Genomic DNA, 56,580 nt, shown 5'->3' on the forward strand with positions numbered 1-56,580 from the left:
GGGGCTTATGCTCCGCTCGCCCGGAGCATGTCCTTGCGTTCGACGATCTTCACGCGCTCGCGGCCCTACGGTTCGCCCAGCGCCTTTTCCGCGGCGTCGAGGCGGTACCAGCCCTCCCAGGTGGTGAAGCGGATGTTCCGCTCGGCGAGGAAGGCGTCGACGACCTCGGGGGCGGGCGAGGCGGGCGTGTGGAGGCGTCCGCCGGCGTAGTCGTCCAGGAGGTTGGCGACAGTTGGCGTCGCCCTTGGTGTGGCCGATGAGGCCCACGGGACCGCGCCGGATCCAGCCGGTGACGTACGTCGACTGCAGGTGCTCGCCGGTCTCCCCGATGACCCGGCCGCCCTCGTCCGGGACGGTGCCCGACTCCAGGTCCCAGGGCAGCTTGGGCAGCCGGTCGGACAGATAGCCCACGGCGCGGTAGACCGCGGTGACGTCCCAGTCCTTGAAGGTGCCGGTGCCCTTGACGTTGCCGGTGCCGTCGAGCGCGGTGCGCACCGTGCGCAGCCCGACGACCTTGCCGTCCTCGCCGAGGATCTCGGCGGGTGACTCGAAGAAGTGCAGGAACAGCTTGTGCGGCCGGTCGCCGACGTCGCGGATGGCCCAGTTCTCCAGGGTCTTGGCGACCATGTCGGCCTGCTTGTTCGCGCGCCGGGTCGCGATCGAGGCCTCGTCGTAGTCGATGTCCTCGGGGTCGACGACGACTTCGATGTTGGGGGAGTGGTCCAGCTCCCGCAGCTCCATCGGGCTGAACTTCGCCTGCGCCGGACCGCGGCGGCCGAAGACGTGGATCTCCAGCGCCTTGTTGGCCTTCAGCCCCTCGTACACGTTCGGCGGGATCTCGGTCGGCAGCAGCTCGTCCGCCGCCTTGGCCAGGATGCGCGCCACGTCGAGAGCGACGTTGCCGACACCGAGGACGGCGACCTTCTCGGCCGTCAGCGGTCAGGTGCGCGGGACGTCCGGGTGCCCGTCGTACCAGGAGACGAAGTCCGCGGCGCCGTAGGAGCCGTCGAGGTCGATGCCGGGCATGGGCAGCGCCCGGTCGGCCGTCGCGCCGTGGAGAAGATCACGGCGTCGTAGAACGCGCGCAGGTCGTCCAGGCCGATGTCGGTCGGGTAGTCGACGTTGCCGAAGAGGCGGATCTGTGGCTTGTCGAGCACCTGGTGGAGAGCCGTGATGATGCCCTTGATCCGGGGGTGGTCGGGGGCGACGCCGTAGCGGATCAGTCCGAACGGCGCCGGCATCCGCTCGAAGAGGTCGATGGACACGCCCGGTTCGGCGGCCACGTCGGACTTGAGCAGGGCGTCGGCGGCGTAGATCCCGGCGGGGCCGGCTCCGACGATGGCTACCCCAGGGGGCGGGACATGATCGGGTTCCCTTCGAGCGGTGACAGGCGACTCGTCGGCAACCCTAAACTAAGGCAAACCTAAGTTGGTACGCGGGGCCGGTCTATGAGCTCATAAGGCGGCGTTATGGCGTGGGGCGGGCGGGAGGGCGACACGGCCCCCTGTCCGGCATGGTGGTCATGTGATCGTGTTGGCCGCGTGCTTCGCCGTCATGGGGGCCGCCAGCAACGCCATGGGCACGGCCTTCCAGCGCAAGGCCGCCGCCACGGTCCCGAGCGGCGGCGGTCTGCGCCTGCTGCTCGCGCTGGCGCGGCGCCCCGCCTGGCTGGCGGGCATCGGCGGCGTGATGGGGGCCGCCCTGTTCCAGGCGCTCGCGCTGGTGAACGGGCCCATGGCGCTGGTGCAGCCGCTGTTCATCCTGGAACTGCCGTTCGCCCTGCTCATCTCCGCCCCGCTGATGCACCGCCGGATGCCGCGCGCGGGCTGGTGGGCCGTCGCGGGAGTGGTCGGCGGACTCGCGCTGGTCCTGGTGTCGGCCGCTCCCTCCGGCGGCAGGAACCAGGCATCCGTGGAGCGGTGGATCCCCGTGCTGGTCCTGTGCCTGGGAGCGATGGGAGCGGCGGTCGCCCTCGCCCGCCCGGGACGCCCGTCCCTGTTCCGGGCCGCCATGCTGGCCGCGGCCGCCGCCATCGGCAACGCCCTGACCGCCGCGCTGCTGAAGTCCGCGACCGACACGCTCGCGGACACCGGCCTCACGGCCTTCCTCACCACCTGGCAGACGTACGGCTTCGCACTCGTCGGGGTCGGCGCCCTGTTGCTGCTGGAGAACGCCCTCCAGGCCGGCCCGCTGGCGGCGTCCCAGCCGGCGCTGACCACCGGCGACGCGACCGTGAGCCTGCTGCTGGGCGTCACGCTGTTCGACGAACAGATCCGCACCGGGTGGTGGCTCGTGCTGGAGGCGCTGGGAGTGGGGCTCATCCTCTGGTGCGTCCTGCGGCTGACGCGCGTCGTACCGCAGATCGGGCAGGTCGTGGAATAGCCGGCCTGCCTGCCGGGTGTCGATCTGGTCGGGCTGCCCGTGGCACGTGCCGGCGACAGGAAGGCGGAGCAGCCCGCATGCCGCGGATGCCCCGAGAAGCGGGTGGCACTTCCTGCTCGTCGAGAACGAACTCCGTCTGAAGGTCGGCGAGGGCCTGGGCAGCGCTCCCGAGGACGTCACGGGTCTCCAGCCGCTCGCGGGCCAGGACCGAGGGACGAGGACCGCACAAGCGGCTGGCCGGCCTCGGCAAGAACCCGCCGCGTGACGTGGAGGGGCTCACCATGACGCATTGCGTGCCCCAACGAGCGGCACGTCGTGACGCGCTGAGCACACCTGCACGGGGGCCGGACGCCGTCCGCCCGCACCGGACGGCGACGTCCCGCCCACCGGTGTCATGCGACGTCAGGCCGGCGTGGCCGCGGGGCTGTCGTCGCCGACGCGCAGGCGGGCGCCCTGGCGCCTGAGCTCGCCCTGGACGAGGGCGTACGGCACGTCGCGCGGGCTGCGCCCCGAGCGGGTGGCCAGCGCGGCACAGACGCCCGCCGCCTGGCCGGTCGCCATGGCGATGGGCATGACGCGGTAGGACGAGTGCGCCACATGGGTACCGGAGATGCAGCGGCCCGCGACCAGAAGACGGTCCGTGTCCCGGGGCAGCAGGCAACGCAGCGGAATGTCGTAGAAACGGCCCCGGGGAACGCGCTTGAGGACGGTGCCGCTGCCCTCCGGGTTGTGGATGTCGATGGGATAGGCGCCGTGCGCGACCACGTCCGGGAAGGCGCGGGCGTCGAGGATGTCGTAGCCGGTCAGCTGGTAGTCGCCCGTGATGCGGCGGGTCTCCCGCACCCCGATCTGGACGCCACTCTGCACCACGTACGACTCCTCGAAGCCGGGCACGCGCGAGCGCAGGAAGCGGTCGATCTGCGCCAGTTGGCGGCGGGCGGCGCACTCGGCACGGCTGAGGTCCCACACGTCGATGCCCAGCGCTCCGGTGACCCGGGTGCTGTTGACGGCGAGTTCCCGCGGGTGCGGAGTGCCGAAGAACAGGATGTCCTCGCGCGGCAGTTGCAGTTCGCCTGCCGCCGTGGCCTCCTGGACGAGGTCCCACAGCCCGTGCACGCCGCGCCACTGGTCGGGGTGGGCCCGGACGTACTCGGCGAAGCGCGGCCGGGCGAAGTCGGCCACCCGGAACATCAGCGTCATCGGCTGCACCAGTGCGTCCTCGGGGCGCCCGACCTCGAAGGGAGCCCCGCACGCGGCGGCCACGTCACCGTCGCCGGTGCCGTCCACGACGACGCCGGCGTCGATCACCACCGGGCCGGACTTGGTCTCGAAGACCACGCGCCAGCCGTCGCCGAGGGGCAGCACGGTCGAGGCAAAGGAGTGGAACAGCAGGCGCACCCCTGCCTCGTCCAGCATGTCCAGCAGGACGAGCTTGAAGATCTCCGGGTCGAACGGCACGGTGTAGCCCGTCTCCAGGGACGGCCGGATGCAGCCGCCGCTCGCGTCGAGCCGGTCCAGCAGCCGCCACAGGAAGCCGGCGACCACCGGTTCGCCCTCGCCGTGGTCGGTGGGCAGCAGCCGGTCTCCCTGGCCGTCCTCGCTGAACACCGCCTGCTTGTGCTCGTTGTGGAACGACATCAGGGGCATCACGAGCGCGACGGTGGCGTTCCCGCCGAGAAAGGCGTACCGCTCCACCAGGACGACGTCGGCGCCGGCGTCGGCCGCCGCGTGGGCGGCGGCGGTGCCCGCCGGCCCGCCCCCCACCACCAGGACATCCGTGCGTCCCGCATGCTGCGCCGAGCGCGGGGGAAGGGTGACGGTCCGCGGCTGTCCGGGTCGCTGCAGGATCGGCATCACACCTCCTGTCCGGCGCCGTGGTCGTGCAGGGCGCCGCCCTGGGGCTCCGAGCCCAACCGGTGCAGGGTCTGGGGCGCCGCCGGCACCACGGCGTCGTCGGCGGCCACGTCCCCCGCGTCCATGTCGTCGAGCAGGGCCCCGCACCGCGCGCAGGTCTCCCGGGCGAGCTCCTGCAGGTGTTGGACGCGCGCATGGAGATCCGCGCGGCGCTGCGGGAACTCGTCCCAGAGCCGGTCCACCTCCGCCAGCAGCAGCCCGACCTGCTCGCGGGCCACGCCCACCAGTGCCGGAGCTCCGAGCCGGCGGGCGAAGTCGAAGACCTTGCCGGCGTACGGCAGCGGCAGGACCGGCAGGCCGGAGAGTGCCGCGAACATCAGAAAGTGCAGGCGCATACCGACCACCAGGTCCAGATGGCTCATCAGGCCCAGCACCTGTCCGGGGGTGTAGGCACTGTGCAGGATCCGGCCCCGGTCCGGCGCCGTCATCCGGGACAGCACCGCATGCGCATGGCGGACGTCGTGGCGTTCCATCGGCATGAAGACCACGTGTGCGTCCAGGCGCCGTACCAGGAAGTCCGCGACATCGGCGAGCAGCGCGTGGTAGTCGCCCTCGTCCAGCTTCTCCGTCGCCCGTCCGGCTTCCCGCACCGACATCCCCACCAGCCGGGCGTCGGCCGGGACACCCTCCTGGCGCATCATCTCCGCGGTGAACGGTTCCGGCGGCAGCAGCAGTGCCGGATCGGCGGTGACGACGAGGTCCCGTTCCACCCCGACCTCTTCGAGGACCAGCCGGGACTCCTCGTCCCGCACCACGACCTCGTCCATGGCCGGGAGCACCGTGCGCAGCGCCTCCCGGTCGTCGGTCTCGCGCAGTGGGCCGGCGCCGACCGCGTAGGCGAACGTGCGCACACCCCGGACCTGCGCCGCGCGCACCAGTTTCAGATACCGGCGTGCCTCGCCGTCGTAGAGGATGCCGCCCCCGCCGAGCACCAGCAGATCCAGGCTCGACAGGACGTCGGTGACCTGCTTCTGCGGGACGCCCTCCCAGCCCACCACCTCGTCCGCCATCGGCTGGTGCACACGGGTGTGCTCCGCGTCGCGGCTGAAGACCACCAGGTGGCCGTGCGGACGATGGGCCCTGAGGCAGCTCAGGACGCACTGCAGGATGGCCTCGTCGCCGATGTTGAAACCGCCGTACGAGCCGAGCAGACCGATGCGCAGATCCGACGAGTGGGGCAACCGATGCTGTGAGGTGGTCATCCGGGACTCCCGTCTCGTGGACCTGTGCGGCGCTGGGGCCGAGTTGCCTTCCCCTCACGAGGAAAACACCTCATCCGCCGTCCGGCAGCCTCTGCCTGCCCGGTCGGGGCCCGTGGAGGCCGGGAGGGCCGTGCCGGATGCCCTCGTGCTGCCGTGTCGTTACCGTAGGTGCTTGAGACCGCAGGCCCGACTACCCGTTGTCGCCGATGGAGGCGGCGGGGTGAAGCCCTCCCCGTGTGTTCGGGTGCCGCTGCCGGGTGAGCCAGGTGGGGGTGCGGCGCCCGGCCACGCAGGGCGTGCATGCGCGGACGTGATCCGGCGGCAACCGGGAAGAGCCCCCTCGTGAAACCCGGTGCGAGGGCAGACGGACGCGCCGGCGGTCCGGCGCCTACGACCGGCGTGTCCGACCGGAGGCGGGCCCCGGCCGCCGGGCCCTGTTCTTCCAGAACGGCCTCGGATACACGCTGCTGCGGTCAGGGCTCGCCGTGACGCCGTTCGCGATCGGTTCGGCCGTCGCTGCGGTCCTGGTTCGCAGGCCGCGCCCATCGCGTCCACCAGCTCCGCGAACACCGGCTGGTCATTGGTGATCCCGTCACAGACCAGACCGTGCTCGCGGGCGTCGACACTCAACGCCACAGCCATCGGGACGCTCCTTTCCGGTCCGCTCGGCGCCGGGTACCCGGCGCCGAGCGTGGCAACGGAGGCCGTGGGGCGATGTTTGCCTGCCGCGCGCAGGGTCACCCGTCGTGGTGAACACCGACGTCACATGCGGCTTGGAGTGAGCAGGAGTGGCTGGAGACCAGAAGGCCAAGGCGAAGATGGAGCAGGCCAAGGGCAAGGCCAAGGAGGCGGCCGGCCGCACGGTAGGCAACGAGCAGATGACGGCCGAGGGCCAGGCCGAGAAGTCGAAGGGCGACGCCCGTCAGGCGAAGGAGAAAACCAAGGACACCTTCAAGCGCTGACGACCAGGCGCTCTACAAGGCTCTCGAGCGGGATCCCCGTTTTCGTCGAAACGGGGATCCCGCGTTTTTCTGTTTCCGATTTTCTGACGCCGCGCCCGTCGTGCCCGTCGCCGCGCCCGTCGTGCCCGTCGTGCCCGTCGCCGCGCCCGTCGGTGCGCCCGTCGTACCCGGCGGTGCGCCCGTCGTTGGGGCGTCACGCGAGGTGAAAGGTCTCCTCGGCCTGCCGGTGCCGGATTTCGTCGATCGTGTGCAGTTGTCCCCGGGCCCGTTCAAGGAGGCCGTCGAGTAGCTGCGCGTCGAGGCGCTCGTCGCGTTCGGAGAGCCGGCGCAGCACCTGCCAGGCGCAGGTCTTGCCGTGCACGCCGATCTGCAGCAGCTCCAGCTCCAGCAGGGAACTGAGCGGAGAACGTCGTACCAGGCGGCCGTTGCTCTTCAGCCGTCCGGCCCTCTCACCCAAACGGCCGGCGTAGACCTTGTAGCGCCGGATCGGGATGTCGAGCCGCCGCATGATGCCCATCAGGGCCTTGCGGTCCTCGGCGATCTCGGCAGCGACCGGAGCCATCGCGGCCCCGATCTGCGAACCACGGCACGCCGTCGCCAGGTGGCGCGCCCTGTCCGTCCCGGCCGTCGCACCGGCCAGGTGGTCGTTGAGATAGATCCCGAGCAGGGCCTGACCGGTGTGCCCGGTCGGCCCCGTCAGGAGGGCTCCGCTGCGTGCTTGCTCGTTCATGACGTGTCCTTTCCGCGGTCTGCCGCAGTCGGGCGGGCCACAGGGTCGCCTTCTCCGGGCAGGAGCGAGAACGGCTGGTCAGCCGGGCAGCTTGGCCCTGATGCCGCCCACGGTGGCGGCCGGGCGTGCCGTGGCGCGGACCGAGCGGCGCACCAGATACGCGTCGCGCCGCAGATCCCGGGCCGCGTGACGGCCCCGCCACAGCAGCGACGGCGCGCCGGCGGTGTCGTCGGCCGCGATCAGCAGACCGCCCAGCATGGCGAGGTTTTTCAGGAAGTGGATGCGCTGCTGGGCGCGTTCGGCGGGGTCTTCCGCCTCCCAGAAGCGATGGCCGGCCACCGTGGTCGGAACCAGGCCGGCCGCGAGGGCCAGGGCGGACAGGCGGGGCAGGCGCCCCATGCCCAGCAGGACTCCCGCCAGGACCTGTACGCCGCCGTGCAGCCGTACGACCTGTTCGGTGCTGTCCGGCAGAACCCGCACGCGCTTCGTGATCGGCCCCACGACGGGCTCGGCGGCCGGGGCCACGTCTTTGGGGCTGCGGGCGGAGCTCAGTCCTCCGGCGATGAACATCGAGGCGAGCAGGGGGCGACCTACGACGCGCAGCAGACTCATGGGTCTCTCCAGGTGTGTGGGTGCTTCAGCGGTCGCCGGGTTCCCCGGATGGCGGGCATGCATTCGGCGTCCGGAATTCTGCCTTTCCCTTGACTGGCCAAAATTCGGCACAACCCTTTCCTGTTTCGAGACGGTGACGATTCTCCGGGATTTTTTCCGGAACCGTCGCCGGGCGATATCGGTCTTCAGTGCCGCCGATGGCCGGGACCAGCCCGGCCGCAATCAGTGGGGGAACACATCCATGTCCATACGTGTCCGCAGCCGCAGGAACCTGCTCACCGCCTCCGCCATCGCGGCGGCCCTCTCCCTGGCCGCAGTGACGCCGGCGCTGGCCGGGACCGGCACGGCCCACACGACCCGCGGCGCCGCCCGTGCGGCGTCCGCCGCCACGGCCCAGGGCGACCCGCGTGACGTCACCCAGCGGGTCGCCGACTTCTACGGCTCGTACATCGACTCGGTCTGGGACAACGAGGACCCGGCCGCCGCAGCGAACGCCGAGGCGCTGCGCGCGTTCTACCTGTCCGCCGCGGCGCAGAAGAAGGTGGCCGCCTTCGAGGCCAAGGAGCACGCGGACGGCATCCTGTTCGCGCAGAACGTGCCGGTGAAGTGGAAGGTCGTCTACACCGGCTCGGGCGCGGGCCATGCCACGAGCCAGGTCACGCTCACCTGGAGCGACGGCAAGGACGCGGAGGTGTCGAAGATCGATGTCCAGTCCGACCTGAAGACCCACAAGATCACCGATCTGAAGCAGGCCGGCTGACCTGCCCGAAGTGCGGAGCCCGTCCTGTGGACCAGGGGCGGGCTCCGCTGCGTGCCGAGGGGGCTGACGGCATGTCGGTGACCGGGAGCGGCACTCGAGGAGCGTGGCAGGAACACGGCGGTACCCGGTGGCGGCCTGCGCACACGCGCCCGCCGGAGCCGGCAGCGCGTCGATCCGCGGCCGTGGAAGCAACATCCCGGCGACGAAGGGGGTCGGCCGTGGTCTCGAGGTCCGCCGAGGAACGGGTCCTCCTGCCCCTGCTCAAGGCGCGGTGGCTGAACCAGACGTTCGTCCACTGGGCCTGCGCGCCTGCGTCGTGCAGCGGCTGCTGCCGGAAGGCGTGGCGGTGGACACGTACGAGGGCGCGGCCTCGCGTATCTGCCACAGGACCGGGCCCGGTCCGGGTGCAGGCCCGCCAGCGGGACGTCAGCCACACGTCCCGCGGCCCGGGCGTGACCGGTGCGCCCGGGCGGACGGTCAGCCGGTACGCCGGATCCCCGCCGCGGCGCGCGCCCGCATGGCGCGCGGTGTCACCCTCGGCCCGTACCCACAGGGCCGCCAGATGGTACGGCGCCCCGCATGCCCGCGCCGAGACGCGGACCGCGGCCGTCGGCCTGCCCGACCCCTCGGCCCCCGCGGTGGTGCACTTCTCGCCAGGGGTGCGTGCCGTGCGCATCGCGCTGCCGCGCCCTGTTCCGGGGTGCCGCGCCGGAACAGGGCACAGCTGAGGGCACAGCTGAGGCACATGCGCCGGCCGGGCGCCTCCCCACACGTCGTCGTCGGGCAGCCGGGCCGCGGTGTGCGCTCGACGGGCGGCCGGCCCGCGACCGGCGCCTGAGTGCGGCTCGACGCCGGTCGGCTGACGCGCCGATGGGCGGCCCAATCCGCGGCCGTGTCAGGTCCCGCTCGCTACACAGGAGGCAGGGGCGCACGGTGGCCGGAGCCGCCCCGGCCCCGTCCACCGGCGCGCGCTGGTGTGCACCGGTCCGCCGCGGGCACCCGGGCGGTCCACCCGTACGACCACCACGTTCGAACAGCAAGGAGCCCTGCCATGGGACACAGCGGAGACGTCATCCAGGAACTGACCACCGACCACCGCGAGGTCGAGGAGATCTTCACGCAGATCGAGGCCCTCCCGACGGGGGACGGCCGGCGCAAGGACCTGGCCGACCAGGCCACCATTGAACTGATCCGCCACTCCGTGGCCGAGGAGATGCACCTGTACCCGGCGGTGCGCCAGTATCTGTCGGACGGGGACGCCATCGCCGACCGGGAGATCCAGGACCACTCGGAGGCCGAGCGGACCATGAAGGAACTGGAGGGCTGCCAGGCCGACGATCCGCAGTTCGACCAGCTCATCAGCCGGCTGATGCGGGAGATCCGCGAACACGTGAGGGACGAGGAGCACAACCTCTTTCCCCAGCTGCGGCAGGCCGCCGCCCCGGAGGACCTCGAACAGCTCGGCGAGAAGGTGCGCAGGGCGAAGAAGACGGCACCGACCAGGCCCCACCCCGTCGCTCCGGACACACCGCCCGCGAACAAGATCCTGGCGCCCGGCGCAGGACTGGTCGACCGAATCCGGGACGCGCTGTCCGGACGCGGAAAGACCCACTGAGAGCCGTGCCCGGACCTGTGGCACGCTGACTCCCCGCGGGGCCGTCGTCGCCGTACGGCCCCGCGGATGCGCGGCGCGCACTTGTGTGCTCCGGCGCGCACCCAGGCCGAGGCCGCCGACGGCGGCTCGCCGCCCTGTCTCACGTCCCTTGGCGGGTGGGCACGTTCGGCGATCGACGGCCGTGCGGCCCGCCGCCGCAGCCGTTACCGTCGTCGAGGATGCGCCGGCAGTTCCGAAGGGATGGCGCGGCCACGCCCAGGGAGGCGATGTGAGTCCGCACGAGCCACAGGAGCACACGGCGGCGGGGGACGGACACGGGCTGGCGCGCAGGCGTTTCCTCGGACTGTGTGCCGGGGCGGGGTTGGGCACGGCGGCCGCCTGCGACCACGGGACCGCGAGCCGGCCGCCGCGAGCCGCGGACAGCAACCGGCCCGAGGCGGAGCGAGGCCGCCCGGGGACCCGTGACTGGCGGATCGGCTCCCTCGGGCCGTCTGACGCGGTGACCGGCTACGCCGACCGGGTGAGTGCGACGCCGGGCGAGGAGTGCGGACTGCATGTGTCGACCACGGCCTCGTCCTTCCGCGTGTTGGCCTTCCGCGTCGGCTGGTACGGCGGGACGCTCGCCCGGCTCGTGTGGCGGTCCGGGCCGGTGCCGGGGCGTGTCCAGCCGACCGCCCGGCTCCTGCCCGCCACCCGCACCGTCCACGCGGACTGGCCGCGCACGCTCACCGTCGTGACGGACGGCTGGCCCGAAGGTGCCTACCTGATACGCCTCGACGCCGACAACGGTCACCAGCGGTACGTCCCCCTGATCCTGCGCTCCACGCACGGCGCGGGCCGCACCGTCCTCGTGCACGCCCCGGCCACCTGGCAGGCGTACAACCGGTGGGGCGGCTACAGCCTTTACGTCGGCGCCTCCGGCGCGTACGCGGACCGCTCCCTCGCCGTCAGCTTCGACCGGCCCTACGACGCGAGCGGTGCGGAGAAGTTCCTGGTGTACGAGTGGGCGGCCGTGGTCCTGGCCGAACGGCTGGGCATACCCCTGGCGTACACCACCGGCACCGACGTCCACCACGATCCCGCGGTGCTGCACGGCGCCACCGCCGTCGTCTGCCTGGGCCACGACGAGTACTGGACGCCCGAGCAGCGGCGACACGTCACCGAGGCCCGCGACGCCGGCACCAACCTCGCGCTCCTCGGCGCCAACACCTGCTTCCGCCGGGTCCGCCTGGAGGCGGGCGAGGCGGGATCCGACCGTACGGTGGTCTGTTACAAGTCCTCCTACCGGACCGACCCCTGCTATCCGTCCCGCCCGGCGCTGGTCACGACCGACTTCCGCCGGGCCCCGGCCGCCGACCCCGAGTCGTCGCTCACCGGCGTGCTGTACGAGGGCTATCCGGTGGACGCGCCGTACGTCGTGCACATGGCGGACCACTGGCTCCACGAGGGCACGGGAGTACACCCCGGCGAGAGCTTCGACCATCTGGTCGGGGTCGAGTACGACCGGGTCACGCCCGGCGCGCCCGTCCCCGGACCGCTGGAGATAACCGCCCACTCGCCGCTGGTGTGCGTCGGCACGCGCAGCCACAGCGACTCGGCGTACTGCACCGTCCCCAGCGGGGCGGGTGTCTTCGCGACGGGCACCATGCGCTGGGTGGAGGCGCTGATGGCCGGGACCGGGGAGCGGGGCCGCGACCACGGCATGGACGCCCGCACCCGCGCCTTCGTCACCCGTACCACGGAGAACCTGCTCCGCGCCTTCTCGGAAGGCCCCGCGGCCCGGCACCGGCCGGCGCCCCGCCCCAACACGCGCGAGCTGTACCAGGCGGTCTGAGCCCGCCGCTCACCGCGACGGGGGCCACCACTCGAGCATCAGGATGGTCGCGTCGTCCCGCAGTCGGTTGCTCGGCGTGTCCACGATCGAATGGATGAGGCGCCGCAGGCACTCCGGGGCGAGTTCCCCCGCGGCCGTCGCGCGGATGACGGAGTCGACGACGGGCCCCTGCATTCCGTTGCCGTGGCCGGTCGACGCGATCTGCTCGAGAGCCTGGAGAAGATGCTGCGCGAAAGACGTGGCCGTCCGGACCCTGGACGCGGGGCACCCGATCGCGAGGTCCTTCGCGCCGAACAACGGCACGAGCCTGGTCGCCCTGTCGGTGCCGCTGCTGGCCTGGGGCCGGGCTGGGTGCCGAGCAGGCGGACGACGACGTCGCCGCCATCGCGGCCCGCCTGCGGCACCGGTCCTGAGGCAGCGCGGTCATGACCGCGGTCACGAGAGGCATGCGTCATTCAGCGGTCATAACAAGCCCGTGCCGCGGGAACCGGCCACCGGGCCTGCCGGGCACGTGGCACGCCGCGGGCGGACACTGGACGGCATGACCCGTCGGCCCGAGCCCGCAGCGCACCCGGTCGAGCGTCGTGCCGTGCTGCTGGGCATGGCGGGGGTTCTGCTCGGCGCGGCGGGCTGCACCGGCGGCAGCGCCGGGCACCCGAGCGCCGCCGCCACGACAACCGCCTCCGCAACCGGCTCGCCCCGGGCCTCCGCCGCGCCCTCCACGACCGCGACCGCGGCCCTTCCCCGCACCACGCCATGGCGTCCCACGTCCGCCGAGGTGGACCCGGAGGTGAAACGGCGTGCCGTCGAGCTCGTCGAGGCAATCGGCGCCTGGCCCGGCGGGAAGGGCGGCGCGACCGCGGCCAGGGCGAGAGTGGCCGCCCTTCACCTTCCCACCGCCCTCGTGGGACAGGCGGGGCCGTTGCTGCCGTCCGCGGACCAGGCGGTGCTGCAGGTGGTGGACGCGCAGTACGGCGGGATCCTCGCCGACTCGGCGAGCGTGCTCGTGGTGTGCCGGCAGTGGACCCGGCACGGCGGCGCGGTCCGGGCGAACGGCACGACGGTCGACGTGCGACTGGTGCGGTCCGGGACCGGATGGACGGTCACCGCCCTGCACCCGGCCCGCCCCGGCGCCCCGGCGGCCTCACCGCCGGCCGGCGTGCGCAGGGTGCTGGCCGACGACCGGATCGTGCTGCCGCCCGCGGCGCAGGCCGACCTGAAGAGCGGTCAAGTCCACGACAGCGTGCTCACCGCGATGCTGCACCTGGCGGGCACGTACCGGATGAACGTGAGCGTGGTCCGCTCGGGCCACCCGTTGAACGTCTTCGGCAGCGGCCGGCCCAGTGACCATCCGCGCGGCCGGGCCTTCGACGTGTGGCAGATCGACGGCCACGCCGTCGTCGACCCCGGCACACCGCGCACCCTCGTCGAGCGCTTCATGCGGGACGCGGCGGCCGCCGGCTCCTACAACGTCGGCGGCCCGCTCCTGCTCTCCGGCGGCAGCACACCCGGCCAGTTCTTCAGCGACGCCACGCACCACGACCACGTGCACATCGGCTTCCGCAGTTGAGGTCACCGCGTGCCCCGGCTCCGCCGCCTCGCTCCCCGGTGTGCCCGCCACGCTTCGTAGTGGTCGAGGACAGTCTCCTCGATCGGACGGTAGGCCAGGCCCAGTTCGTGGACGCTTCTGGTGTTGTCCACCCGGAACCGGATGCCGAGGTGTTTGCGGATGTAGTCCTGGGTGAGGCCGAAGGCCGGGCCGAGGACGCGGACGGGCCAGTGCGGGAGCCGGGTCCGGGGCAGGCGCGGATCACGCGGGTAACGGGCCCGGATGATGCGGGACATCTCGTGGAAGGACGTCATTGTCCGCGCTGCCACGATGTAACGGCCTTTCGCCGCGGGGTTTTCCGTCGCCGCGACGTGCGCGTCCGCCACGTCCCGCACGTCCGCCGTCGTGAAGCTGAAGTCCGGTGCGCCGTAGAAGAAGTACCCCTTGAACAACTCGTCCAGCAGGAACAGGCTGCCGGATTCCGACGCGGGGGTGAGGGAAGGGCCCAGTACCAGGCCCGGGTTGACGGACACCATGCGCCAGCGGTCCTGTGCAGTCTCCGCATCCCATGCGGCCCGCTCCGCGAGCGTCTTCGCGTAGTGGTACGGGTTGTTGTCCACCGTACTGCTGGTGTTGAAGTACTTCTCCGACAACGTCCCGTCGTCCATGCTCAGTACGTCGACGTAGTCGCCGAGATCGCGCCCACGGTGGAGGTGAACACCAGCTTTTTCACCGTCGGCGTCCGGTTCACGCTCGCCAGGACGTTGCGTGTGCCGCTCACGGCCGGCTCGACCATGTCCCGCCGGCCGTCCTTGATCTTCTCCGGCATGAGGAACGGCGACGCCACGTGGAAGACCACGGTGCAGCCGCTGGTCGCCTCGTCGAAGGAGCGCTCCTTGAGCAGGTCCGCCCCGAACAAGGTCAGCCGGCCGGGGAAGGCCTCCTGCATCTGCCGGAGCGGCCGCACCTTCGCCGCATTGGCGGTGCTGCGTACGGTCGTGTGGACGCGGTGGCCCCGCTCCAGCAGCCGCCGGACCAGATGGCTGCCGACGAACCCGCTCCCGCCGGTCACCGGGACAGTCGACCCCTCGCCTCTGCGCACGCCCTCACCCCTCTGATGTCACGACACGACCTTGGAGACCACCCAGTGATGTTTGCCCAGGCGCCGGGTCCGCCGGAAGCCGTGGCTTTCGAACATCCGCACCGTCCCGTTGTACAGAACCGTCCCGTTGTACAGAAAGGACGCGGAGACCGATCGGCCCTCGACGTCCTCGGGACAGCTCTCCACGGTCCCGCCCCCGAGCCGCGCAATCTCCCGCGGCGCCCCGTCGAGCGCCGTGGAGGCGATCCCGCTGCGCCGGTGTGTGCGGTCGACGAAGAAGCAGGTGATCCGCCAGTCCGGAAGAGCGTCGAGACCGTCGAGACCGTCGAGGTACGCACGCCGGTGTTTGATGCGCGGCAGTTCGGCGGTGGGCCCGAACTGGCACCAGCCCACGCACGTCGGGCCGTCGTACACGAGGGCGGCGTGCGCCCGGCCTTGCCGGACCCGTTGCTCCTTGTCGGACCGGTTCTGCTCGGGGGCCTGCCGCGCCCCACGCCCTCGGCGTGGAAGGACATGCACCAGCAGCCGCCCCAGACGCCGTGGTGACGCTCCAGCAGCTGCGCGAAGTCCGGCCAGGTGGCCTCGTCCAGCGGTCGCACACGCAAGCCGGTCATGGCCCAGAGGCTACCGACGCCGGCTCACGAACGTGCGTGGTTCGCGCGCAGGAGGAGGACGCGGCTCCGACTCCTCGATCAGGAAGAGGCCGCCGATGGAGGCGTCGGTGCCGCGTACCGAGTCGGCGAGCGCTGCTCCGACGGCGTCGGCCAGTGGCCAGGCGGCATGCTTCCTTCGATCAGGTCAGTGTCATCACCAGCGCGGCCACGACGGTGAGCGCCGCCACCGGCACTATGACCAGGCGCGCACGCTCCACCCATGCAGGCAGCCGTTTTCCGCCCCGCACCCCGGGATGATCGTTTCGCCGCTCGGTGTCCGTCTCGGCGAGGGCACGGCCGGGGCCGAGCAGCGAGCGGCACCAAGGACAGTCGCCGTCCTCCCACGCTTTCATGTCGCACTCAACGACCCGCCCCGCCCCGGGCAACGCCCGTGTCCGCCATCGTGATGCCGCCGTCACCGGGCCGTGAGCAAGCGGTGGCCACGTTCTGCCGGTACGGTCACCCCGCAACACGCGCTCACGCCGTAGGGCACCGTGCGTCCTACGATCGGTCACATGAGATCGGTGTCCTGTTACGGAGCGCGATGAAAGGGGGCGTGGCCCCCCGGTCACAGTGCTCGGGGTGGTCGGCGGCACGGCTCCGCAGGGCCATCCCTGGGCACCTGGGCCGGCCTGGGCAACGCGCCCGTCCTGGCGGCGCTGACTTACCGGTCGCCGCCCCGCCGCAGCCGGTGCACGTCGGCCGCGTCAGCCGCCGTGCTCACAGACCGGGAATGCCACGCGGCACAGGGACGGCAGGCACCACCCGCGCTTGTGCACCCCGCACGCCCTCGCCCACCCCGACGGCCTGCGGCCGCACGACCGGCGCACCGTGCTCCTGCCCTCCGCGAGAGGAAGGCAGCGGCGAGCCGACGTCGGCGAAGGAGACCCACTGCACGCGAGACGGCTCGGGCAGGACGGGCCCCGGGGCCTGCGGTTCCGCGACGCGGTGTGGCGGTTCGTGCCAGTGCCCGCTGGTCAGTTCCGCATAGGGCCGGTCCGCAGGCCGAGGGCCGGGCGGGCGCGGCACGCCCCGAGAAGTACTGTCCATGCCCGGGCAACGGCGGTCACGTGCCGTCCGTACTCACCACGCCCAAACGCTCACCGCATCAGGTGAGCCCACCCCACGAACGGGTGTCTTCCGCTCATGCGACAAGCTGCCCGGTGGGTGGGGTTCATTCCTGGGTGGGCAGCCAGGTCCCGTGCAGGCCGAGCGGTACGCGCACGGGAATGTGCGCCCGGGCGACCGGGCCCTGCGCCGGTTCCTCCGCAGGGAAGACCAGCAGGCAGCTGCTGTTGTCCGTGCGGTCGGTCGCGTAGGTCATCCAGTATCCCTGCCGGTCGTCGGCGGTCCCCGGGCGCGGCGCGAAGGACGGCTCGCCGACGGACAGGTCTCCGCCGTACCAGGTCTGGGACGGCGTTCCCGGTTTGCGGGTGTCGTACCAGCGCAGCGCGTCGTACTCGCCCGGCAGCAGCCCCGGCGTGCGTCCGCTGTCCGCGGCGACCGCGACCTGCCGGTGCCGGCGCCCGATGGTCCGGTCGTCGACGCGCGGGAACTCGATGCGGGCGTCGTCCAGGGCCATACGGCGCATGCGTCCGGTGACCGGGTCGATCACGGCCCGCATCAGGCGGCTGCGGTTGCGCTCCTCCGCGGCGTCTCCTCCCAGGGACAGGCGCGACCACTCCACGTACTCGAGCACGACCGTCCCGTCGTGATCGGCCCCGTGGTGATCGGCGTCGTGGTGATCGGCGTCGTGGTGATCGGCGTCGTGGGCGTTGACCGTGTGCCACAGCCAGAAGGCCTCGTCGTCGGCCCACCGCACCGGTGAACCGTTCCGCGGGATCAGCGCCACCCGGGTGCCGGCCTCCGGCCGCCAGGCGATCAGGGATCCGCCGCTGAAGGCCGCGGAAAGGTCGAAGAACACCGGTCCGAGGACGAGCACCACGTACCGGCTGGTGAGGGCCATGTCGTGGATCATCATCGGCTCCTCGACCCCGTCGACGGGGGTCGGGCCCCGGCGGACCGCGCCGGTCGGAGCGATGAGCGACCAGGTCAGGTAGGGCGGCTCGAGGACGTAGCAGAACACCGCCATCTCCCCGGTGACGGGGTCGATCTTGGGGTGCGCGGTGATGCCCGCGGGCAGGGCGCCGTCGAAGGTCTCCTTGCCAACCGTCTCCAGTTCGGGGGTCATGCGGAACGGGCAGTCCGACTCGGCCAGCGCTAGCAGCCGGCCGGCGTGGTGGACCACGTTGATGTCAGGAAGGTTCTTGAAGGTGTGGGCGAGCTCGGGGCCCACCTCGTCGGGGCCTGGCGTGATCATCGACTCGATGCCGCCCCACAGTGCCCGGCCCGACTTCTCCTCCGCCAGGAGGGCGGGGGTGCGGACGAACCGATTGCGGTAGCGGGCCGTGCCCTGCTCGAACCGGACGCCGTGCAGCATGCCGTCGCCGTCGATCGGGAACAGATATGAACCGATCGGCGTGAAGCGCGGGTTGGGGCCGTTGCGCAGGTAGACCCCGTCCAGCTCGTCCGGCAGCTGCCCCTCGACCTTCAGACGGACCTCGGCCACCTCTTCCGTCACCGGGGCGAAACGTCCGGACAGGTGCGCCACCCGCAGGGGATCGAAGGACGGTGCGGCGGGAACGGTCATGACAGCCTCCCAAGGGACACGATCCCAGCGTGGCGGTCCCTTCCCCGGGCCCGCAACGGGGCCGTGCGGCGAGCCGGCCCCGTTGCGCACCGTGCTCAGCGGGAGGTGAGCCGCCACAGATGGTCGTCGGTGGCGAGCGTGCCTGTCGCGGCGAGCGCGGCGAGCAGGGCGCGGCAGGGGCCACAGGGGCGCGGCGGGTGGGGGCAAGGGACGCGCGGCGGGTGGGTTTCATGGGGGACCTCGATGCCGTTGGGCGGGGCAGAGAGGATGGTCAGGAGCTGGCGGGGCAGAGGGGGTGGTCAGGAGGTGGGCAGCCAGACGCGCATGCTGCCGTCCTCGCGATTGGCCCAGGCGTAGTAGGGGATGGCGGTCAGTTCGACGGCGTCGCCCTCCGGCGCGGGGGCCGCGGTGTCGGCGGAGGTGTACGGCCACCTCCTGGCCACCGGCCGCACCCGCATCGCCCACGTCACCGGCCCGGAGCACCACCAGGCCGCCCGCGATCGCGCCCGGCACGTGATCGAGCAACTGCAGTGCGCCTCACGGGAACTGTCCACCGGCCGGGCCCACTTCGGTGAGTGGAGGGAGGCGTGGGGCCGGCGTGCCGCCGAGGCAGTGCTGCGCACGGCACCCGACACGGACGCGTTCTTCTGCGGCAACGACCAGATCGCCCGTGGCGTGGCGGACGCGCTGCGCGAGCGCGGGGTGAGCGTCCCCAGCGACCTCGCGGTCGTCGGCTACGACAACTGGGACACCATGGCACTGGCCTGCCGCCCTCCCCTCACCTCGATCGACATGAATCTGGCGGAGATCGGCCGGATCGCCGCCCTGCGGCTGCTGCGGGCCATCGACTCCGAGCGGGAACCGGGCGTGCACACCGTGCCGTGGCGGCTGGTCGTGCGCGAGTCCAGCTGAGCCGGCGGTCGTGGGTACGCCGATGTGGACGAGAGCGGGTTCAGTCCTTCCCCGGTGTCAGCTCGGCCAGCAACAGCGTCCTGTCGTCGGCGACTTCGTCGGGGGAGGAGCCGGCGAGCAGGTGCCGGCACAGCGACGGCAGGGCGTTCGGGCGCGCGGTGTCCGTCACTTCGGCGCCTGCGTCGAGGGCGTGGGCGAGGTGGGCGATGCCCTGGTCGATGTCGGACCTGCGGGACTCGACCAGTCCGTCGCTGTAGAGCAGCAGCAGCGTCGGCTCGGACAGGTGCAGCACGGTGGGCTCGTAGCGGCCCGTGCCGAGTCCGAGGGGCAGGCCGGCGGTGGTGAGGGCGACGCGTACCGACGGGCCGTCCGGCCCTCGGATCAGCGGCGGCGGGTGGCCGGCCCCGACGAAGGTGCAGGTCTGCAGGTCCGCGTCCCACTCCGCGTACATGCAGGTGGCGAAGGACGCCCCGGGTGTGTCGCTGGCGACGGCGTCGAGGCGGTGCATGAGCTCGGTCGGGCCGATGTCGAGCGTCGCCAGGGTACGGACGGCGGTACGCAGCTGGATCATGGCGACGGCGGACTCCGGCCCGTGTCCCATCGCGTCGCCGACGACCATGGCCAGTCGGCGGCCCGCCCGGGGTAGTACGTCGTACCAGTCCCCGCCGATGATGTTGTCCTGCCCGGCGGGCCGGTAGTTGTGGGCGACCCGGCAGCTTGCGAAGGCCTGGCCGGTGTCGGGGAGCAGGCTCCTGCGGATGGCCAGCGCCGTGCGGCGCTCGCGTTCGTAGCGGCGGGCGTTGTCGAGCGCGACGCAGGCCTGCGCGCCGAGTGACTCCACGGCCACTGCCTCGCTGCGTGCGAAGGGCTCCTTGTCGGGGCCGCGGGTGCAGGCGATGAAGCCGACGGCCGTGCCGCGCAGCCGCAGCGGGACGATGAGGAACGAGGCGGTGCTCAGCAGGGCGTGCACGCCGGCGTCGTCCGGGTCGGTCTTGCGGAGCCTTTCGAAGGTGTGCCGGTCGACGCCGTCGAGCAACTGCGTCTGTCCGGTGGCGACGGCACGGGCGTACGGCGTCTCGCGGGGGAAGACCAGGACCTCCCCGACCGGCAGCAGGTGCTCCCAGTCCTCCGGGGTGTCCGACCCTATGCGCAGGGCGAGACGGCGCGCCTCGATCTGCGGGGGATCGGCCGCCACGCGTGGGTGCTCCTCCAGGAGCCAGCGCTGCAGCAGGTACACCGAGGCCGCGTCGCAGAAGCCGGGTGCGAGGGCGTGGACGACGTGGCGGCCGGTCAGGTGCAGGTCGAGCTCGGAACCGATGGCGTCGGCCGCGGGGGAGAAGTGCGCACGACGGCGGAATGGCGCTGCGGGGGGAGCGTCATCGGGCTGGCTGCGTTCTGTGTTCCGCAGGGTCGTTGCCTTCCGGGTGGGGCCGGTAGCGGCTGGGGCGGGCGGACCGGTGGGGCAGTGCGTCGGCGCATGCCCTGAGCAACTATATGATGCGTAGTCAAGAAGCTTGAGCTGCAAGGGGAGTTGTCATGCCGGACGGGGTCGGTCTGCCACAGGGCGTGGATCCGGGCAAGGCGAGTGTGGCCCGGATGTACGACGCCATGCTGGGCGGTGAGCACAATTTCGCCATCGACCGGGAGGCGGTGGCCGCCTTCACGGCGATCGACCCCCAGGTCCGCACGCTGGCCCGCGCCAACCGTGCCTTCCTGGGCCGTGCGGTGCGGTTCCTGGTGGAAGCCGGCGTGCGCCAGTTCATCGACCTCGGCTCCGGGATTCCCACCCAGGGCAACGTCCACGAGGTCGCCCAGTCCGCCAGCCCCGGCGCCCGGGTGGTGTACGTGGACAACGACCCGGTGGCGGTCGCGCACAGCGAGGCGCTCCTCGCCGGCAACCCGGACGCGGCGATCGTGGCCGCGGACATCCGGCGGCCCGCCGATGTGCTGTCCTCGCCGCAGGTGCGCGGGCTGATCGACTTCGAGCAGCCCGTCGCCGTCCTGATGATCACGATCCTGCATTTCGTCGCGCCCGAAGAGGACCCGGCCGGCATCGTCGCCGCCTTCCGGGACGCGGTGCCCGCGGGCAGCTGGCTGGCCCTGACCCACGCCACCGACCAGGAACGCCCGGACACGGCCGCCGCGGTCGGGCAGCTGTACCGCACCCGGGCCACCTCTCCGGTCACCCCCCGCTCCTACCACGAGATCAACTCCCTGTTCGACGGCTTCGACCTGGTCGACCCGGGCCTGGTCCACGTCCCCCTCTGGCGCCCCGACCCGGAGGACGAGACACCGGAGGACCCGTCCCAGTACTGGGTGTACGCCGGAGTGGGCCGCAAGAGCGCGTAGCGTGGCTCGCGGCCGGGCGGGGTGCCGGCGCCCCGTGAGAGACTCGCTGCGTGATCATCGAACGCGCGTACGTCCACGTCGCCGCGTGCGACGAGGAGCTGTGGCCGTGGTCCGTGCCCTGCGTACGCACGCTGCTGGCGGACGGGCTGCGGTTCACCGCGCCGGTGACCTTTCTCGTCGGTGAGAGCGGTTCCGGCAAGTCGACCCTGGTCGAGGCCCTGGCGGAGGGGTTCGGCCTGGACCCCTGGGGCGGTTCGCACGACTGGCGTTACGCCAGTCACCGCCCCAGGTCGGTGCTGGGCGAGCGGATCCGTTTCGAGGCGGCGCCGCGCGGACGCCGCATGGTGGGCAACTGGTCGGCCCGCAAGGGCTTCTTCCTGCGCGCCGAGACGGCGTTGGACGCCCTCGGCCGGGAAGGGTTCGCGCCCGATGCCGTCAGTCACGGCGAGGGGTTTCTCGCCGCGTTCCGCAGCAAGTTCCTCCAGCCGGGGCTGTATGTGATGGACGAGCCGGAGGCGGCGCTGTCCTTCGCCTCGTGCCTGGAACTGCTCGGACACATCAACCAGTTGGTGAGGCAGGGCGGCCAGGTCATCCGTGCCACCCACTCTCCGCTGCTGACCGCGCTGCCCGGTGCGGAGATCGTCGAGGTGGGCGAGCACGGCATGCGCCGGGTGGCGTGGCACGAACTCGCCCTCGTCGACCACTGGCGCCGCTATCTGGCCGCCCCGCAGGCGTACCTGCGGCACATCCTCGACTGAGCTTCCACGCTGTGCGGCGTCACGCGGGCCGTACCGCGCTGTGGATGGCCTGTGGTCCGGCGTAGAAGATCGACTCCTCGCGTATCGACGCCCCCGGGCTCGGGGCGTGGACCATCATGCCGTTGCCGGCGTAGAGGCCGACGTGGCCGGCGTCGCCGTAGAAGAAGATCAGGTCTCCGGGCCACAACTCGGCGAGGGGGATCGGTGTTCCGGAGCCGGCCTGGTCGTACGCGGTGCGGGGCAGGACCACCCCGGCGGCCCTCCAGGCGGCCTGGGTGAGGCTGGAGCAGTCGTAGGAGTCCGGCCCGGTCGCGCCCCAGACGCACGGCCTGCCGATCTGCGCACGGGCGAAGGCGAGCGCCTTCGCGGCCTTCCTTTCGTAGGTCGAGCCCGCTGTGTCGCCGATGCCGACGGCAGCTGCGGTGCCGGTCGACGCCGGGCTGCCGAGGGACAGGGCGGTGTCGAGGGCCTGTTCCGGGCCGACGGCGGTGCCAGGTGCGAGGGCCATGCCCGCGTCGACGGGCAGGGTTACGCCGAGCCCCGCCGACTGCTGGTACTGCTGCTCCGGCCCCTGGTAGGGCGTGAGCCAGGATTCACCGGAGGTGAGCCAGGATTCCTCGGCCGGCGGGGCCTCGATCGCGGCCGGTGCCACGCTCTGCTGCGCGGCATGCTGGGACAGCAGCGCGCGGGCCTGGGTGAGTTTCCTCTGGAACTGCTCCTTGGAGGACCGCAGCGCCGGCTGCCGGGGCTGGGCGACAGGGGCCGTAACGACCCTGGCGGGCTCCGCTCGTGTCTCGAACACGGACGGCAGCGCTGCCAAGGGCCCGGCAGCCGACTCCGCCACCGGACCGGCGGTCACCGTGGTGGCGGGCCCGGCGGTCAACTCGGGTATGGGCATCGCTGTGGTGGCGGGCCCGGCGGTCAACTCGGGTATGGGCATCGCTGTGGTGGCAGGTCCGGCCGTCAACTCCAGCACGGAGGGGCCGGGCGTCGCCTCCCGTCCGCGTTCGCCGAGGCCGTCCGCCGGTCGCCTCGCCGGGCCCGCGGGCCGGGAGCGCTCCGGGCCGGGCATGCGGTCCGCCGGCAGGACGGCCGGAACGGTGGGACCCAACTGGGCACGTGCCACGTCGAACCACTGCTTGGCGACGCTCTCGAGAAGCGGATCGGTGCGCCTGGAGCCGTTGCCGGCCGCCGAGTTGAGGCGCGTGCGGCCTCCTTTGCTCATCGCGCGGGTGGCGTTGTAGTTCCCCGTGGCGGTCTCGGCCTGGTCGTAGAGGCTGCTGATCCGCTGCTGAACCTCATCGCGGCTGGGTCCGTTGTCGCCCGCGGCCGTCGTCAGGGCGGAGTTGCGCATGCCGGGAAGGCTGATGCCGCCCGGGCGCGAGGTTCGTTCCGACGCCAAGGAAGACGTACTCCTTCCGTATTCCGCCTACCGAGTTAGCTGTCGGGTTCGGGCGGACGGTCCGGAAGGTGTGCCCTACGGCCCTGCCCTGGCGGGCAGTTGGGCCGATTCACCCCAATGTCGGTCGGGTCCCCGGCTCCGGCCGCCGCAGGGGCGTGCCGGACTCGGCGGAGGTCGCACGATCCGGCGGGTTCACCGGAGGCAATCGAGCGGCCTGGACGTCAACTTAGCGAACATGTGTGCCTCGCGTGAAGGTTGAAGCGCGAAATGTCCGATACATTTATGTGACCTTTTCCTTGTGGAGAGCCGTGGCGCGGCCGGCTCGTACGTGCCGGTACTCACGCATTCCCGACCTCGGCCGCCCTTTCCCGCAGGGCACGGCAAGGGGCCCGCGCACCGGCTGAAACCGGTACGCGGGCCCTGCGACGTCGAGCCGAGCCTGCCCTGTCCGGCCCGCTCGCGCCGCGCGGAAAGCGGCTCTGCCGAGGCCCCCGCCGAGGATCCGACTCCGGCGGGGTTTCAGGGCCCACCCGCTCGGGCGGGCCTTTCATCCTTCGGGGTGGCGAAGAGACCCGGCGAGGGCCGGTGGGCCCCAGGCCGGGGCCGATCGGCCCTGCGTCAGCCGGGCTTGTGCCCCCACTGCGGACCGACCAGGTCCCATTCCCTGCCCCAGGCGTCGATGCGCCGCCGGGTGAGCCAGTACCGTGCCACGGCCCCGGTGCCGAAGGCCGCACCGGCGAGAGCCAGCGCTGCCGCGCCCCCGAAGAAGCCCGCCTCGACCGGCGCCTCGGTGCGGCTGCGGGGCTCGGTGGTCAGGCCGCCCCGGGCATCCGTCCAGACCGTGATCCTGGTTCCGGCGGTCCGCCCGGTGTGCACCATGGTCGTGCCCGTGCGGAAGGAGCCGTCGGGTGGCGTCCAGCGGACCTTCGCCATGATCCGGTCGCCGCTGGTGCCCGGCGAGTTCCGCGGCGGTCCGCGGTACGTCCGTGAGCAGCACGGCGCCTACCGGTTGACGTTCGGCGCGCTGGCGCGTGTACGCCGCGTCGGTCGCGCGGGCGGTCACCAGGCCCACGATCGCGCCGCCCACCACGACGACCAGCCACACGGCCAGCACGATCCACGCCTCGACGACGTCGTCGTGCCGGCGAAGCGGTTGCTCCGCCACCGCCACAGCAGGGTCCTCGTACTCCTGGGCCTTGTGTCCGGGCCTTGTGTCGGCACGCCTGTCACCGGGCATGGGTCCGCACCTCCTTTTCGCCGTCACATACAGCAAGGTGACAGGTGGAGGCGGGCCGTGGCTTGGGCCGGGCGGACGGCATCACAGGGCCGTTCGGGGCCCACTCCTGCGGCCGCGCCCGCCCCGCGTCGGGACGCCGGGCGCGCGCGGGGTGGGGCCGCTCGCCGCCAAGAAGGGGGGCCCGTTCTCCGGCCGGGTGGGGGGCCGTTCTCCCGCGGGGGCCATTCTCCGGCCGGGAATGGGGACGCTCTCCGGCGGTGGAGGGACCGATGGCCCCTCACCCCCGGCCGGCGTCCGCCCGACGATGGAGCGATAACGCTGAACCAGGCGAAAGACGGACTGGCCATGTACCCCAACGACGGTTTCCGCGAACTCGACCGGCAGGAGTGCCTGCGTCTGCTGGCAAAGGTGCCTGTCGGCCGTATCGTCCACACGCGCCAGGCCCTGCCCGCGGTGCTGCCGGTCAACTTCTGTCTCGACGGCGACGGCGCGGTGCTGCTGCGCACCTCGGCCGCCTCGGAACTGGCACGCGCGGTCGCCGGGTCGGTGGTCGCCTTCGAGGCGGACGAGGTCGACGCCGCCAGGAGCTCCGGCTGGAGCGTCGTCGTCACCGGCCGGGCCACCGTGGTGACCGACCCCGCCGAGCAGGAGCGGCTGGCCCGGATCGGCCCGCGCTCCTGGGTGCCGTCGCCCGAGGAGGTCTTCGTCCGTATCCACCCGGAGCTGGTCACCGGGCGCGAGCTGGTCGGCGGGCAGACGCTCTACGGGGTGGACATCGCTCCGTGAGCGGGGCCCTGTCGCCCTCACGAGGGCGCCGCGGCCCTGGGGCGTGGCCCGATCGGCCCTGTTGGGTAGCCGGCGGGTCGGCCGAGGGTGGGGTGATGCGCACCGGCACGCACCACACCCCGACCGCTGTCCCGACCCGGAAAGGAACCCCGGTGTCCGTCGACACGCAGCAGGCGCCCGCCGGGCTCACCGACGACGAGCTCACCCTCCTGGACGCCCACTGGCGCGCCGCGAACTACCTCTCCGTCGGCCAGATCTACCTCATGGCCACCCCCTGCTGACCGAACCGCTCCGCCCGGAGCACGTCAAGCCGCGGCTGCTCGGCCACTGGGGGACGTCACCCGGCCTCAACCACCTGGTCCACACCCATCTCAACCGCGTCATCGAGGCCCGCGACCTGGACGCCCTGTGCATCTGGGGCCCCGGCCACTGCGGACCCGCCGTCCTGGCCAACTCGTGGCTCGAGGGCTCCTGCACCGAGACCTACCCGACATCATGCGGGACGCGGCCTGCATGGCACGCTCTTCAAGCAGTTCTCCTTCCCCGGCGGGGTGCCGAGCCGCGTGGCCCCCGAGACACCCGGCTCGATCCACGAGGGCGGTGAGCTCGGCTACTCGCTCTCGCACGCCTACGGCGCCGCCCTCGACAACCCCGGACTGCTGGTCGCGTGCGTGATCGGCGACGGTGAGGCGGAGACCGGGCCGCTGGCCGCGTCCTGGCACTCCCACAAGTGCCTCGACCCGGTCCACGACGGAGCCGTCCTGCCGATCCTGCACCTCAACGGCTACAAAATCGCCAACCCGACGGTGCTCGCCCGGTTCCCCGAAGCCGAACTCGACGAGCTCCTGAAGGGCTACGGCCACGACCCGATCCACGTCACCGGCGACGACCCGATGGCCGTGCACCGCGCGATTGCACAGGCCATGGACACCGCCCTGGACCGCATCGCCGCGATCCAGCGGGCCGCCCGCCAGGAAGGCGTCACCGACCGTCCCAGCCGGCCGGTGATCGTGCTGCGCACCCCCAAGGGCTGGACCGGCCCGGCGGAGGTGGACGGTCTGCCCGTGGTGGGCACCTGGCATGCCCACCAGGTGCCGCTGGCGGCCGTACGGGACAACTGCGAGCACCTGCGGCAGCTGGAGCAGTGGATGCGCTCGTACCGGCCGAAGGAACTGTTCGACGAGCACGGCGCCCCGCGCGCCGACGTCCGGGCCTGCATCCCCCAGGGCACCCGCAGGCTCGGCGCCACCCCCACGCCAACGGCGGACTCCTGCTGCGCGAGCTGCCCCTGCCGCCGCTGGAGCGGTACGCCGTCGCGGTGGACAAGCCCGGCGCGAGCATGCACGAACCGACCCGCGTCCTCGGCGACTTGCTCCAGGACGTCATGGCGGCCACCGCCGGCCGGCGCGACTTCTGCCTCGTCGGCCCCGACGAGACCGCGACTTCTGCCTCGTCGGCCCCGACGAGACCGCCTCCAACCGCCTCCAGGCCGTCTACGCGGCCAGCGGCAAGGCCTGGCAGGCGGACACTCTCCCGATCGACGAACACCTCGACCGGCACGGCCGGGTGATGGAGATCCTGTCCGAACACACCTGCCAGGGCTGGCTGGAGGGTTGTCTCCTCACCGGCCGGCACGGGCTGTTCTCCTGCTACGAGGCCTTCGTCCATCTCGTCGACTCGATGGTCAACCAGCACATCAAGTGGCTGCGCACCACCCGGCGCCTGCCGTGGCGCGCCCCCATCGCTTCCCTCAACTACCTGCTGACCTCGCACGTGTGGCGCCAGGACCACAACGGCTTCTCCCACCAGGACCCCGGCTTCGTCGACCACATCCTGAACAAGAGCCCCGAGGCGGTACGGGTCTACCTGCCGCCGGACACCAACACCCTGCTGTCGGCGGCCGACCACGTGCTGCGCAGCCGCGACTACGTCAACGTCGTCGTCGCCGGCAAGCAGCCGTGCTTCGACTGGCTGTCGATGGAGCAGGCGCGGGTCCACTGCGCTCGCGGCGCCGGCATCTGGGAGTGGGTCGGCAGTGAGGACGGCTCGCGCGAACCGGACGTGGTGCTGGCCTGCGCGGGCGACGTCCCCACCCAAGAAGTGCTGGCCGCCGCCCAGTTGCTGCGCCGGCACCTGCCCGAGCTGACCGTGCGGGTGCTGAACGTCGTGGACATCGCCCGGCTGCTGCTACAAGGAGGTCGGGACCACGACCACGCCGTTCGACATGGTGGTCCGCAACGACATGGACCGACCACCTGTCCGACGGTTCGCCGAGCATGTCGAGAACCCGTTCGCCGACTACCACCTCGTCTACGCCGTCGTCCTGATCGCCCTGGCGGCCGCGGGTGTCGGCGCGACCCGGGAGCTGGGCCGGATCTGGGCGCGGCTGCCGTTCGTCAGCCGCAACCGCTGGATGCTGTGACGGCCTCGCCGTCCCGGCCGGGGCGCCACCGCCCACACGCGGCGGCGGCCCGTATGTGTGGATGCAAGGGCCTTCCGGCCCTGACCCAGGGGCGAACGGCCCCGGGACACCATGGAAGGACCGAGAGATCATCTCTTGTCGAAAGAAGTCATGGGTGGTGCCGTACCTCTCCCTCGCAGGGCTGTCCGGAGCACACCCGACGCACACCCGACAGATGGTCCGAGTGCCGCGTGAGGAGGCGTCATGAGGTCGGATGACCTCCCGGGGACGCGAGCCGGCGCGCGCATGGTGCAGCTGAGCCGGGAGGAGGCGCTGAAGCTGCTGGCGAGCGTGCCCCTGGGGCGCATCGGCTTCACCCAGCACGCGCTGCCCGCCATCCGGCCCGTCAACCACGTCGTGCACGCAGGCGCCGTCGTGATCCGCACCCACACGGGATCCGCCCTGCTGAACCACTCCCTGCGCACGGAGGTGGTGGCGTACGAGGCCGACGAGATCGACCCGGCCACGCACACCGGCTGGAGCGTGGTGGTCACCGGGCTCGCCACCCGGGTCACCGACCCCGACGACCTGGCCCGCTACCAGGGTCTGCTGGTCCCCTGGATCGACGCCGGGATGGCGTACGTGGTGCGCATCGTGCCGGAGCTCGTCACCGGCTACCGCCTGGAGAGCGCGCCGCCCTGAGCGTGCGGCCGGCCGGTGCTACGGCTGCTGCTCGCCCTGTGCGGCCCGCAGGTCGGCGAGCAGCTCCGCCTGGCCCGCCAGGACGCCGGACAGGATCGTCCGCGCCACCCGCAGCAGCTCGGCCACGTGCGGACAGGTCAGCGAGTAGTACACGGTCGAGCCCTCCTTGCGGGTGACGACCAGACCGGCCCGGCGCAGCACCGCGGCAGGTTCGATGCCCACTTCGGGCAGCATCTCGGCGACCGCGTGCTCGCGCTCGCTCAGCAGCTCCAGGACGCGGATGCGCGCGGGATGGCCGAGCGTCTTGAAGAACTCGGCCTTCAGTTGGTTCAGCGGCGTGGTCACGATTCCCTCGCCCAAGACATCCGACCCGTCCTCGCCGTCCTCGCGTCCGTCACAGCAGGCAGCAACAACATCAAGAATTGCGAAGATGCGCAATTCCGTGCGTGACCCGAACCGCCGAACAGGGCGGCGAGCGCACCCGCGACCACCGCGGTCGCCAGGCCCGCCTCGGCGCCCAGCCCGGAGGAGACGCCGAAGCCGAGGGCGAGCGGCAGGGCGACGATCGCCACGGTCAGTCCCGCGAGCAGGTCGCGGGCGGACTGCGCCGCATGTCGGCCAGATCGGCTCGCGAGGGCAGCAGGGACGCGACCCGGGACAGGCCCCGGCCGCGTGGGGACGTCATCGCGCGGCCCCTCGACTTCTCTCCGGCACCCGGCGCGGGGCGCACGCCCACGGCCGTGACCGTGGATACATGCAAGTTGAGCAAACAAAGCATCTAGTGAATTGCAGAAATTTGCAATTCTTCGCCTGCGTAGTCGACGGGGGTGTTCCGGGCGAATCAGGGCCGATCGGCCCTGGCCCTTGGTCCCGAAAGCGGGGAAGGATCCCCATTGAAAACCGAACGCGGTGACAAGGAGCAACCGATGGCGGACAGCGAGCAGGCCGGCTCCGGCACCCCGATCCGGGTCTTCCTCCTGGACGACCACGAGGTGGTACGGCGCGGGGTGCACGACCTGCTGGACGACGAACCGGACATCACGGTGGTCGGCGAGGCCGCCACCGTCGAGCAGGCCCTGGTGCGCGTCCCCGCCCTGCGCCCCGACGTGGCCGTCCTCGATGTCCGCCTGCCGGACGGCGACGGCGTGACCGTGTGCCGGGAGCTGCGTTCACGCCTGCCCGAACTGGCCTGCCTGATGCTGACCTCGTTCGACGACGAGGAGGCGCTGCTGGACTCCATCATGGCGGGCGCGTCCGGATACGTCCTCAAGCAGATCCAGGGCTTGGACCTGGTCTCGGCCGTGCGTACCGTCGCCCGCGGCCAGTCGTTGCTGGACCCGAGCGCCACCACCAAGCTCATGGCCCGGCTGCGGGGCGGCCAACAGCGGCAGGAGGAACCGGACGCCCTGCCCGGTCTGACCGAGCGCGAGCGGGAGATCCTGGCCCTGATCGGCGAGGGCCTGACCAACCGCCAGATCGGCCAGCGGCTGTACCTCGCCGAGAAGACGGTGAAGAACCACATCTCCCGTCTGCTCGCCAAGCTCGGGGTGGAACGGCGCATCCAGGCCGCCGTCATCGCCACCCATGCCCAGGACCGACTGCGCAGCGAAGGACACTGAGGCCTCCGCCGGCTTGCGGACGGCGCAGGCGCAGACGCCGTCCCGCAGGGCCGAACGTCCCCCGGCCCGCCGCCGTACGGCTCGAACTCACCGAACACGTCGCCGCCCGGTTGCCGCGGAACTGGCCGCCCGGGCGGCCCCGCCCTGCCCGCCGCCGCGTGATCCCGTGTCGTCCCGTTGCCCGGGCCGCTACCGTGACAGGTGAGCGTGACGGCTGTCGGTACTGCGTGGGGGGGGTGGAGGATCAGCGGTGGGAAGCTCCGGGGACACTGGGGAGGCTCGCGTACGGCTGCCCCAGCTGCGGCTGGACGAGCTGCTGGACGAGCTGCAGGCCCGCCTGGACGCGGCCCGCGGCACCCGGGACCGGGTGCACAGCCTGCTGGAGGCGGTGCTCTCGGTCGGCCGGGAACTGGACCTCGAGCAGGCGTTGTACAGCATCGTGGAGGCCGCGGCGACCCTGGTCGACGCGCAGTACGCGGCCCTGGGGGTGATCGGCCCGGACGGCAAGCGGCTGTCGGCCTTCCACACGATCGGGGTCAGTGAGGAGCAGATCGCCCGCATCGGCCCCTACCCGGAGGGCCACGGCATCCTCGGCGAGCTGATCCGCCACCCTGAGCCGCTGCGGCTGGCGAAGCTGTCCGAACACCCTTCGTCGTACGGTTTCCCGGCCCACCACCCGCCGATGAACACCTTCCTCGGCGTCCCGATCCGGGTGCGGGACCAGGTCTTCGGCAATCTGTACCTGACCGAGAAACGCGGGGGGCTGCAGTTCGACGAGGACGACGAGTCGGTGCTGTCGACCCTGGCCGTGGCGGCCGGCGTGGCGATCGACAACGCCCGGCTGTACGAGGAGTCCCGGCTGCGTGAGCGCTGGCTGCAGGCGAATGCGGAGATCACCCGCAGCCTGATGTCCGGCGCCGCGCAGGGAGAGGTCCTCGGGCTGATCGCCGAACGGGCGCGGGAGATCACCGGTGCGGCCCTCGCCGCGGTGGCGATACCCGTGAAGGACACCGACACCCTCACGGTGGAACTGGCCATAGGCCAGGAGGCGGAAGCGCACCGCGGCCTGGTGCTGCCCCTGGAGGGCACTCTCACCGGGGACGCCTTCGTCAAAGGTGCTCCGGTGATCAGCCCGGACGTCACACACGACGAACGGGTCTCGGCCGGCCCCCCGCGGTTCGCCGGCCTCGGCCCGGCCGTGGCCGTCCCCATCGGCTCGGGCGACCGTGTCCGCGGCGTGGTCCTGCTGGTCCGGGAAGAGGCCGCCAGCGAGTTCTCCGACGAGGAGGCGGAGCCGCTGAAGGTCTTCGCCGCACAGGCCGCCGTGGCCATGGAACTCGCGGAACGCCGCCGGGACGCCGAGCAGATCGCCCTGCTGGAGGACCGCGACCGGATCGCCCGGGACCTGCACGACCTGGCCATCCAGCGGCTGTTCGCGACCGGTATGACGCTGCAGAGCGCCGGCCGCTTCATCCAGCACGAGGGGGTCTCGGAGCGCGTGCTGCGGGCCGTGGACGACCTCGACGAGACCATCAAAATCATCAGGTCGACGATCTTCGGCCTGCGCACCCGCGGCGACGACGCGGCTCCCGGCCTGCGGGCCCGTGCGGTAAGAACGATCGGCGAGGCCGCACTCGTCCTGGGCTTCGCGCCCAGCGTGCGGATGGAGGGACTGCTGGACACCCATGTGCCGACGGAGACCGCCGACCACGTCGTGGCCGTCCTCTCCGAGTCCCTGACCAACATCGCCCGGCACGCACACGCCGACCGCGCCGAGGTGGTGCTGGAGACCGACGGGAACGAGGTGCGCCTCACGGTCACCGACAACGGCGTGGGCATCCGGCCCGAGGGCCGCCGCAGCGGCCTGCGCAACATGTTGGAGCGTGCCAGGAACGAGGGCGGGGACATGGAGCTCACCAGCCCGGACGGTGGGGGAACCAGGTTGCTGTGGCACGCACCGCTGAGGGAGGCGCCGGGCCCGTCGGGCGAATGACTCGGCACGGCGCACGAGCCGACGCGGCCTTCGCGTGCCCGCGGTAACCGACCGCTACCGCCCTGCGCCGCCGTGGAGTGATGGACCACCAGTCTCCGGACACCGGTGTTGGTGTTGGTGCTGGTGTTGGTGCTGGTGCCAGTGAAGACCAGGGCCGCCGTCGCCACCGCGGCCAGGAGCAGCAGGCGCCGCCAAGCAGACCCCGGCGGGCGACGCGAAGGCCTCCGCGAGCGCACCCGTGACGACCACCGCCGGCGCTCCGGCAGGGACCTCAAGGACCCGCACCGGTCCGACGCGGCCCGACAGCCGGCCACCGACCGGCCGCGTCGCCACCGCGAGCACGACCAACCGGCCATCCGGTTCGCCGCGTCGGCCGGGTCAGCCCGTAGCCGGTCCTGAGGCACGGCGGACCCGGTCCGCCGGCGGATTCATGGGATCGGACGGCGGTTTCAGGACGCGTCCGGCAGCCACAGGTCGGGGCCGAACACCTCGTAACGGATGCGGCGGGCCGGGATCCCGTGCTCCAGCAGCCGGGCGCGGACGGTGCGCATGAACGGCAGGGGGCCGCACAGGTACACGGTGGCGTCCGCCGACAGATCCACCGCGTCGAGGTCCATCAGGCCGGTGCGGGAACCGGGTTGGGCCGAGCCGGGCCGCGCTCCTACCAGAACTCGGCGTGCCCGTAGGACCGACTGACCGGCCGGCGCCTGCCGCCGGTGGCGCGCCGACGCGCGGCGCGATCGCCGGTCCTCGGCGCCGCGGAGGATCGCTTCCGGACCAGTCCCGTGGCTACTGACCGGACGGGTGCGGAACGGTGATGACCGGGCAGCGGGCGTGGTGCAGTACGCCTTGACTGACCGAGCCCAGGAGCATGCCCCCGAAGCCGCCGTGCCCCCGGGTGCCCACGACCAGGCCGAGGGCATGCTCGGAGGCCTCGGTCAGGACCTGCACCGGGTGTCCCCGTACCACCTCCTGGTGCACCTCGACCTCCGGATGTGCGGCGGTGCGCCCGGCCACCGTTTCCGACAGCAGCCGTTGGCACTCCTGAATGGCCGCGTGCTCGTTCAGGACTCCGAGCAACGGAGGGTGCCAGACGTACAACGCCCGCAGGACCGCGCCGCGCAGGGCGGCCCCCTCGAACGCGAAGTCGACGGCGGCTGCGGAATGAGGGCTGCCGTCGACGCCGGCCACGAAGCAGGGCGGTTGCTGGGTGACGTGCTCCGGGTTCGTCAACACCACCACCGGGCAGGAAGCGTGAGCGATGAGGGGCAGAGCGACCGCGGTGGAACCGAACATCTCCCGGGCAGCGCTCAGATGCCAGGACCCCACCACGACCTCCGTGGCCTGTCGCGACTGCTCGCGCAGCACCCAGGCCGGATGCCCCTCCGCCAGCAGCCCTGCCGCCTCCACCTGCGGATGCCGGGACTCGACGAAAGAGACCGCGCCCTTCAGCACGCGATCGCCCGCCGTGTGCAGCGCCTCATTCCATTGCTCCCAGGACGGGCGCCCGTCGTCCGGCCGGTACCCGGGGGTCGGCGCGCCCTGCGCAAGCAGCAGGGGCAGCCGGCGCCGCTCCGCCTCGTCGGCTGCCCAGGCGATCGCCAGGCGCCGATCCGGATCGGGGTCGACACCGACCACAATCGGCTTACGGCCATCGGTGTGCGTCATCAACGCCTCCCGAGTGAACTCAGCAGCGATCGGGCAGCCGAGGCAGGTCAGGGTACGGTCGGCGGCGAATTCGTCACCGATTGCGGGAACGGGCCGACGTCCGGGTCTCGTTGTGCGTCCGCTCCCGGCGGAGTACCTGGGCGTTCGGCCGTGGACCACCTCCCATCATTCCTTCGGAATCCGCGGTTCTCCACCGCTGCAACGGCGCACTGCCCGGCTCAGCCTGCCCGGCTCGGCAGCCGGCCGGGTCGTGCTCGTGCTGTGCGCCGTGGTGGCCCGGCGGCGTTGTCCGCACATGGGTCGTGTGGTCCTCTCGCGGGACCGGGCCATCGACCTTCGTGGGACCGGGCCGGGAACCGGAGGGACGACCTCGAGACATTCAGAGCGTCCCGCCGGGCCCGTGGGTTCCCCGCACCACCGCCACGGGGCTGTGCGCGTGGTGAAGAAGGGCGTGGCCGACCGACCCCAACAACAGTCCCGCGAATCCGCCGCGCCCTCGCGAGCCGACGACGGTGAGCTGGGCGGTGCGGCTGGCCTCGATCGGTGCTTCCCGCGTGGGGCCGTGCACGAGCCGGTGTTCCACCTGTACGTCCGGATACCGCTCGCGCTTGCCCGCGATCGCTTCGGCCAGCAGCCTGTCCTCCGCGTCAGCCAGCGCGCCGGCCTTGTTCGCATAGGGCAGGGCCGGGTCCTGGGGGTGGCCAGTGCGCTGTCAGCTTGTCGTACGCCCCCACTGCGGCCCGACCTTCTGCCATTGCGCGTCCCAGGCGCGACCACGGCGCCTGTCGAGGGCGCTGCGGGCCGCGTAGTACCCGCCGACGGCGACTCCCATGAGGGCGAGGGAGGCCGACGTGCCGGTGGCGGCTGCCTGTGTCGTGGCCTGGGCCGGCGTCGTCGGCTGGATCGTGAGCCGGTCCTGTCCGTCGGTCCAGACGACGATCCGGTCGCCGACTGTCAGCCCGGCGTCGACGAGGGTCCGGTCCGAGTGCCGGGTGCCGTCCGGCGCGGTCCAGTGGACCGTGGCGAGGACCCGGTCGCCGCTCGTCCCGCTGTTCTTGCCGCCGGTGCGCGTGGCGTCGCCGACGAGAACGGCGGTGGCCGGGTGCCGCTCCGCGCGTTGCTGGGCGAGGGTCTCCACGGTCGCCTGCGCGCTCACCACCCCCGCGAAGGGGCCTCCCACCACGATGACCGCCCAGGTGGCCAGGAGAACCCAGCCTTCGAGCACGTCTTCCCGGCGGCGCAGCGGGTTGCGCCGCCAGCGCCACAGCGACCGCCGGGTCCTTGTCGTCACCCGCATCCTGCTCACCTCCGGCTGTCACCCCCCAGCCTCACGCGGCGGACAGCCGTGGGGCAGGGCCGTCCGGGCACTGCTGCGCGACGTCCGAAGGCCATTCGGCCCCAGCCGCGTCGACGCCGAGTGGTCCCGGCCGCTGCCCGGACGGCAGGCGAGGGCAACGGCGTCGCCCCGGGGCGGGCGGGCCGGTTGCGCCTGCGGCGCCGGCCGGCCGTCGCCGTGCGCGGCGCGGACCTGCTGGAACGGAACCTCCGCCTGCTGGCACCACGGCGCTGGACCACGCCGAAGCCGCCTACCGGGAAGCCGTGCAGGCCGGGGCGGAGTACGCCGTCGCCCGCACGGCCGCCGCGCTCGTGGTCGGAGAGGCCGCGCGGACCCGGCAGCGCGTGCGGGCGCTGCGCCGCCACTGGATCCCGCGGCTGACCGAAGAACTGGCGGCCGCCGACCAGGCGCTGGAACAGACCGAGCACGAGGAGTCGGTGCGGCGCCGCTGGGCCGCGGGCGAGGCGCCGTAGCGCGGTTGAGCGGGAGCAGTTGATCCCGAAGGACCTTCGGAAGCGGGCGTGGACTGTTCGGCCCCAGACGCAGCTGGGGGAGCAGCGGTCGACTGGGAAGTGCCCGGGGCGTTTGCTCGTCCCACAGACCAACCGAGGACTGGTCGTATGCGGTACTCCACTGTCGGCGACGTCATGACGCGTCAGGTGGTCACCGTGCGGCCCGGTTGCGCCTTCAAGGAAGTGGCGCGGCTCCTGGACCGCCACGGGGTCACGGCGGTGCCCGTCGTCGACGACGAGGGGCGTCCGGTCGGTGTGGTCTCCGAGGCGGACCTTCTCCGTCACGAAGCGGGCCGCGGACTCGTCGTGGCCGATCCCTCTCGGGTGCACGCCGAGACCGTCGCGGCCCTGATGACCTCTCCGGCCGTCACAGCGCGCCCGGAGTGGAGCATCCCCGAGGCCGCCAGGACGATGGAGCGCCACAGGGTCGAGCGGCTGCCCGTCGTGGGTGCGGACGGGCGACTGGCCGGCATCGTGAGCAGCCACGACCTGCTGCGGCTCTACCTGCGCAGCGACGCCGCCCTTGCGGACGAGATCCGCCACGACGTCCTGGAACGCATCCTGGGACTGGCCCCCGGCCGGGTCCGGGCCACGGTCCACGAAGGAGTCGTCACCCTGACCGGACGGGTCGACGCCTCCACCGATCTCCCCGTCGTCGTGCGCCTGTGCCGCTCGGTCGCCGGCGTGGTGGCGGTCCATCCACGCCTCACCTGTGCCTACGCCGGCGCCGACCTCGACGTCGAGCCGCCGCGGACGGGTGAACGGCGTGCCGCCGGCGGCCGGGACACCCGGCGGCACCAGCCGGCCGCGACGGCCGACTCAACCGGCAAGGAGCCGAGATCGAGATGAACATCGAAACGCGCTGCGGTCGCACCATCCACGTGACCCGCTTCGCACCGCACGGGCTGCCGGCCTCCATGGGGCGTGTCGTCCTGGACACCTCCTGCACGCCCCAGGACAAGGGAGAGCTGTGGGCGTCGCTGACGCCCGAGGAGGCCAGGCGTCTGGCGGGCCTGCTGCTCTTCCAGGCCGCGGCGGTGGATCCCGGACCGGCCGGCCCGTCCGGACGCGTCGAGGTGGTGCCCGTCGCGGGCGACGCCTACGAGATCCGCGTCCGCGGCCACGTCCTCACCGTCGATCAGCCGCAGTCCGACGGAGGCAAGGACACCGCACCCACACCCGTGGAGCTGTTCGTGGCGGCCGTCGCCTCCTGCGCGGCGCACTACGCGGGACGCTTCCTCGACCGGCACGGCATCAGCCGCGACGGGCTGCACGTCCGTGCGCAGTTCCGCATGGCCGAGGACCGTCCGGCCCGCGTGGCTGCGCTCTCGCTGTCGGTCCGGGCTCCCGCCCTGCCGGAGGAGCGGGTGCCCGCACTGCGCGCGGTGGTCGCCCACTGCACGGTGAGCAACACGCTCGCGCACGCACCGGCGATGCACCTTGAGGTCGGGTGCGGCGTGGACGAGGAGCCGGCCCCGGTACCGGAAGCGAGCCGGACGTGACCGCACACGCGACGACGTCGGCTGCCCAACCTCCGGTGAGCGTGCAGGCGACCCCGGAAGCCCCGCTGTCGCGCCGGCTGTGGCCCGTGAAGTGGACCCTCGGTATTCCGCACTGCGTCGGGCCGGCCTTCCTGAGGGCCACCCGTGCCGTGCGCTGTGTCGCGGCGGCAGGCGTACGGTCCGGGTGCCCGCTGCCGCGAGGGAAGAGGGCCCCACGGCGGAGGTCAGTGCGCCGGGCCCTGGTCCTGCCGGACCACGACCACCGGACAGGCTGCGTGCTGGGCGCAGCGCTGGCTGACGGAACCCAGCATCGCCCGGGCGAAGCCGCCGCGTCCGCGTCGGCCCACGACGAGGAGGTCCGCCCCTTCCGAGGCGCGGATCAGCACCTCCGAGGGGTCGCCCTCGACGAGGTGTTCCTGCAGTCCGGCGGGGCGCTCGTCCGGGAAGACGGTGCGCAGCTCTTCCGTGAACCGCTCGCGGGCCTGCTCCAGGTCGAAATCGGGATCGATGGCAGGTCCGCTCCAGCCGACGGCCGAGGGCGTGTCCCAGGCGTGAATCGCCTCCACGAAACCGTCGACGAGCTGCGCGTACCGTGCCGCCCAACGCAGCGCCGCATACGACGACGGGGAACCGTCCACGCCCACTGCCACCCGGGGTACCGGCTCAGGGGGTTGCATGGCCACCTCACTCAGCAGTTGTGGTCTCTACGTCCACGCTGCCCGGCCCCGCACAAGTGCGCCAGCCGGGGAATCCCGCCGACGGCGGGTCAGCGGGCGGACCCGGCCAGGGGAGGAGCCAAGCCGTCCCGGAGAGTGAGGCGCTTTCCAACCTCTGAGGTCAGACGGGACAAGGCTTCGGAGACCTCGGGTTCGGGCGGTCGCGGGGCGAGGATGCGGCGGGCGTCGTCGGGCAGTGCGGCCAGGTCGGCCACCAGGCGTCCGTGCGCCGCTGCGAGGGTGTCGGGCGGGCCGGTGCGGCGACCGTCCTGCATCACGGTGTGCAGCAGCGGTTCCGCCCCCGCTGGACACCGCTCGTCCCACAGGGCGATCACGTCGGGCCCGCCGGGACGGCGGAAGATCTGTTTGCGCCCGGGAGCCGTGTCCTTCGCCGAGGACAGCTTCATGACCGGACGCCCGTCGTACTCCACGAGTTTGTAGGCGGAATCGAGGTAGGGCGCGTCCGCGGAGGTGCCGATGCGCGTGCCGACCGCATACACGTCGATGGGCGCGCCCGAGCGCACCAGGTCGTGCACGCGGTACTCGTCGAGGCCGCCGCTGGCGATGATGCGCACGTCCGCCAGGCCTGCGGCGTCCAGCACGCTACGGGCCCGGCGCGCCAGGCGGCCGAGGTCGCCGCTGTCGAGCCGGACGGCACAGCCGGGACCCCGCCCGATGTCCCGCAGGACGCGAGCCGCCGTGCGGACGCCTTGGACCGTGTCGTAGGTGTCGACGAGGAAGGTGACGGGGCCCGGGTGGGCGCGCGCGAAGGCCCGGAAGGCGCTCTCCTCGTCCGGGAACGCCTCGATGTAGGAGTGCGCCATCGTGCCGGACGCGCGCAGCTCCCAGCGGACCGCGGCGGCAACGTTGCTGGTCCCCGCGAAGCCGGCCAGGGCCCCGACCCTGGCGGCCTGCAGACCTGCGGAGGGGCCGTGTGTACGGCGCAGCGAAAAGTCGATCACCGGGCGCCCGGCCGCGGCCAGGACACAGCGGACGGCCTTGGAGGCGACGCTCGTCTGATGGCTGACCAGATTGAGAAGAAACGTTTCGCCCACAGCGCGTGGCGCTCCGACGAGAAGGTGCCGCGCGGCACGGGGTGCTGGAGGACGGGCCGGCCCGGGCGTCAGTCCGGCTGGCGGGCGACCCACCTGCGGTAGGCCGCGACAGCGGTCGGCAGGGTCGGGAAGACGAGGCCCGTTCCGACGGAGTCGGCCAGGCCGTAGGCCGCCAGGTCGGCCAGGAGTTCCTGCTTCACGCGGGCCAGGGCGAACATGATGCCGCGCCGACCGAGTTCGCGGCGCAGTTCGTCGACCGCGTCCAGAGCGGTGATGTCGACCTCCACGTTGGCCTCCATGTTGAGGAGGAACCAGCGGACCGGTGAGGTCTGTGCGTCGACGGCTGCCAGGGCGCGGTGCCGGAAGTTCTCCGCGTTGGCGAAGAACAGCGGCGAGTCGTAGCGGTACACGAGCAGGCCGGGGATCGGACGGGCCTCGGGATAGTCGTCGATGTCGTGCATGCCCGCCACGCCGGGCACCAGTCCCTCGATCGCGTCGTGCGGGCGCGCCACCCTCGTCAGCAGTTCGGCCACCGACAGGCCAACGGCCACCAGGACCCCGTACAGGATGTCCAGGGCGAGCACGCCGGCCAGACAGCCGAGGGCCAGCAGAAGCTCTCTGCGGCGGAAGGACGCCAGCCGCCGGAAGCCCGTCAGATCGATCATGCGGACCGCGGCGTAGACGACGAGTGCGCCCAGCACGGCGGAGGGCGTGCGGGTCAGCAGCGGGCTGAGGAAGAGCAGCACGGTCAGCACCGCCGCCCCGGCGACCAGGGAGTAAACCTGACTGCGGGCGCCCGTCGAGGCGGCGAGGGCGGTGCGGCTGGCGCTGCTGCTGACCGGGAAGCCGTGCAGGCAGCTCGCCCCCAGGTTGGCCGCGCCCAGGGCGAGGAACTCCTGATCGGCGTCGAGGTCGGTCTCGTCGTGGCCGGCGAACGCCCGCGCGGTGAGGATGAAGTCGGTGTAGGCGACGAGGAGGACGCCGAGTGCGGGCAGTACCAGGTGCGGCAGCTCGCTCAGCTCGGGCAGGCCGGCCGCGGGCAGCCCGGCCGGCACGGCGCCGATCACCTTGATGCCGTGCCGGCCGTCGAGGTCGAAGGTCACCACGGCGGCGGTGCCCAGGACCAGGGCGAGCAGGGGGCCGGGGACCGTGCGGAAGTGCCGCGCCACCGTGAGGAGGAACGCGAGTGTCACGGCGGCGAAGACCACCGTGGGCGCGTGAACCTCCCCGATGTTCCGTACGAAAAACCACAGTTGGGGGAAGAACTCCGCCCCGGTCGTCCGCACTCCGGTGAGCCTGGGCAGCTGATCCACCGTCATGATCAGCGCCACGCCCGCCAGATAGCCGATCAGGACCGGGCGGGAGAGCAGATCCGCCAGGAAGCCGAGCCGGACCACCCGCGCCACCAGGCACAGCAGTCCCACGGTGGCCGCAAGAGCGGCGGCCAGGGCGGCGTACCGCGCGGGGTTTCCGGCGGCGAGCGGGCCGACCACGGTCGCCGTCATGAGGGCGGTCGTGGACTCGGGGCCGACGGACAGCAGGCGTGAGGAGCCCAGCAGTGCGTACAGCGCGAGCGCGGGCAGGATCGCCCACAGGCCCGAGACGGGCGGAAGTCCTGCCACGCCGGCGTACGCCATGACCTGCGGCACGAGATACGCGGCCACGGTGAGGCCGACCAGCAGATCGCCCTTCAGCCAGGTGCGCCGGTAACTCAGGAGGGCGTCGAGCCCGGGCAGCAGGCGGCGCCACCGTGGAACGTGCCTGCCCGAATGCCGGAACATGCGCCGCCTTTCGCCGTCCGATCTCAGGATCCTCCCGGACGCGACCAGCCGCGAGACATCCATCCCAGCCCGGCCACCGGGTTCCTCGCACGGAGCCGAACGGACCCTGCGCACCGGGCTGTTCAGTCCCACGATCACGGACCTTCGGCACCCGGCGCGGGCCGGCGCGGACGGCGAGAGTGGGCCGTGTCAGGCACCAACCCGACCGTCCCCGAAGGGAACACCGCCATGGCCGTGCACGAGCACCCACACCGGAGTGCGGGCTTCCACCTGCCGTCGATCCGCAGGCACCGGACCGCTTCCGCACCCGGGCCCGCCGCGCCGACGCGCAGCGACACGCACACCGCGCAGGCCTACGTCTTCGGGTCCGTGCGCCTGCTGATGGGTTTCGTCTTCCTGTGGGCCTTCCTCGACAAGACGTTCGGCTTCGGCTACGCCACCCCGTCCGGCAAGGGCTGGTTCGACGGGGGTTCGCCCACGCGGAGGGCGACGGGCCGCCGCCGAAAGGAGGCGGACCGCCATGTCGAGCAAGTCGCTGGTCGCCTACGGAACGACGAACGGGTCGACGGCGCAGATCGCGGAAACCGTGGCCGAGGTCCTGCGCAAGGACGGGCTCGCGGCTGAGGCGCTGCCCGCCCGGTCGGTGACGAGCGTGGCGTCGTACGACGCCGTGGTGGTCGGCCGACGCCCCGGTGGTCGGCGGCGGTCTGTATGCCGGTCGCCGGCACAAGGACGCCCGCCGCTTCGTGCGGCGTCACCGCCGGTCCCTGGCCCGACGCCCGCTGTGGCTCTTCAGCAGCGGGGCTCGACACCTCGGCATCGGAGCGGGACATCCCGCCCGTGCGCGGTGTGCGGCGCACCATGATGAAGCATCAGGGAGCACGTGACGTTCGGAGGCGTCTCGAACAAGGAGCCAAGGGGCGCATCGCACGGATGATCGTGTGCTGCGGAAAGGGCGGGGACTTCCGCGACTTCGCCGCGATCGAGGCCCGGGCGGACCGTGTCGCCGAGGAGCGGACCGGTGGAGAGAACCGGTAGCGGAAGGGGCGCTGACGGTCGTGCCCCGGTGTTCGGGCACGACCCGGGCACCGGGGGCATTCAGGCCCCGGACCGGGTGGCCGTGGTCAGCCAGGCCAGGGCGCGGCTGACGTCGGCGAGGGACACGATGCCGACGAGGCGCCCGTCGTCCAGCACCAGGGCCCTGCGTTCCCTGCTCGCCTCCAGGCGGGGCAACAGGTCGACGACCGGTTCGTCCGGAGTTGCCGTCGTGACCTCGGACAGCGGGCGCATCAGGTCCGCGACGGTCGTGGTCGAACGGGCCTGGGGCGGTGCCCGGTCGACGAGGTTCACGGTGATCAGCCCGGCCACCGTGCCGTCCGGGGCCACGACGGGGAAGGCCGAATGGCGGTAGTGGCCGAAGGGGCCTCCGGACAGGAACTCTTCGACGGTCGCCGTGGCCGGGACGGTGACCGGATCGCGCGTCATGACACGGCTGACGGGAATGCCGCCCAGTACGCCGCCCAACTCGGCCTGGCGGGCTTCGGCGGTCGCGGTGGCGATCAGGAACCAGCCGATCAGTGCCGCCCACAGCCCGGACAGATTGCCGGCGAACAGGACGGCTGCGAAGCCGGTGATCACCATGAACCAGCCCAGGGCCCGGCCCGCGGCCGTGGCCCCGCGGGTCGCGCGGAGGCGGTCGCCGGTGCGGTGCCACAGGAACGCGCGCAGCAGCCGCCCGCCGTCCAGCGGGGCCGCGGGCAGGGCGTTGAAGACCGCCAGGACGATGTTGATGGCAGCCAACCAGGCGACCGCCTCCACCACGAGTCCCGAGGTGTGCAGGACCTCCAGCCACAGGGCCAGGCCGGTGAACACCCCGCCGGCGACCGCGCTGGTCAGGGGGCCGACGGCGGCGATGCGCAGCTCGGCACCGGGCGTGGGGGCCTCGGTGTGGAGGCGGGCGGCGCCGCCCAGCATCCACAGCGTGATGCCGTCGACCTGAACACCGTTGCGGCGCGCGACGACCGCGTGGGCGAGTTCGTGCGCCAGCAGCGAGGCGAGGAACACCACGGCGGTCAGCAGGCCCAGCACCCAGTAGGCCCCGGCGGAGTGACCGGGATGGGCGTACGGGAAGCGGCCCCGTGCCAACATGAGGGCCACCAGGACGACGATGACGAGCACGCTCCAGTGCAGCCCCACACGGACACCCGCGATCCGCCCCAGAGACAGTGTTTCCTTCACCGGACGCCTCGCTCCTGGACTGTGTTCTGCGCCGTCCTCATCGTTCCGCGGCACCTTGGATCGTCGTCACGCCGACCTCATCGGCGGCGCTCCCGTCTCCGGCCGTGCGAGATGGGTGGTGAACCAGTCCCGGGCCAGGTCCGCGACGGTGTCCAGGGTCCCCGGATCGGTGAGGAGGTGACCGGCGTCGGGGACGACGGCGAGGTGGTGTTCGCAGTGCATCCAGTCGGCGGCGAGCCGGTTGAGGCTGAGCACGCGCGTGTCGAGACCGCCGACAACGAACAGGGTCGGGGCTCGTACCCGGGCCAGTGCCGCGGGGCTGGCAAGGTCGGGGCGGCCACCGAGGGAGACGATGGCGCGGATGTCTTCGTCCGCCGCGGCCTCCAGGGCGGCACCGGCGCCCGTACCGGCGCCGAAGTAGCTCAGGGACAGGGCCGATTCCCGGCGGAGCCAGCCGGATGCTGCGCGCAGACGACGGGCCAGCAGGAGAATGTCGAAGACGTTGTGCCGGTTGCGTTCCTCGTCCTTGGTGAGCAGGTCGAGCAGCAGCGTGCCCAGCCCCGCGCGATGGAGGGCAGTAGCAACGTACTGGTTGTGAGGGCTGTGCCGGCTGCTGCCGCTGCCGTGTGCGAAGACCACCACCATCCGGGCCTTGGTGGGCAGCGTGAGCCGTGCGCCCAGTCGCACCCGCCCGGCAGGCACGTCCACCTCGCGATCCGGCGAGGGCGCGTCCGGGGTGGCCGGGGACCGGGCGGCGGTGGTGGAGTGGTCGGCTTCGGCCAGCAGCGCGCCGACCTCCGCGTCGGTCGTCTGGGAGAAATCCCGGTACCAGGCCCCGACGGAACCGAGGTGGCGCAGCGCCTGCGGACAGACGACCTGGTCCGCCACCGCCCGCAGGTGCGGCAGCGTCCGTTCCGGCCCGACCGGGACCGCGAGGACGACACGGGCCGCGCCACGGGTCCGGGCCACCCGGCAGGCGGCCTCGGCGGCGGCACCGGTCGCCACTCCGTCGTCCACGACGACGGCGGTCCGCCCGGCCAGGGGGACGGGTGCGTGACCTGCGCGACAGCGGCGTACACGCCGCTCCAGTTCGGCCCGCTCGGACCGCTCGACGGTCTCCTGCTCGGCGGGGCTCAGCCCGCTCTCGCGGAGCACGTCCTCGTTGAGGACACGGACACCGTGCTCGCCGATCGCCCCGAACCCGAGTTCGGGCTGCCACGGCACGCCCAGCTTGCGGACCACGATCACGTCCAGCGGCGCGTCGAGGCACCGGGCCATTTCGAAGGCCACCGGGACACCGCCCCGGAGCACCCCGAGCACCACCACGTCCGTGCCGCGCAGGTACTCCAGGCGCCGGGCCAGTCGATGACCGGCGTCCGCGCGGTTCTCGTAGCGCATGCGCCACCTCCTCGTGCGTGTTCCGGCAGCGCAGCGGCGGCAGGCCGCCTCACTGCCATTGCAGCGCGTTCCTGCCGGGGGTCGGCAGGGGCGAGCGACCCTGGAAAGGGGCCGTTCGGCCTTTTCACGGGAGCACGAGAAGAGGACGTCCCTCGGCGCTCTGCCGGGGTTTCCGCGGCACGTCCGCCGGTCTTCTGGTCCCAGCGCGGGCCGACCAGGTCCCACGACCAGGCGCTGTCCCAGGCCCGACCGGACCTGGCTCGCCTTCGAGGGCGGGCCGGTCGGCCCCTGGCCCGCGGACCACAAGTCGCTGAGGGGCGCCTTGCGGGCGAGGATCCAGTGGGGCGTCCCGCACAGCGGCCCGGCGCAGTCGAGCATGGCGTTCCGGCTGATGCCGCGGGGACCTGGTGGGGCTCGTGGACATCCTGCGGGAAAGCGGGTCGCTGCCGCGCGCGGGTGGAGCAGGTCGGTCCCTGCCGACGTGATCCGCAGGGCCCTCCGGCGGCGCGATCCCGGCGCGGCGCGAAAGGTCCCGGCCGGCTGCCCGATGGGGCCGACCGGCCCAAGCGGATCACCGGCGTGCCGGACAGGCTGGACCTGCGGGGCAATCCCGGCAGAGTGCCGGAGGTCCGGCTCGCGTCTGCCGACGGCGGTCCGCCGGGTCCTGGATCCCGCTGGAGAGCAAGAGGGTGAGGATCGGCATGAAAGGCTACGTCGTCCACGGTCCCGGACAGTCCGCCTGGCAAGAGGTCCCCGACCCGGGCATCAAGGAGCCCACCGACGTCATCGTGCGGGTCGACGTCGTCACCATCTGCGGGACGGACCTGCACATCCTCAAGGGCGACGTGCCCGAGGTGCGCCCCGGCACGGTGCTGGGGCACGAGGCGGTCGGCGAGATCGTCGAGGTCGGCAGCGACGTTCGCACGGTGCGGCCGGGCGACCGGGTCCTGGTCTCCTGCATCAGTGCCTGCGGGCTGTGCCGCTACTGCTGTGAAGGCATGTACGGCCAGTGCCGGGGCGGCGGGGGCTGGATCCTGGGCCACCTCATCGACGGCACGCAGGCCGAGTACGTGCGTGTCCCCTACGCCGACCTCTCCGTCCACGCGCTGCCCAGCGCGGTGGACAGCGAGGAGGCCGTGCTGCTGGCCGACATCTTCCCGACCGCCTACGAAGTGGGCGTGCTCAACGGGCACGTGCGTCCCGGGGACACGGTGGCCGTCGTCGGGGTCGGCCCCATCGGACTGGCCGCGATCGCCACGGCCCGGCTCTTCGCGCCCGAGCGGATCGTCGCGGTGGACGTGGCCGCCGCCCGCCTGGAGGCGGCCAGGAAGCTCGGCGCCGAGGCCGTGGCCGACGCCAGCGAAGCCCCCGAGCAGCTCATCGCCGACCTCACCGAGGGGCTCGGCGCGGACGTCGTCATCGAGGCGGTGGGCCTGCCGGAGACCTTCGAGCTGTGCACACGCATGGTGCGCCCCGGAGGCCACGTGGCCAACGTCGGCGTGCACGGCAAGCCCGCGACCCTGCACCTGGAAGACCTCTGGATCAAGAACGTGACCATCACCACGGGCCTGGTCGACACCCACTCCACACCCATGCTGCTGCGCATGGCGGCCGCCGGCCGGCTGCCCACCGCGCAACTGGTCACCCACACCTTCCCGCTCAACCGCATGGAGGAGGCGTACGACGTGTTCGGCCACGCCGTCGAGACCGGCGCGCTCAAGGTCGTCCTCGGCGGGCAGCGGCGCGAGGTCGTCGCCGTCCACGCGGCCTGACAGAAGGACATCCGTGCGGCCTGACAGAAGGACATCCGTGCGGCCTGACAGAAGGACATCCATGCGTGACGGGTCACGGCCGAACGGACAGTGCCGAAGGTGGCGGAGGGCTCGCCCGTGGGCGACCTCGGGCGCGGGTGCGGGGGCACGCACGAAACGTGACGGATCCGGACGAGATGGGTCGGATCGCGGAATACGCACACAGCGCGCCCTGGGCGGGGGCCGACGCGACAGCATCGATCCCCTCGGCATCACTGGGCGCCGGATCACGGTCTGATCCGGGCCGTTCTCCGGTGCGGCCGGGACCGACGGCCCTCGTCCGCGGCGCCTGCCCCACGGAGGATGGAGTCAGGCAGCACTGCTGGACCAGGTGAAAGACGAGTCGGCTGATGTACCCGAACGACGGTTTCCGCGAACTTGAGCGGCAGGAGTGCCTGCGGCTGCTGGCCAAGGCGCCCGTGGGCCGTATCGTCCACACGCGCCAGGCCCTGCCCGCGGTGCTGCCCGTCAACTTCTGCCTGGACGGCGACGGCGCGGTGCTGCTGCGCACCTCGGCCGCCTCGGAACTGGCACGCGCGGTCGCCGGGTCGGTGGTCGCCTTCGAGGCGGACGAGGTCGACGCCGCCAGGAGCTCCGGCTGGAGCGTCGTCGTCACCGGCCGGGCCACCGTGGTGACCGATCCCGCCGAGCAGGAACGCCTGGCCCGGACCGGCCCGCGCTCCTGGGTGCCCTCGCCGGAGGAGGTCTTCGTCCGCATCGAGCCCGAACTGGTCACCGGCCGGGAGCTGGTCGGCGGGCGCACCGCGTACGGCGCGTGACGTCCTGCTCGGCCCCGAGGGCGAGGCGGAGGCGGACGCGGTCGGCTACGCCTTCCAGGAGGCAAAGCGGCGCGGCGCCCGACTGCGTGTCCTGCATGCCTCGACCCACCGGCACGGCACCGCCGGACTGCCCTGGCTCCTGCCGGCGACGTGCGGGCCAGAAGCTGGACGCCACCAGGGAGGCTGCCGTCGCCGTCATCGGCGCCCGCCGTGGCATTGGCCGGCTGGACTCGCACCTGGGCCCGGTCACGCACACCCTGCTGCACCGCTCCCACTGCCCCGTGGTCGTGGTAGCGGCACGCTGACCGCCACCGCAGATGAACCGCGACCCGGTACTCCTCGGCTCGACGGGGCCGGTGTCGCTTCGGCCTCGGACGAGCAGGCGCCGGGAGGGGGTGCCACGCGCAGGTGGCGCACCGGGGAACGCTGGACCGGGCCCACCGTCGTGGCCGTGGCCCGCGGGGCGACGTTCAAGGACATCGTGAGGACCATGTGGCAGTGGGGTCAGCGCCCTGCCGGTGCTGGACGGCGAGGGCCACGTCATCGGCGTCATCTCCGAGGCGGACCTGCTGCGCAAGGAGGAGTCCCGCGACACCGAGCCGGACCGGTACGCGCACCTGGGCCGCCTGTCCGACCTGGCCAAGGCGGGAGCGGTGACCGCCGGGGAGCTGATGACCAGCCCGGCGGTGACCGTTCACGAGGACGCCACGCTCGCCCGGGCCGCTCATCTCATGGCCCGGCACAGGGTCAAGCGACTACCGGTCGTCGACGACGACGGCGTACTGAAGGGCATCGTCAGCCGTGCCGATCTGCTCAAGGTGTTTCTCCGGGACGACGAGGACATCGCCGAGGAGGTCCGCCGCGAGGTCGTCGCCGGCCCGGTTCCCGGCCCCGATCGAGTCGGTCGGCGTGGAGGTGCGTGACGGAGTGGTCGCCCTCACCGGCCGCGTCCGCCACACCTCCCTGGTGCCCATCGCCGTACGCCTTGTGCGGGCCGTCGAGGGGGTGGTGGACGTGCACTGCGCGCTCACCGGGCCGCTTCGGCGTCCGGATCTGGCGGACGGAGACGAAGCCCGACGGCTTTCGGGATCCGGCCACACACCATGACCCGTCCTGGCACCCGGTCGCCCAACGCGGGTCGGCCTTCACCCGACCCGCGTTGGGCGACGCCGACCGCGTCCATCGGTGCACACAATCCGCACATCTGCACCGCGGGCCCGCAGCGCCAACAGGCCCGTCATTGCGGTGCACTGCGCGCCGAGCCGCTCGCGAGGTGGCAGTCGACGTCGACGACGCCCTCGACGGCGCGCACCAGGCGGGCGGCGACGGGCACCAGGGAGGTGTCCCGGATGCGGCCGGTGAGCGTGACCACGTCGTCCAAGACCTCCACCCGGATGGGCTCCAGAGGGGCGGGGAAGAGGTAGGCGACGATTTCCCGGCGGACCTCTTCGGCGATGTCCTCGTCCGTCCGCAGGAAGACCTTCAGCAGGTCGGCCCGGCTGACCAGTCCGTCGAGGAGTCCCTCGTCGTTGACGACGGGCAGTCGCTTGACCTTGCGCTGGGCCATGATGCGGGCGGCCTGGGCAAGAGTGGCGTCGGCGTGGACGGTGACGGCCGGGGTGCTCATCAGCTCCTCGGCGGTCAGCCCTCTCGCCTTGGCCAGGTCGGACAGGCGGCGCAGCTGGTCTGGCGGTCGGGGTCGGTGTCGCGGAACTCCTCCTTGGGCAGCAGGTCCGCCTCGGAGACGACGCCGATCACCCGGCCCTCGCCCTCCAGCACGGGAAGGGCGCTGACCTTCCAATGCTCCATCAGCTTGACGATGTCCTTGAACGGGGCCTCACGGCCGACGGCCACGACGGTGTGCGTCTTGACGTCGCTCACGATGTGCGGGCTGTCGTGCATGTGTTCTCCTCGGGAGGTCAGGTGCGGTCGATCATGAGGTCGAGGAAGCGGGTGGAACAGGAGATGCACGGGTCGTGAGGGCGGATGGCCGCCTGCGCAGCTGCGTCAACTCCCGTACCGAAAGCAGGGATCGGGCCCGGTCCCAGCTGGTCACGGGGCCGTCGCGGCACATCGGCACACCGCCCACCCGGCAGTGGCCGCAGTGCCCGGTGGCGCACCGTGGGCCGTGGCGTTGAGCGGGTCGAACCGCGCGCGGTTCAGCCGGGTGGTGACGACGCCGACGTGGCCCGGTCGGGTGGGGGAGGGGCGATGTGTGGTCCCGAGGCGATGATCCGCGCCACCACCCGGGGGCCACCGCGGCCTGCCCGCGCACCGCATCCGGGACTCGCTGAAGCGCACCATGCGCTCGTGTGGACCAGCTCGTGACGGTCGATGGCGGACACCGAGACGGGGATCTCCCCGACCCCGCAGGCGTACACTATGGCGAACTGCCCAGGTGCGAAGGGAGCGAGAGCCGTCGGACCCGCGGGCGTGGGCGAGGCTGACCGTGTCGGCCTTCTTCTGGCGCACCCGGGTCGCCCGGTACGGGAGCCCAAGCCCGCTCGTCACCTGCTCCCACTGCCGTAGGGGGCGTAGAGGTCGAGCAGCCGGATGCGGGCAGAGTGAAACAGCCGATGGGCGACCACGCGGCCGACCCAGACGGCGATGGCGCGGCCGAACTCCGGATCCTGGGCGCACAGCGCCCGCACGCTGTCCGCGTCGAACTCGTAGGCCCGCACCGGGCTCATGGCCTCGGCACCCAGCTGCCACGTGTAGGGCGGGAAGTGCCAGGACCAGCCGACCAGTTCGCCGTGGCCCAGCGACTCGATGACGGCGGCCCGCCGGCCGGGGACGTGCAGGTCGAGGGCGACGGTTCCGGTCCGGATGATCCAGAACCGGTTGGCGCGCCGGCCCTCTTCGAAAAGGCGGGCGCCCACGTCGAAGGAGACCTCGCGGGCGAGTTGCATCAGTCGCTCGCGGTGTGCGGCCGGCAGGGCCGCGGCCAGGGTGGTGGTGGAGGTCATTGCTCCGGCTCCTTTCGTTCCTGCCGCCGCAGCCGGTCGGCGAGTTCGTCGTGCGGCGCCGCTGCTTCCTCGCTGATGTCGATGCCGACCGGGCACCAGCAGACGCAGCGGCCGCAGCCCACGCAGCCTGTGCTGCCGGACTGCTCGTGCAAGGTGGAGAGCTTGTGGGTGAGCCACTGGCGGTAGCGGCTGCGGGCCGAGGCCCGGACCGGGCCGCCGTGGGGGCAGGACAAGTCGAGGTCGAAGCACGAGTCCCGGCGCAGCCGCCACGGCGTGGTCACCAGTGAGGTCGGTGACCTCCTCGGTGGTGGCGCAGTACCAGGTGGGGCACGCCATGCCGCAGGTGTCGCGGGTCAGGCGGCGGGCCGCGACGTCGTCCCAGCGTTCCGCCTCCAGGCTGTCGCCCATCAACGTGCGCAGGTCCCCGGGCGGCAGGGCCCGGCCCGTCCGCTCCCCGGCGGCGTCCACCGCGTTCTGGGCCGCGGATGCGGTCTCCCGGTCGGCCCGGCGGTACGGACGCGGGAGAGGATCTCGTCCCCGTCCTCGCTGCCGACGCCTACGAGGAAGCGGTGACCGGCCTCGTCGACGCGCTCGGTCAGCGCCAGGTCGAAGCCCGCGTCCGCCGCCGGGCCCCTGCCCATGGAGGTGCGCGTGCGTCCCTGCGCGCCCAGGGCCTGGACCAGGGCGGCGGGCCGTTGCTGTCCAGGACGGCGGTCGTCCGGCTGTCTGTCATCGTTCCCCTCCGAGATGGGGTTGCTGATTTCAGCCTGTGCTCGGGCCGGGCGGGACGCCACGGAGGCCCCATCGGAGGTCGTTCGGCCCAAGCAGCAGCCGGGCCGCCCGCCTTGCAGCAGGCGGCTCGTCAGCCTTCGTCGGCCGGCGGACGCAGGCCCGTCTTCGCCGAGAAGGGTGGACCGCATCCGGGCGGACGGTGACGCGCGGCTGCTCTCCCTGTCCGTGCGGCTGCTCTCCCTGTCCCTGCGTCTGCCGCCCCGGGACCCGGACGACGACGGCGGCGGTGGCTTCCTGGCAGTGCCGTTCATGGGCGGCCCTCTTGCAGGACAACACAACGGCAGGCATCGTCCCGCTCCCTCGCCCGGGCTACGCCATCAACCTGTGCCTTGGCTGAGGACCGCAGCAGGGCCGAACGGCCCTGCCAGGGACCCAACCGCCTCTCGCGCCGACCGGCGACGGATGCGACGGTGAGATCGGGATCCTTGGCTGCACCACGTGGCAGCCCGACGGAAGGCGGTGGGGAAAGATGGAACTGCCCTTGGTCGTGGGCGTCGACGGATCGGATTCGAGCCTGACGGCCGTCGGCTGGGCAGTGGGCGAAGCCGCCCGGCACGGTCTGCCGCTGCGGCTGGTGTATGCCTCCCTCTGGGAGCGCTACGAAGGCACTGTTCCGTCGGGCAGCCTGGATCGCCCCTCGGAGCAGGTGATGGCGGAGCACATCGTCGCCGCCGCCGCGGAGCGGGCCCGACTTCGCAACCCGGACGTGAAGGTGTCCACCGACACCATCCCCGAGGAAGCGGCGTCCGCCCTCCTGAGCGAGGGCAACCACGCCTCCGCCCTGGTGATCGGATCGCGCGGCCGCGGTGGGCTGAAGGGGCTGCTCCTCGGCTCGGTCGGCCTGACCGTGGCGGCCCGCGCGCACTGCCCGGTGATCGTGGTCCGCGGTGACGGGGCCGCCCTGGGCGGCACGCACGAGCGGATCCTGCTCGGCGCGGGAGACCCCGACACGAGCGGTGAGGCCGTGCGGTTCGCCTTCCGTGAGGCCGAGGTCCGCGGCTGCACCCTGGACGTGGTGCGTGCCTGGCGCCGCCCCGCGTTCGAGACGAGCGGCGCTGCGGCACTGGCCGAGGAACCGGCGCACCAACACGAGGAGTGGGCTTCCGCCCTGCTCGACGCGCTGCTGCGGGACGCGATGGCCGACCACCCGGCGGTCCGGGTGCGCCGCACGACGGTCGAGGGACCGGCTCACAAGGTGCTTGCGGACCGGTCGGCCGCCGCCGACCTCGTGATCGTCGGGACACGGCGCAGGGTGGGCCACTTCGGCCTCCAGCTCGGCCGGGTGAGCCACACGCTGCTGCACCATGCGCAGTGCCCGGTGGCGATCGTCCCGGAGCGGGTGTGAATTTCACTCGTCCGTGGAGCTGCTGGAAGCGGGGGCGCTCTGCGACGGCCCGTCGCGGGTTCGTGATGGGCCGTCGCAGCGGATTGCCCACGTCCTGGGAGAACCGCTCGAAGGGGGGACCACCGCAGTGACGGGCTGGACCTGGGAGTACGACGGTTACGACGCCGAGGAAGAGCGCCTCAGGGAGTCGTTGTGCACGCTCGGCAACGGCTGCTTCGCCACCCGCGGGGCGCTCCCCGAGTGCGCCGCGGACGACGTGCTCTACCCGGGGACCTATGCGGCCGGATGCTACAACCGGCTCACCTCCCGTGTCGCCGGCCGCCAGGTCGAGAACGAGGACATGGTCACCCCCCCGAACTGGCTGCTGCTGCACTTCCGGCTCGTCGACGCCGCATGGCTGACGCCGGACACGGCGACGGTGCTCGACCACCGTCAGGTCCTGCACTCGGGCTCGGGTCTGCTGGACCGCCGGACCCGGTACGGGCTCGGCGAGGGGCGGGTACTGTCCGGGCGCCAGCAGCGTCTGGTGCACATGGCCGATCCCCACCTGGCCGCGCTGCGCACCGAGTTCACGGCCGAGGGCTTCGCCGCGGAGCTCGATGTCGCGGCGGCGCTCGACGGGGGCGTCACCAACGCCGGCGTGCGGCGCTACCGGGGCCTGGAGGGCCGCCACCTGACCCATGTGCACACCGGCAGCGCCGCGCCCGACACGGTGTGGCTGCGGTGCCGGACCCGCACCTCGGACATCAGGATCGGCATCCCCGCCCGCGTGAGGGCCGACGTGCCGGTCGCCGGCTGGCACGAACACCCGCGGGCCACGCAGGGAATGCGCCTGCACCTGAGTCCTGACCGCGACGGTCACCGTCGACAAGACCGTCGCCCTGCACACCTCACGCGACACACCTCACGCGACCCCGCGATCAGCGACCCCCTGCGCGCCGCCGTCGAGAGGCCGGCGCGGCGGCCGGCTTCGACGAACTGCTCGAGACCCATCTCACGGCCTGGGACCAGCTGTGGCGCCGGGCCGGCATCGACGTCCCCGGGGAGCCGGGCCACATCCTGCGGCTGCACCTCTTCCACGTGCTGCAGACCCTCTCCCCGCACACCGCCGACCTCGACGTCGGAGTGCCGGCCCGGGGTCTGCACGGCGAGGCGTACCGTGGCCACGTGTTCTGGGACGAGCTGTTCGTCCTGCCGTATCTGAACCTGCATTTCCCCGAGGTGTCCCGCGCCCTGCTCCGCTACCGTCACCGGCGTCTGGAGCAGGCCTGCTCGGCGGCACGCGCGATCGGCCGGCGCGGCGCGCTGTATCCGTGGCAGAGCGGCAGCGACGGACGTGAGGAGACGCAGCAGCTGCACCTCAACCCCCGCTCGGGGCACTGGCTGCCGGACCATTCGCGGCTCCAGCGCCACGTCGGCTCGGCGGTGGCGTACAACGTGTGGCAGTACTGCGAGGCGAGCGGCGACGCGGAGTTCCTGCACACCAAGGGTGCCGAGATGCTGCTGCAGATCGCGCGCTTCTGGGCGGACTCGGCCACCTACGACGAGAGCCTGGGACGGCACCGCATCCGGGGCGTGGTCGGGCCGGACGAGTACCACGACGCCTACCCGGACGCCAGGGAGCCCGGCCTCGACGTCAACGCCTACACCAATCTCACCGCCGCGTGGGTGCTCACCCGCACGCTGGAGGTGCTGCGGACTCTTCCCCAGCCACGCCGACGCGAACTCGTCGAACGCACCGGCCTGGACGGCGGGGAGCTCGAACAGTGGGATGACGTGTCCCGCACCCTGCACGTGCCCTTCCACGACGGCGTCATCAGCCAGTTCGAGGGCTACGGCGACCTCGTCGAACTCGACTGGAGCGACTACCGGAAACGGTTCGACGACATCCGCCGCCTGGACCGGATCCTGGAGGTGGAGGGCGACACCGTCAACCGCTACAAGGCGTCCAAGCAGGCCGACGTACTGATGCTCGGTTACCTCTTCTCCCCTGCTGGTAACCCCGGGTATCAGAACCTGCGGAGTGGGGCTCCCTCAGCGTTGGTTCCTCGACATGATGGCGGCTGCTCAGCCGGCGGTCATCAGACACACCACGGCCTGATCAGTGAGGTGCGGCGTGGCGCGTGTGCAGACCTGTGATCATCGTGTGGATGAGCAGGTCGTAGCTTTCGTCCAGGTTTTCCGGGAGCCCGAACGCGCCTTCGGCCTCCAGAACCGCGAAGCCGTGGACGGCCGCGCGCAGGCAGCGGGCTGCGTGGATCGCCGCGGAGTTTGCCATGCCGTACGCGCGGAGGGTGGCGAGGATGATGTTGATCAGCCGCGTCCCGGCCTCGGCCGTCCGCGGCTCGGGGGTCTGGATGAGTGCCGAGTAGCGGTTCGGGTGCCGCAGCGCGTAGTGCCGCCAGGCCATCATGAGCGCGCGGATCGCCTCGTCGGCAGAGCGGCCGAGCACGGCCTCGCCGGCCTGGTCTGCGATCTCATTCATGATCCGCGCTGACACGAGATCGCGCAGCTCGGCGAGGTTGCGTACGTGCTTGTAGAGGGACGGGGTGGCGACGCCCGCCCGGCTCGCCACCGCCGACAAGGTCAGGGCGGCGGGTGCGACCTCATCGATGATCTGCAGCGCGATATTGACGATCGCGTCCGCGGACAGCGCTGCCCTAGCCACGCGCGCCATCCTTGAGGAAGGCCAGGATGGCCGTGGCTACTTCGGCGGGGAACTGAACGTGTGCGTAGTGGCCGGCTCCCTCGATCATCTTGAGCCGGCCGAGCCCCGCGGGCATGCCCGCCACGATGCCTTCTCCCTCGGCCCTGGGGTCGGGCCAGTCAGGGTCGAGCGTGCCCTCGATGACCAGAGCGGGGCACTGGATGTCGGCGAGCCTGGCACCGGCGTCGGTGGGCGCGGACATGCCCATCTTGCTGACGACGGCCATCCGGCCCGGCCTGCGCAGGTCGGCGTCGAGGGCGGCGAGATGGTCAGCGAAACCGGCGGGCTTGGCGCCCGGGTAGGCGTGGTCGAGGTAGCGCATCCACAGCCGGATGCTGCGCAGGAGGCCGGTGCCCATCAGCAGCATCATGCCCTTGCGGTAGCGGGCGTGGGACACCAGGGCACCCAGGTCGATCTTCTGTGCGCGGGTGAACGGGCTGATCTCGACGATGGCGCTGATCAGTTCGGGCTCCTGGGCCGCTGCGATGGTGGCGGCGCCGCCGGCGAACGAGTGGCCCACGATGACGGCAGGGCTGCCCAGGTGCCTGATCAGGGCGAGGAGGTCAGCTGCCGCGTCGGTGCGGGAGTAGGACGCCCAGCCGATGCTGGACTCGCCATGGCCGCGCAGGTCCATGCTGGCGACCCGGAATCCGGCCGCCGCGAGCCGGACAGCCACATCGCGGTAGGCCGCCCTGTTGTCGCCCATGCCGTGGGCGAGCACGATCAGCGGGCCCTCGCCGGTCACGTCGTACGCGAGCTGTCCGCCGTCGATCTTCAGGAATCTGGTCATGACCATCCCCAGAGAGATATCATGTATAGCCAGGAAGCTAATGTCGTTAGCCCAATGGTGTCAACTCGAACGCGGCCCGCATGAGGGAGTGGCCGACGGGTCGTGCGGCAGCATCGGACTCGGTCTGGGTGGACGCAGAAATGGTTGACTGCGTGGGTGACTGACCATGACGTTCTGCGCGTTTTCTGTGGGCCCGACGGCCGTCACGGTAATGAGCTCGCGCTGGCGCCACCGTCCCCGCGGAGGCCGAACGGCTGGCCTTCGCGGGGAGGCTCGGATTCATCGATGCCGTGTTCGTCGATGATCCCGAGCGCGGCGTCATCGACATCTACACGCCGACGTCGCGGCTGCCCTTCGCCGGGCACCCGTGCGTCGGCGCGGCCTGGCTCCTCAACGGGCCGGAACTGGTCACACCCGCGGGGGTGGTGAGCGCCCGGTCCGACGAGGAGGTCACCTGGATCGAGGCACGCGCCGAGTGGGCGCCACCGCGCACGCTGCGGCAGTACGGCTCAGCGGCGGAGGTGGAGGCTCTGTCGGTGCCGCCGCTGGGAGAGTGGATCTACGCGTGGGCGTGGGAGGACGAGTCGGACGGCCGGGTCAAGGCTCGAGGCTTTCCCGGCCGGGGCGACGGTATCGAGGAGGACGAAGCGACGGGCGCGGCGGCACTGCTGCTGACTTCCTGCCTCGGCCGTGCCCTGAGCATTACGCAGGGGCGCGGTTCACGCATCGTCACGGCGCCGCGGTCGGGGTGCCTGATCGAGGTGGGGCGGACCGGGGTGTTTGGCCAGCCGACGCAGTTCGTCGAGGACGTCGCTCAGCTCGCGCGCGTGATGGGCCTGGATCTGCTCGGTGATGGCGTAGCCGGCGGCCGCTCCGATGATGGCGGGGATCGCGGCCCAGCCGATCGGGGACAGCGGCCATGCGCACCACCTGGGGGCGGATGGTCGCGGGCGAGGTGATCCCGGTCATCACGGTGTAGGCGTTCGCCCAACCGATCAGGAGGAACCCGTTGAGCACGTACAGCACCGCGCACACCGCCAACACGGCGGCGCCCCGGCTG

42 protein-coding genes, 17 pseudogenes and 1 riboswitch are annotated in these 56,580 nt (G+C 72.2%); of the genes and pseudogenes, 28 read left to right on the forward strand and 31 right to left on the reverse strand.

Annotated elements, in window-relative coordinates:
* Positions 1 to 65: 65 nt before the first annotated feature.
* A pseudogene (locus ABZV31_RS26385) lies at positions 66 to 1,340 on the reverse strand (pyridine nucleotide-disulfide oxidoreductase).
* 184 nt (positions 1,341 to 1,524) lie between these two features.
* On the opposite strand from ABZV31_RS26385, the gene ABZV31_RS26390 reads away from it, so the two are divergent.
* Positions 1,525 to 2,382 carry a DMT family transporter gene (locus ABZV31_RS26390; protein ID WP_355898470.1) on the forward strand — a complete coding sequence of 286 codons (858 nt, stop codon included), beginning with the start codon at positions 1,525 to 1,527 and terminating at the stop codon, positions 2,380 to 2,382.
* 103 nt (positions 2,383 to 2,485) lie between these two features.
* A pseudogene (locus ABZV31_RS26395) lies at positions 2,486 to 2,709 on the forward strand (catalase); the annotation flags it as partial.
* Positions 2,710 to 2,784: 75 nt separating this feature from the next.
* On the opposite strand, the gene ABZV31_RS26400 reads toward ABZV31_RS26395, so the two are convergent.
* Both ABZV31_RS26400 and ABZV31_RS26405 read right to left on the reverse strand, forming a co-directional pair.
* Positions 2,785 to 4,236: an FAD-dependent oxidoreductase gene (locus tag ABZV31_RS26400; protein ID WP_355898473.1), complete on the reverse strand. Its 1,452-nt coding sequence runs from the start codon at positions 4,234 to 4,236 to the stop codon at positions 2,785 to 2,787.
* A complete protein-coding gene (locus ABZV31_RS26405; protein ID WP_355898476.1) occupies positions 4,236 to 5,498 on the reverse strand; it encodes a polysaccharide pyruvyl transferase family protein in 1,263 nt (420 codons plus the stop codon). The genes ABZV31_RS26400 and ABZV31_RS26405 overlap by 1 nt, the downstream gene beginning before the upstream one ends.
* 788 nt (positions 5,499 to 6,286) lie before the next feature.
* On the opposite strand from ABZV31_RS26405, the gene ABZV31_RS26410 reads away from it, so the two are divergent.
* Positions 6,287 to 6,460: a CsbD family protein gene (locus ABZV31_RS26410; RefSeq protein ID WP_355898479.1), complete on the forward strand. Its 174-nt coding sequence runs from the start codon at positions 6,287 to 6,289 to the stop codon at positions 6,458 to 6,460.
* A gap of 193 nt (positions 6,461 to 6,653) precedes the next feature.
* Here the strand turns inward: ABZV31_RS26410 and ABZV31_RS26415 are convergent, their stop codons facing one another.
* Positions 6,654 to 7,190 (reverse strand): hypothetical protein, encoded by a 537-nt coding sequence (locus ABZV31_RS26415; protein WP_355898482.1) that lies wholly within the window; start codon positions 7,188 to 7,190, stop codon positions 6,654 to 6,656.
* Between the two features lie 78 nt (positions 7,191 to 7,268).
* A complete protein-coding gene (locus tag ABZV31_RS26420) occupies positions 7,269 to 7,802 on the reverse strand; it encodes a DoxX family protein (protein ID WP_355898484.1) in 534 nt (177 codons plus the stop codon).
* Between the two features lie 241 nt (positions 7,803 to 8,043).
* Here ABZV31_RS26420 and ABZV31_RS26425 point away from each other — a divergent pair, with 241 nt between their 5' ends.
* The 3 genes from ABZV31_RS26425 (at position 8,044) to ABZV31_RS26435 (ending at position 12,011) form a co-directional block, all read left to right on the forward strand.
* Complete coding sequence (locus ABZV31_RS26425; RefSeq protein ID WP_355898487.1) at positions 8,044 to 8,562, forward strand: hypothetical protein; 519 nt, start codon at positions 8,044 to 8,046, stop codon at positions 8,560 to 8,562.
* 1,051 nt (positions 8,563 to 9,613) lie between these two features.
* Positions 9,614 to 10,177, forward strand: coding sequence for a hemerythrin domain-containing protein (locus ABZV31_RS26430; protein ID WP_355898490.1), 564 nt, complete (start codon positions 9,614 to 9,616; stop codon positions 10,175 to 10,177).
* Positions 10,178 to 10,445: 268 nt separating this feature from the next.
* A complete protein-coding gene (locus ABZV31_RS26435) occupies positions 10,446 to 12,011 on the forward strand; it encodes a N,N-dimethylformamidase beta subunit family domain-containing protein (RefSeq protein ID WP_355898492.1) in 1,566 nt (521 codons plus the stop codon).
* Between the two features lie 9 nt (positions 12,012 to 12,020).
* Here the strand turns inward: ABZV31_RS26435 and ABZV31_RS26440 are convergent.
* A pseudogene (locus ABZV31_RS26440) lies at positions 12,021 to 12,167 on the reverse strand (serine/threonine protein phosphatase); the annotation flags it as partial.
* A 385-nt stretch (positions 12,168 to 12,552) separates the two neighbouring features.
* Here ABZV31_RS26440 and ABZV31_RS26445 point away from each other — a divergent pair.
* Positions 12,553 to 13,581 carry a hypothetical protein gene (locus ABZV31_RS26445; protein WP_355898495.1) on the forward strand — a complete coding sequence of 343 codons (1,029 nt, stop codon included), beginning with the start codon at positions 12,553 to 12,555 and terminating at the stop codon, positions 13,579 to 13,581.
* Positions 13,582 to 13,583: 2 nt separating this feature from the next.
* On the opposite strand, the pseudogene ABZV31_RS26450 reads toward ABZV31_RS26445, so the two are convergent.
* The 5 genes and pseudogenes from ABZV31_RS26450 to ABZV31_RS26470 form a co-directional block, all read right to left on the reverse strand.
* Positions 13,584 to 14,662: pseudogene (locus ABZV31_RS26450) on the reverse strand (NAD-dependent epimerase/dehydratase family protein).
* An 18-nt stretch (positions 14,663 to 14,680) separates the two neighbouring features.
* Positions 14,681 to 15,076: a hypothetical protein gene (locus tag ABZV31_RS26455; protein WP_355898498.1), complete on the reverse strand. Its 396-nt coding sequence runs from the start codon at positions 15,074 to 15,076 to the stop codon at positions 14,681 to 14,683.
* A 379-nt stretch (positions 15,077 to 15,455) separates the two neighbouring features.
* The gene (locus ABZV31_RS26460; RefSeq protein WP_355898500.1) at positions 15,456 to 15,668 is read right to left on the reverse strand and encodes a hypothetical protein; all 213 of its coding nucleotides are present in this window, start codon (positions 15,666 to 15,668) and stop codon (positions 15,456 to 15,458) included.
* An 821-nt stretch (positions 15,669 to 16,489) separates the two neighbouring features.
* On the reverse strand, positions 16,490 to 17,965 hold the full coding sequence (locus tag ABZV31_RS26465) for a carotenoid oxygenase family protein (protein WP_355898502.1): 1,476 nt from the start codon (positions 17,963 to 17,965) through the stop codon (positions 16,490 to 16,492).
* A 299-nt stretch (positions 17,966 to 18,264) separates the two neighbouring features.
* Positions 18,265 to 18,396, reverse strand: a pseudogene (locus ABZV31_RS26470) (hypothetical protein); the annotation flags it as partial.
* Here ABZV31_RS26470 and ABZV31_RS26475 point away from each other — a divergent pair.
* Positions 18,386 to 18,877: a substrate-binding domain-containing protein gene (locus ABZV31_RS26475; RefSeq protein WP_355898504.1), complete on the forward strand. Its 492-nt coding sequence runs from the start codon at positions 18,386 to 18,388 to the stop codon at positions 18,875 to 18,877. The pseudogene ABZV31_RS26470 and the gene ABZV31_RS26475 overlap by 11 nt on opposite strands.
* A 40-nt stretch (positions 18,878 to 18,917) precedes the next feature.
* On the opposite strand, the gene ABZV31_RS26480 is transcribed toward ABZV31_RS26475, so the two are convergent.
* Positions 18,918 to 20,285, reverse strand: a complete 1,368-nt coding sequence (locus ABZV31_RS26480; RefSeq protein WP_355898594.1) for a SpoIIE family protein phosphatase — start codon at positions 20,283 to 20,285, stop codon at positions 18,918 to 18,920.
* 128 nt (positions 20,286 to 20,413) lie between these two features.
* On the opposite strand from ABZV31_RS26480, the gene ABZV31_RS26485 reads away from it, so the two are divergent.
* Positions 20,414 to 21,226: an SAM-dependent methyltransferase gene (locus ABZV31_RS26485; protein ID WP_355898507.1), complete on the forward strand. Its 813-nt coding sequence runs from the start codon at positions 20,414 to 20,416 to the stop codon at positions 21,224 to 21,226.
* A gap of 50 nt (positions 21,227 to 21,276) precedes the next feature.
* Entirely contained in the window at positions 21,277 to 21,984 is a 708-nt protein-coding gene (locus ABZV31_RS26490) for an ABC transporter (RefSeq protein WP_355898509.1), read from the forward strand.
* A gap of 19 nt (positions 21,985 to 22,003) precedes the next feature.
* Here ABZV31_RS26490 and ABZV31_RS26495 read toward each other — a convergent pair whose 3' ends face one another.
* Positions 22,004 to 23,386, reverse strand: coding sequence for an NlpC/P60 family protein (locus tag ABZV31_RS26495; RefSeq protein ID WP_355898512.1), 1,383 nt, complete (start codon positions 23,384 to 23,386; stop codon positions 22,004 to 22,006).
* Between the two features lie 8 nt (positions 23,387 to 23,394).
* Positions 23,395 to 23,566: riboswitch (cyclic di-AMP (ydaO/yuaA leader) on the reverse strand.
* Positions 23,567 to 24,004: 438 nt separating this feature from the next.
* Positions 24,005 to 24,319 (reverse strand): hypothetical protein, encoded by a 315-nt coding sequence (locus tag ABZV31_RS26500; RefSeq protein ID WP_355898515.1) that lies wholly within the window; start codon positions 24,317 to 24,319, stop codon positions 24,005 to 24,007.
* Between the two features lie 649 nt (positions 24,320 to 24,968).
* Here ABZV31_RS26500 and ABZV31_RS26505 point away from each other — a divergent pair.
* The 3 genes and pseudogenes from ABZV31_RS26505 (at position 24,969) to ABZV31_RS26515 (ending at position 28,512) form a co-directional block, all read left to right on the forward strand.
* Positions 24,969 to 25,409, forward strand: a complete 441-nt coding sequence (locus ABZV31_RS26505) for a pyridoxamine 5'-phosphate oxidase family protein (protein ID WP_355898518.1) — start codon at positions 24,969 to 24,971, stop codon at positions 25,407 to 25,409.
* 152 nt (positions 25,410 to 25,561) lie between these two features.
* Positions 25,562 to 27,660: pseudogene (locus ABZV31_RS26510) on the forward strand (phosphoketolase family protein); the annotation flags it as partial.
* Between the two features lie 414 nt (positions 27,661 to 28,074).
* Complete coding sequence (locus tag ABZV31_RS26515; RefSeq protein WP_355898520.1) at positions 28,075 to 28,512, forward strand: pyridoxamine 5'-phosphate oxidase family protein; 438 nt, start codon at positions 28,075 to 28,077, stop codon at positions 28,510 to 28,512.
* Between the two features lie 18 nt (positions 28,513 to 28,530).
* On the opposite strand, the gene ABZV31_RS26520 is transcribed toward ABZV31_RS26515, so the two are convergent.
* A complete protein-coding gene (locus tag ABZV31_RS26520) occupies positions 28,531 to 28,857 on the reverse strand; it encodes a metalloregulator ArsR/SmtB family transcription factor (protein ID WP_355898523.1) in 327 nt (108 codons plus the stop codon).
* Between the two features lie 107 nt (positions 28,858 to 28,964).
* Positions 28,965 to 29,197: pseudogene (locus ABZV31_RS26525) on the reverse strand (SulP family inorganic anion transporter); the annotation flags it as partial.
* Between the two features lie 241 nt (positions 29,198 to 29,438).
* Between ABZV31_RS26525 and ABZV31_RS26530 the strand changes: the two are divergent.
* Both ABZV31_RS26530 and ABZV31_RS26535 read left to right on the forward strand, forming a co-directional pair.
* On the forward strand, positions 29,439 to 30,131 hold the full coding sequence (locus tag ABZV31_RS26530) for a response regulator transcription factor (protein WP_355898525.1): 693 nt from the start codon (positions 29,439 to 29,441) through the stop codon (positions 30,129 to 30,131).
* Positions 30,132 to 30,381: 250 nt separating this feature from the next.
* Complete coding sequence (locus ABZV31_RS26535) at positions 30,382 to 32,124, forward strand: GAF domain-containing sensor histidine kinase (protein WP_355898527.1); 1,743 nt, start codon at positions 30,382 to 30,384, stop codon at positions 32,122 to 32,124.
* A gap of 449 nt (positions 32,125 to 32,573) precedes the next feature.
* On the opposite strand, the pseudogene ABZV31_RS26540 reads toward ABZV31_RS26535, so the two are convergent.
* From ABZV31_RS26540 to ABZV31_RS26555, 4 genes and pseudogenes are all read right to left on the reverse strand, one after another.
* Positions 32,574 to 32,753, reverse strand: a pseudogene (locus ABZV31_RS26540) (hemin transporter); the annotation flags it as partial.
* A 160-nt stretch (positions 32,754 to 32,913) separates the two neighbouring features.
* Positions 32,914 to 33,792 (reverse strand): universal stress protein, encoded by an 879-nt coding sequence (locus tag ABZV31_RS26545; protein ID WP_355898530.1) that lies wholly within the window; start codon positions 33,790 to 33,792, stop codon positions 32,914 to 32,916.
* Between the two features lie 379 nt (positions 33,793 to 34,171).
* Positions 34,172 to 34,489, reverse strand: a pseudogene (locus ABZV31_RS26550) (universal stress protein); the annotation flags it as partial.
* Between the two features lie 15 nt (positions 34,490 to 34,504).
* A complete protein-coding gene (locus tag ABZV31_RS26555; RefSeq protein ID WP_355898531.1) occupies positions 34,505 to 35,089 on the reverse strand; it encodes a hypothetical protein in 585 nt (194 codons plus the stop codon).
* 302 nt (positions 35,090 to 35,391) lie between these two features.
* On the opposite strand from ABZV31_RS26555, the gene ABZV31_RS26560 reads away from it, so the two are divergent.
* The 3 genes from ABZV31_RS26560 to ABZV31_RS26570 all read left to right on the forward strand — a co-directional run bounded on the left by ABZV31_RS26560 (position 35,392) and on the right by ABZV31_RS26570 (position 37,142).
* Positions 35,392 to 35,601, forward strand: a complete 210-nt coding sequence (locus ABZV31_RS26560) for a V-type ATP synthase subunit D (RefSeq protein WP_355898534.1) — start codon at positions 35,392 to 35,394, stop codon at positions 35,599 to 35,601.
* Between the two features lie 147 nt (positions 35,602 to 35,748).
* Positions 35,749 to 36,489 (forward strand): CBS domain-containing protein, encoded by a 741-nt coding sequence (locus tag ABZV31_RS26565; protein WP_355898537.1) that lies wholly within the window; start codon positions 35,749 to 35,751, stop codon positions 36,487 to 36,489.
* Positions 36,486 to 37,142 carry an OsmC family protein gene (locus ABZV31_RS26570; protein WP_355898539.1) on the forward strand — a complete coding sequence of 219 codons (657 nt, stop codon included), beginning with the start codon at positions 36,486 to 36,488 and terminating at the stop codon, positions 37,140 to 37,142. Before ABZV31_RS26565 ends, ABZV31_RS26570 begins: the two co-directional genes overlap by 4 nt.
* Positions 37,143 to 37,366: 224 nt before the next feature.
* On the opposite strand, the gene ABZV31_RS26575 is transcribed toward ABZV31_RS26570, so the two are convergent.
* The 3 genes and pseudogenes from ABZV31_RS26575 to sulP all read right to left on the reverse strand — a co-directional run bounded on the left by ABZV31_RS26575 (position 37,367) and on the right by sulP (position 40,694).
* On the reverse strand, positions 37,367 to 37,819 hold the full coding sequence (locus tag ABZV31_RS26575; protein WP_355898542.1) for a universal stress protein: 453 nt from the start codon (positions 37,817 to 37,819) through the stop codon (positions 37,367 to 37,369).
* Positions 37,820 to 37,908: 89 nt separating this feature from the next.
* Positions 37,909 to 38,937 (reverse strand): annotated as a pseudogene (locus ABZV31_RS26580) (nicotinate phosphoribosyltransferase); the annotation flags it as partial.
* A 44-nt stretch (positions 38,938 to 38,981) separates the two neighbouring features.
* Entirely contained in the window at positions 38,982 to 40,694 is a 1,713-nt protein-coding gene (sulP, locus tag ABZV31_RS26585; protein ID WP_355898545.1) for a sulfate permease, read from the reverse strand.
* A gap of 228 nt (positions 40,695 to 40,922) precedes the next feature.
* Here sulP and ABZV31_RS26590 point away from each other — a divergent pair.
* The 3 genes and pseudogenes from ABZV31_RS26590 to ABZV31_RS26600 all read left to right on the forward strand — a co-directional run.
* Positions 40,923 to 41,177 (forward strand): annotated as a pseudogene (locus ABZV31_RS26590) (hypothetical protein); the annotation flags it as partial.
* 37 nt (positions 41,178 to 41,214) lie between these two features.
* Positions 41,215 to 41,292 (forward strand): annotated as a pseudogene (locus ABZV31_RS26595) (flavodoxin); the annotation flags it as partial.
* A 94-nt stretch (positions 41,293 to 41,386) separates the two neighbouring features.
* Complete coding sequence (locus ABZV31_RS26600) at positions 41,387 to 41,581, forward strand: hypothetical protein (protein WP_355898548.1); 195 nt, start codon at positions 41,387 to 41,389, stop codon at positions 41,579 to 41,581.
* Between the two features lie 211 nt (positions 41,582 to 41,792).
* Here ABZV31_RS26600 and ABZV31_RS26605 read toward each other — a convergent pair whose 3' ends face one another.
* Together ABZV31_RS26605 and ABZV31_RS26610 are read right to left on the reverse strand one after the other, a co-directional pair.
* On the reverse strand, positions 41,793 to 42,932 hold the full coding sequence (locus tag ABZV31_RS26605) for a site-2 protease family protein (RefSeq protein WP_355898551.1): 1,140 nt from the start codon (positions 42,930 to 42,932) through the stop codon (positions 41,793 to 41,795).
* 66 nt (positions 42,933 to 42,998) lie between these two features.
* Complete coding sequence (locus tag ABZV31_RS26610) at positions 42,999 to 44,330, reverse strand: phosphoribosyltransferase family protein (RefSeq protein ID WP_355898553.1); 1,332 nt, start codon at positions 44,328 to 44,330, stop codon at positions 42,999 to 43,001.
* 701 nt (positions 44,331 to 45,031) lie between these two features.
* Here ABZV31_RS26610 and ABZV31_RS26615 point away from each other — a divergent pair.
* The 4 genes and pseudogenes from ABZV31_RS26615 to ABZV31_RS26630 all read left to right on the forward strand — a co-directional run bounded on the left by ABZV31_RS26615 (position 45,032) and on the right by ABZV31_RS26630 (position 48,027).
* Positions 45,032 to 46,102 (forward strand): zinc-dependent alcohol dehydrogenase family protein, encoded by a 1,071-nt coding sequence (locus ABZV31_RS26615; protein WP_355898556.1) that lies wholly within the window; start codon positions 45,032 to 45,034, stop codon positions 46,100 to 46,102.
* Between the two features lie 389 nt (positions 46,103 to 46,491).
* Positions 46,492 to 46,920 (forward strand): pyridoxamine 5'-phosphate oxidase family protein, encoded by a 429-nt coding sequence (locus ABZV31_RS26620; RefSeq protein WP_355898559.1) that lies wholly within the window; start codon positions 46,492 to 46,494, stop codon positions 46,918 to 46,920.
* Positions 46,921 to 47,015: 95 nt separating this feature from the next.
* A complete protein-coding gene (locus ABZV31_RS26625; protein WP_355898562.1) occupies positions 47,016 to 47,225 on the forward strand; it encodes a universal stress protein in 210 nt (69 codons plus the stop codon).
* Between the two features lie 185 nt (positions 47,226 to 47,410).
* Positions 47,411 to 48,027: pseudogene (locus tag ABZV31_RS26630) on the forward strand (CBS domain-containing protein).
* 130 nt (positions 48,028 to 48,157) lie between these two features.
* Here ABZV31_RS26630 and ABZV31_RS26635 read toward each other — a convergent pair.
* From ABZV31_RS26635 to ABZV31_RS26645, 3 genes and pseudogenes are all read right to left on the reverse strand, one after another.
* Positions 48,158 to 48,822: pseudogene (locus ABZV31_RS26635) on the reverse strand (CBS domain-containing protein).
* 605 nt (positions 48,823 to 49,427) lie between these two features.
* Positions 49,428 to 49,886 (reverse strand): cyclic nucleotide-binding domain-containing protein, encoded by a 459-nt coding sequence (locus ABZV31_RS26640; protein ID WP_355898564.1) that lies wholly within the window; start codon positions 49,884 to 49,886, stop codon positions 49,428 to 49,430.
* Positions 49,883 to 50,530: pseudogene (locus tag ABZV31_RS26645) on the reverse strand (4Fe-4S dicluster domain-containing protein); the annotation flags it as partial. The pseudogene ABZV31_RS26645 and the gene ABZV31_RS26640, both read right to left, overlap by 4 nt.
* A 617-nt stretch (positions 50,531 to 51,147) precedes the next feature.
* On the opposite strand from ABZV31_RS26645, the gene ABZV31_RS26650 reads away from it, so the two are divergent.
* Positions 51,148 to 52,023, forward strand: coding sequence for a universal stress protein (locus tag ABZV31_RS26650; protein WP_355898567.1), 876 nt, complete (start codon positions 51,148 to 51,150; stop codon positions 52,021 to 52,023).
* Between the two features lie 127 nt (positions 52,024 to 52,150).
* Positions 52,151 to 54,018, forward strand: a pseudogene (locus tag ABZV31_RS26655) (glycoside hydrolase family 65 protein); the annotation flags it as partial.
* 106 nt (positions 54,019 to 54,124) lie between these two features.
* Here ABZV31_RS26655 and ABZV31_RS26660 read toward each other — a convergent pair.
* A complete protein-coding gene (locus ABZV31_RS26660) occupies positions 54,125 to 54,691 on the reverse strand; it encodes a WHG domain-containing protein (protein ID WP_355898569.1) in 567 nt (188 codons plus the stop codon).
* Positions 54,684 to 55,520, reverse strand: a complete 837-nt coding sequence (locus ABZV31_RS26665; protein WP_355898572.1) for an alpha/beta hydrolase — start codon at positions 55,518 to 55,520, stop codon at positions 54,684 to 54,686. Before ABZV31_RS26665 ends, ABZV31_RS26660 begins: the two co-directional genes overlap by 8 nt.
* A 156-nt stretch (positions 55,521 to 55,676) precedes the next feature.
* On the opposite strand from ABZV31_RS26665, the pseudogene ABZV31_RS26670 reads away from it, so the two are divergent.
* Positions 55,677 to 56,263, forward strand: a pseudogene (locus ABZV31_RS26670) (PhzF family phenazine biosynthesis protein); the annotation flags it as partial.
* Here ABZV31_RS26670 and ABZV31_RS26675 read toward each other — a convergent pair.
* The gene (locus ABZV31_RS26675; protein ID WP_355898597.1) at positions 56,240 to 56,434 is read right to left on the reverse strand and encodes a hypothetical protein; all 195 of its coding nucleotides are present in this window, start codon (positions 56,432 to 56,434) and stop codon (positions 56,240 to 56,242) included. The pseudogene ABZV31_RS26670 and the gene ABZV31_RS26675 sit on opposite strands and share 24 nt — an antisense overlap.
* Between the last annotated feature and the right edge of the window lie 146 nt (positions 56,435 to 56,580).

The organism is Streptomyces sp. NPDC005202 (assembly GCF_040608235.1).
GTDB lineage: Bacteria > Actinomycetota > Actinomycetes > Streptomycetales > Streptomycetaceae > Streptomyces.

Coding starts and splice junctions, on each gene's coding strand:
- ABZV31_RS26400 (WP_355898473.1), bottom strand. CDS start 4,236: ATGCCGATCCTGCAGCGACCCGGACAGCCGCGGACCGTCACCCTTCCC.
- ABZV31_RS26405 (WP_355898476.1), bottom strand. CDS start 5,498: ATGACCACCTCACAGCATCGGTTGCCCCACTCGTCGGATCTGCGCATC.
- ABZV31_RS26415 (WP_355898482.1), bottom strand. CDS start 7,190: ATGAACGAGCAAGCACGCAGCGGAGCCCTCCTGACGGGGCCGACCGGG.
- ABZV31_RS26420 (WP_355898484.1), bottom strand. CDS start 7,802: ATGAGTCTGCTGCGCGTCGTAGGTCGCCCCCTGCTCGCCTCGATGTTC.
- ABZV31_RS26425 (WP_355898487.1), top strand. CDS start 8,044: ATGTCCATACGTGTCCGCAGCCGCAGGAACCTGCTCACCGCCTCCGCC.
- ABZV31_RS26430 (WP_355898490.1), top strand. CDS start 9,614: ATGGGACACAGCGGAGACGTCATCCAGGAACTGACCACCGACCACCGC.
- ABZV31_RS26445 (WP_355898495.1), top strand. CDS start 12,553: ATGACCCGTCGGCCCGAGCCCGCAGCGCACCCGGTCGAGCGTCGTGCC.
- ABZV31_RS26460 (WP_355898500.1), bottom strand. CDS start 15,668: ATGAAAGCGTGGGAGGACGGCGACTGTCCTTGGTGCCGCTCGCTGCTC.
- ABZV31_RS26465 (WP_355898502.1), bottom strand. CDS start 17,965: ATGACCGTTCCCGCCGCACCGTCCTTCGATCCCCTGCGGGTGGCGCAC.
- ABZV31_RS26485 (WP_355898507.1), top strand. CDS start 20,414: ATGCCGGACGGGGTCGGTCTGCCACAGGGCGTGGATCCGGGCAAGGCG.
- ABZV31_RS26500 (WP_355898515.1), bottom strand. CDS start 24,319: ATGGCGAAGGTCCGCTGGACGCCACCCGACGGCTCCTTCCGCACGGGC.
- ABZV31_RS26505 (WP_355898518.1), top strand. CDS start 24,969: ATGTACCCCAACGACGGTTTCCGCGAACTCGACCGGCAGGAGTGCCTG.
- ABZV31_RS26515 (WP_355898520.1), top strand. CDS start 28,075: ATGAGGTCGGATGACCTCCCGGGGACGCGAGCCGGCGCGCGCATGGTG.
- ABZV31_RS26530 (WP_355898525.1), top strand. CDS start 29,439: ATGGCGGACAGCGAGCAGGCCGGCTCCGGCACCCCGATCCGGGTCTTC.
- ABZV31_RS26545 (WP_355898530.1), bottom strand. CDS start 33,792: ATGACGCACACCGATGGCCGTAAGCCGATTGTGGTCGGTGTCGACCCC.
- ABZV31_RS26555 (WP_355898531.1), bottom strand. CDS start 35,089: ATGCGGGTGACGACAAGGACCCGGCGGTCGCTGTGGCGCTGGCGGCGC.
- ABZV31_RS26565 (WP_355898537.1), top strand. CDS start 35,749: ATGCGGTACTCCACTGTCGGCGACGTCATGACGCGTCAGGTGGTCACC.
- ABZV31_RS26570 (WP_355898539.1), top strand. CDS start 36,486: ATGAACATCGAAACGCGCTGCGGTCGCACCATCCACGTGACCCGCTTC.
- ABZV31_RS26575 (WP_355898542.1), bottom strand. CDS start 37,819: ATGCAACCCCCTGAGCCGGTACCCCGGGTGGCAGTGGGCGTGGACGGT.
- sulP (WP_355898545.1), bottom strand. CDS start 40,694: ATGTTCCGGCATTCGGGCAGGCACGTTCCACGGTGGCGCCGCCTGCTG.
- ABZV31_RS26610 (WP_355898553.1), bottom strand. CDS start 44,330: ATGCGCTACGAGAACCGCGCGGACGCCGGTCATCGACTGGCCCGGCGC.
- ABZV31_RS26615 (WP_355898556.1), top strand. CDS start 45,032: ATGAAAGGCTACGTCGTCCACGGTCCCGGACAGTCCGCCTGGCAAGAG.
- ABZV31_RS26620 (WP_355898559.1), top strand. CDS start 46,492: ATGTACCCGAACGACGGTTTCCGCGAACTTGAGCGGCAGGAGTGCCTG.
- ABZV31_RS26625 (WP_355898562.1), top strand. CDS start 47,016: ATGCCTCGACCCACCGGCACGGCACCGCCGGACTGCCCTGGCTCCTGC.
- ABZV31_RS26640 (WP_355898564.1), bottom strand. CDS start 49,886: ATGACCTCCACCACCACCCTGGCCGCGGCCCTGCCGGCCGCACACCGC.
- ABZV31_RS26650 (WP_355898567.1), top strand. CDS start 51,148: ATGGAACTGCCCTTGGTCGTGGGCGTCGACGGATCGGATTCGAGCCTG.
- ABZV31_RS26665 (WP_355898572.1), bottom strand. CDS start 55,520: ATGACCAGATTCCTGAAGATCGACGGCGGACAGCTCGCGTACGACGTG.